49 protein-coding genes, 1 tRNA gene and 7 pseudogenes (2 of these 57 running past the window's edge) are annotated in these 56995 nt (G+C 58.9%); 32 read left to right on the top strand and 25 right to left on the bottom strand.

Going from position 1 to position 56995, the window contains the following annotated elements; genetic code table 11:
- From LJU29_RS12120 to LJU29_RS29595, 4 genes and pseudogenes are all read left to right on the top strand, one after another.
- Positions 1–530, top strand: the final stretch of a protein-coding gene (locus LJU29_RS12120) for a 2Fe-2S iron-sulfur cluster-binding protein (RefSeq protein ID WP_257112448.1). Its footprint begins 2377 nt before the window's first position; 530 of the gene's 2907 nt are visible here — the last part of the coding sequence; its start codon lies off the left edge, out of view; the stop codon is at positions 528–530.
- 3 nt (positions 531–533) lie between these two features.
- Positions 534–1106 carry a sarcosine oxidase subunit gamma gene (locus LJU29_RS12115; protein ID WP_054995193.1) on the top strand — a complete coding sequence of 191 codons (573 nt, stop codon included), beginning with the start codon at positions 534–536 and terminating at the stop codon, positions 1104–1106.
- Positions 1107–1320: 214 nt separating this feature from the next.
- Positions 1321–2403 (top strand): annotated as a pseudogene (locus LJU29_RS29600) (cache domain-containing protein); the annotation flags it as partial.
- Positions 2404–2493: 90 nt separating this feature from the next.
- Complete coding sequence (locus LJU29_RS29595) at positions 2494–3261, top strand: methyl-accepting chemotaxis protein (protein ID WP_371321912.1); 768 nt, start codon at positions 2494–2496, stop codon at positions 3259–3261.
- 119 nt (positions 3262–3380) lie between these two features.
- On the opposite strand, the pseudogene LJU29_RS12105 reads toward LJU29_RS29595, so the two are convergent.
- A pseudogene (locus LJU29_RS12105) lies at positions 3381–4277 on the bottom strand (LysR family transcriptional regulator).
- Positions 4278–4386: 109 nt separating this feature from the next.
- Between LJU29_RS12105 and LJU29_RS12100 the strand changes: the two are divergent.
- Together LJU29_RS12100 and LJU29_RS12095 are read left to right on the top strand one after the other, a co-directional pair.
- Positions 4387–5262 carry an MBL fold metallo-hydrolase gene (locus tag LJU29_RS12100; RefSeq protein WP_005753706.1) on the top strand — a complete coding sequence of 292 codons (876 nt, stop codon included), beginning with the start codon at positions 4387–4389 and terminating at the stop codon, positions 5260–5262.
- 94 nt (positions 5263–5356) lie between these two features.
- Positions 5357–5755: a hypothetical protein gene (locus LJU29_RS12095; RefSeq protein ID WP_005746847.1), complete on the top strand. Its 399-nt coding sequence runs from the start codon at positions 5357–5359 to the stop codon at positions 5753–5755.
- An 87-nt stretch (positions 5756–5842) separates the two neighbouring features.
- Here LJU29_RS12095 and LJU29_RS12090 read toward each other — a convergent pair whose 3' ends face one another.
- The 4 genes and pseudogenes from LJU29_RS12090 to LJU29_RS29585 all read right to left on the bottom strand — a co-directional run.
- A complete protein-coding gene (locus LJU29_RS12090) occupies positions 5843–5968 on the bottom strand; it encodes a hypothetical protein (protein WP_080164905.1) in 126 nt (41 codons plus the stop codon).
- Positions 5969–6033: 65 nt separating this feature from the next.
- Positions 6034–7515 (bottom strand): chemotaxis protein CheW, encoded by a 1482-nt coding sequence (locus LJU29_RS12085; RefSeq protein WP_257112447.1) that lies wholly within the window; start codon positions 7513–7515, stop codon positions 6034–6036.
- Positions 7512–7979: pseudogene (locus LJU29_RS29590) on the bottom strand (methyl-accepting chemotaxis protein); the annotation flags it as partial. The gene LJU29_RS12085 and the pseudogene LJU29_RS29590, both read right to left, overlap by 4 nt.
- 207 nt (positions 7980–8186) lie before the next feature.
- Positions 8187–9551, bottom strand: a pseudogene (locus tag LJU29_RS29585) (PAS domain-containing protein); the annotation flags it as partial.
- 738 nt (positions 9552–10289) lie between these two features.
- On the opposite strand from LJU29_RS29585, the gene LJU29_RS12075 reads away from it, so the two are divergent.
- From LJU29_RS12075 to LJU29_RS12055, 5 genes and pseudogenes are all read left to right on the top strand, one after another.
- On the top strand, positions 10290–11219 hold the full coding sequence (locus LJU29_RS12075; RefSeq protein ID WP_057423652.1) for an AraC-like ligand-binding domain-containing protein: 930 nt from the start codon (positions 10290–10292) through the stop codon (positions 11217–11219).
- Between the two features lie 109 nt (positions 11220–11328).
- Positions 11329–12231 (top strand): arginase family protein, encoded by a 903-nt coding sequence (locus LJU29_RS12070; protein ID WP_054996383.1) that lies wholly within the window; start codon positions 11329–11331, stop codon positions 12229–12231.
- A gap of 179 nt (positions 12232–12410) precedes the next feature.
- Positions 12411–13757 (top strand): annotated as a pseudogene (locus tag LJU29_RS12065) (LLM class flavin-dependent oxidoreductase).
- Positions 13754–14713, top strand: a complete 960-nt coding sequence (locus LJU29_RS12060) for a D-isomer specific 2-hydroxyacid dehydrogenase family protein (protein WP_057452704.1) — start codon at positions 13754–13756, stop codon at positions 14711–14713. Before LJU29_RS12065 ends, LJU29_RS12060 begins: the two are co-directional and overlap by 4 nt.
- A 76-nt stretch (positions 14714–14789) precedes the next feature.
- Positions 14790–15764: an aliphatic sulfonate ABC transporter substrate-binding protein gene (locus tag LJU29_RS12055; protein WP_257112444.1), complete on the top strand. Its 975-nt coding sequence runs from the start codon at positions 14790–14792 to the stop codon at positions 15762–15764.
- 60 nt (positions 15765–15824) lie between these two features.
- Here the strand turns inward: LJU29_RS12055 and LJU29_RS12050 are convergent, their stop codons facing one another.
- The 3 genes from LJU29_RS12050 to LJU29_RS12040 all read right to left on the bottom strand — a co-directional run bounded on the left by LJU29_RS12050 (position 15825) and on the right by LJU29_RS12040 (position 19361).
- A complete protein-coding gene (locus tag LJU29_RS12050; protein ID WP_005753688.1) occupies positions 15825–17495 on the bottom strand; it encodes an amidase in 1671 nt (556 codons plus the stop codon).
- An 88-nt stretch (positions 17496–17583) separates the two neighbouring features.
- Positions 17584–18216, bottom strand: coding sequence for an ANTAR domain-containing response regulator (locus LJU29_RS12045; RefSeq protein WP_005746856.1), 633 nt, complete (start codon positions 18214–18216; stop codon positions 17584–17586).
- A complete protein-coding gene (locus tag LJU29_RS12040; RefSeq protein WP_257112443.1) occupies positions 18213–19361 on the bottom strand; it encodes a transporter substrate-binding domain-containing protein in 1149 nt (382 codons plus the stop codon). The genes LJU29_RS12045 and LJU29_RS12040 overlap by 4 nt, the downstream gene beginning before the upstream one ends.
- A gap of 1039 nt (positions 19362–20400) precedes the next feature.
- Between LJU29_RS12040 and urtA the strand changes: the two genes are divergently transcribed.
- The 11 genes from urtA to LJU29_RS11985 all read left to right on the top strand — a co-directional run bounded on the left by urtA (position 20401) and on the right by LJU29_RS11985 (position 30294).
- Entirely contained in the window at positions 20401–21582 is a 1182-nt protein-coding gene (gene urtA / locus LJU29_RS12035) for an urea ABC transporter substrate-binding protein (protein WP_257112441.1), read from the top strand.
- A 66-nt stretch (positions 21583–21648) separates the two neighbouring features.
- Positions 21649–22551 (top strand): urea ABC transporter permease subunit UrtB, encoded by a 903-nt coding sequence (gene urtB / locus LJU29_RS12030; protein ID WP_005746860.1) that lies wholly within the window; start codon positions 21649–21651, stop codon positions 22549–22551.
- 1 nt (position 22552) lies between these two features.
- Positions 22553–23695 (top strand): urea ABC transporter permease subunit UrtC, encoded by a 1143-nt coding sequence (gene urtC, locus LJU29_RS12025; protein ID WP_257112439.1) that lies wholly within the window; start codon positions 22553–22555, stop codon positions 23693–23695.
- Entirely contained in the window at positions 23692–24429 is a 738-nt protein-coding gene (urtD, locus tag LJU29_RS12020; RefSeq protein WP_005753678.1) for an urea ABC transporter ATP-binding protein UrtD, read from the top strand. Before urtC ends, urtD begins: the two co-directional genes overlap by 4 nt.
- 2 nt (positions 24430–24431) lie before the next feature.
- Complete coding sequence (gene urtE, locus LJU29_RS12015; protein WP_005746864.1) at positions 24432–25121, top strand: urea ABC transporter ATP-binding subunit UrtE; 690 nt, start codon at positions 24432–24434, stop codon at positions 25119–25121.
- 22 nt (positions 25122–25143) lie between these two features.
- Complete coding sequence (gene ureE / locus LJU29_RS12010) at positions 25144–25584, top strand: urease accessory protein UreE (RefSeq protein WP_005753676.1); 441 nt, start codon at positions 25144–25146, stop codon at positions 25582–25584.
- On the top strand, positions 25581–26312 hold the full coding sequence (locus LJU29_RS12005) for an urease accessory protein UreF (protein ID WP_005746867.1): 732 nt from the start codon (positions 25581–25583) through the stop codon (positions 26310–26312). The genes ureE and LJU29_RS12005 overlap by 4 nt, the downstream gene beginning before the upstream one ends.
- A 27-nt stretch (positions 26313–26339) precedes the next feature.
- Complete coding sequence (locus LJU29_RS12000; RefSeq protein ID WP_257112438.1) at positions 26340–27035, top strand: urease subunit beta; 696 nt, start codon at positions 26340–26342, stop codon at positions 27033–27035.
- A gap of 3 nt (positions 27036–27038) precedes the next feature.
- Entirely contained in the window at positions 27039–28751 is a 1713-nt protein-coding gene (gene ureC, locus LJU29_RS11995; RefSeq protein ID WP_122322618.1) for an urease subunit alpha, read from the top strand.
- Positions 28752–28777: 26 nt separating this feature from the next.
- The gene (ureG, locus tag LJU29_RS11990) at positions 28778–29440 is read left to right on the top strand and encodes an urease accessory protein UreG (RefSeq protein WP_257112434.1); all 663 of its coding nucleotides are present in this window, start codon (positions 28778–28780) and stop codon (positions 29438–29440) included.
- Positions 29437–30294, top strand: coding sequence for an urease accessory protein UreD (locus tag LJU29_RS11985; RefSeq protein ID WP_122322619.1), 858 nt, complete (start codon positions 29437–29439; stop codon positions 30292–30294). The genes ureG and LJU29_RS11985 overlap by 4 nt, the downstream gene beginning before the upstream one ends.
- Before the next feature lie 68 nt (positions 30295–30362).
- On the opposite strand, the pseudogene LJU29_RS11980 reads toward LJU29_RS11985, so the two are convergent.
- Positions 30363–31120, bottom strand: a pseudogene (locus LJU29_RS11980) (oxidoreductase).
- Positions 31121–31179: 59 nt separating this feature from the next.
- On the opposite strand from LJU29_RS11980, the gene LJU29_RS11975 reads away from it, so the two are divergent.
- Entirely contained in the window at positions 31180–31515 is a 336-nt protein-coding gene (locus tag LJU29_RS11975; protein ID WP_005753663.1) for an ArsR/SmtB family transcription factor, read from the top strand.
- Positions 31516–31656: 141 nt separating this feature from the next.
- On the opposite strand, the gene LJU29_RS11970 is transcribed toward LJU29_RS11975, so the two are convergent.
- Positions 31657–33279, bottom strand: coding sequence for a methyl-accepting chemotaxis protein (locus LJU29_RS11970; protein WP_122322620.1), 1623 nt, complete (start codon positions 33277–33279; stop codon positions 31657–31659).
- Positions 33280–33479: 200 nt separating this feature from the next.
- On the opposite strand from LJU29_RS11970, the gene LJU29_RS11965 reads away from it, so the two are divergent.
- The gene (locus LJU29_RS11965; protein ID WP_054078085.1) at positions 33480–34460 is read left to right on the top strand and encodes an IS5-like element ISPsy2 family transposase; all 981 of its coding nucleotides are present in this window, start codon (positions 33480–33482) and stop codon (positions 34458–34460) included.
- A gap of 410 nt (positions 34461–34870) precedes the next feature.
- Here LJU29_RS11965 and LJU29_RS11960 read toward each other — a convergent pair whose 3' ends face one another.
- From LJU29_RS11960 to LJU29_RS11950, 3 genes are read right to left on the bottom strand one after another with little or no spacing between them, the layout of a single operon-like run.
- Positions 34871–36346, bottom strand: a complete 1476-nt coding sequence (locus LJU29_RS11960; RefSeq protein WP_122322627.1) for an FGGY family carbohydrate kinase — start codon at positions 36344–36346, stop codon at positions 34871–34873.
- Between the two features lie 30 nt (positions 36347–36376).
- A complete protein-coding gene (locus tag LJU29_RS11955) occupies positions 36377–37309 on the bottom strand; it encodes a transketolase family protein (protein ID WP_122281687.1) in 933 nt (310 codons plus the stop codon).
- Positions 37299–38135: a transketolase gene (locus tag LJU29_RS11950; protein WP_005753658.1), complete on the bottom strand. Its 837-nt coding sequence runs from the start codon at positions 38133–38135 to the stop codon at positions 37299–37301. The genes LJU29_RS11955 and LJU29_RS11950 overlap by 11 nt, the downstream gene beginning before the upstream one ends.
- A 360-nt stretch (positions 38136–38495) precedes the next feature.
- Between LJU29_RS11950 and LJU29_RS11945 the strand changes: the two genes are divergently transcribed.
- The 6 genes from LJU29_RS11945 (at position 38496) to LJU29_RS11920 (ending at position 44703) form a co-directional block, all read left to right on the top strand.
- Positions 38496–39500: an ABC transporter permease gene (locus LJU29_RS11945; protein ID WP_016981998.1), complete on the top strand. Its 1005-nt coding sequence runs from the start codon at positions 38496–38498 to the stop codon at positions 39498–39500.
- A gap of 63 nt (positions 39501–39563) precedes the next feature.
- The gene (locus LJU29_RS11940) at positions 39564–40496 is read left to right on the top strand and encodes a sugar ABC transporter substrate-binding protein (RefSeq protein ID WP_122322621.1); all 933 of its coding nucleotides are present in this window, start codon (positions 39564–39566) and stop codon (positions 40494–40496) included.
- 15 nt (positions 40497–40511) lie between these two features.
- Positions 40512–42041: a sugar ABC transporter ATP-binding protein gene (locus LJU29_RS11935; RefSeq protein WP_122322622.1), complete on the top strand. Its 1530-nt coding sequence runs from the start codon at positions 40512–40514 to the stop codon at positions 42039–42041.
- A 31-nt stretch (positions 42042–42072) separates the two neighbouring features.
- Complete coding sequence (locus LJU29_RS11930) at positions 42073–42837, top strand: SDR family oxidoreductase (protein WP_057422475.1); 765 nt, start codon at positions 42073–42075, stop codon at positions 42835–42837.
- A gap of 30 nt (positions 42838–42867) precedes the next feature.
- Positions 42868–43668 (top strand): SDR family oxidoreductase, encoded by an 801-nt coding sequence (locus LJU29_RS11925; protein WP_054995225.1) that lies wholly within the window; start codon positions 42868–42870, stop codon positions 43666–43668.
- 81 nt (positions 43669–43749) lie between these two features.
- Positions 43750–44703 (top strand): sugar-binding transcriptional regulator, encoded by a 954-nt coding sequence (locus tag LJU29_RS11920; RefSeq protein WP_257112430.1) that lies wholly within the window; start codon positions 43750–43752, stop codon positions 44701–44703.
- 147 nt (positions 44704–44850) lie between these two features.
- Here the strand turns inward: LJU29_RS11920 and LJU29_RS11915 are convergent, their stop codons facing one another.
- The 5 genes from LJU29_RS11915 to LJU29_RS11895 form a co-directional block, all read right to left on the bottom strand.
- Positions 44851–46173, bottom strand: coding sequence for an MFS transporter (locus LJU29_RS11915; protein ID WP_257112429.1), 1323 nt, complete (start codon positions 46171–46173; stop codon positions 44851–44853).
- An 82-nt stretch (positions 46174–46255) separates the two neighbouring features.
- Positions 46256–47134, bottom strand: coding sequence for an SMP-30/gluconolactonase/LRE family protein (locus LJU29_RS11910; RefSeq protein WP_122322626.1), 879 nt, complete (start codon positions 47132–47134; stop codon positions 46256–46258).
- 46 nt (positions 47135–47180) lie between these two features.
- Positions 47181–48113, bottom strand: a complete 933-nt coding sequence (kce, locus tag LJU29_RS11905; protein WP_122322628.1) for a 3,5-dioxohexanoate:acetyl-CoA acetone transferase — start codon at positions 48111–48113, stop codon at positions 47181–47183.
- Between the two features lie 60 nt (positions 48114–48173).
- Complete coding sequence (locus tag LJU29_RS11900; RefSeq protein ID WP_005753637.1) at positions 48174–48962, bottom strand: SDR family oxidoreductase; 789 nt, start codon at positions 48960–48962, stop codon at positions 48174–48176.
- Complete coding sequence (locus tag LJU29_RS11895; protein ID WP_005753635.1) at positions 48959–49681, bottom strand: GntR family transcriptional regulator; 723 nt, start codon at positions 49679–49681, stop codon at positions 48959–48961. The genes LJU29_RS11900 and LJU29_RS11895 overlap by 4 nt, the downstream gene beginning before the upstream one ends.
- A 325-nt stretch (positions 49682–50006) precedes the next feature.
- On the opposite strand from LJU29_RS11895, the gene LJU29_RS11890 reads away from it, so the two are divergent.
- Positions 50007–51157 (top strand): IS3-like element ISPsy29 family transposase gene (locus LJU29_RS11890; protein ID WP_086004489.1). Its coding sequence is split into 2 segments (ribosomal slippage): positions 50007–50241 and positions 50241–51157, totalling 1152 coding nucleotides; the frame shifts between segments, so codons are not numbered across the junction.
- 15 nt (positions 51158–51172) lie between these two features.
- Here the strand turns inward: LJU29_RS11890 and LJU29_RS11885 are convergent.
- The 4 genes from LJU29_RS11885 to LJU29_RS11870 form a co-directional block, all read right to left on the bottom strand.
- Entirely contained in the window at positions 51173–51652 is a 480-nt protein-coding gene (locus tag LJU29_RS11885) for a lytic polysaccharide monooxygenase (RefSeq protein WP_503366845.1), read from the bottom strand.
- A gap of 174 nt (positions 51653–51826) precedes the next feature.
- Positions 51827–52213 carry a VOC family protein gene (locus tag LJU29_RS11880; RefSeq protein ID WP_002553400.1) on the bottom strand — a complete coding sequence of 129 codons (387 nt, stop codon included), beginning with the start codon at positions 52211–52213 and terminating at the stop codon, positions 51827–51829.
- A 1-nt stretch (position 52214) separates the two neighbouring features.
- On the bottom strand, positions 52215–53228 hold the full coding sequence (locus LJU29_RS11875) for an isopenicillin N synthase family dioxygenase (RefSeq protein WP_257112426.1): 1014 nt from the start codon (positions 53226–53228) through the stop codon (positions 52215–52217).
- Positions 53229–53440: 212 nt separating this feature from the next.
- Positions 53441–54094: a cysteine hydrolase family protein gene (locus tag LJU29_RS11870; protein WP_257112425.1), complete on the bottom strand. Its 654-nt coding sequence runs from the start codon at positions 54092–54094 to the stop codon at positions 53441–53443.
- 193 nt (positions 54095–54287) lie between these two features.
- On the opposite strand from LJU29_RS11870, the gene LJU29_RS11865 reads away from it, so the two are divergent.
- The gene (locus tag LJU29_RS11865) at positions 54288–54665 is read left to right on the top strand and encodes a YceK/YidQ family lipoprotein (protein ID WP_004665266.1); all 378 of its coding nucleotides are present in this window, start codon (positions 54288–54290) and stop codon (positions 54663–54665) included.
- A gap of 86 nt (positions 54666–54751) precedes the next feature.
- Here LJU29_RS11865 and LJU29_RS11860 read toward each other — a convergent pair.
- The 3 genes and pseudogenes from LJU29_RS11860 to LJU29_RS11850 all read right to left on the bottom strand — a co-directional run.
- Positions 54752–54825: transfer RNA gene (locus LJU29_RS11860), tRNA-Cys, on the bottom strand.
- A 200-nt stretch (positions 54826–55025) separates the two neighbouring features.
- Positions 55026–56766 (bottom strand): annotated as a pseudogene (locus LJU29_RS11855) (tannase/feruloyl esterase family alpha/beta hydrolase).
- A 114-nt stretch (positions 56767–56880) separates the two neighbouring features.
- On the bottom strand, positions 56881–56995 hold the end of the coding sequence (locus LJU29_RS11850; protein WP_057424217.1) for an efflux transporter outer membrane subunit. Its footprint extends 1295 nt past the window's final position; 115 of the gene's 1410 nt are visible here — the last part of the coding sequence; its start codon lies off the right edge, out of view; the stop codon is at positions 56881–56883.

The raw sequence follows: 56995 nt of genomic DNA, 5'->3' as shown, positions 1-56995 counted from the left end.
ACGAAATCCACGTTCCGGCCCGGCATGCCCTGACACTGTGGGACGCGCTGACCGAGGCTGGCAAGGCGTTTGATATGCGTCCGTTCGGCGTCGAAACGCAACGTCTGTTACGTCTGGAAAAAGGCCACGTCATCATCAGCCAGGACACCGATGGCATGACCCATCCAGCCGAAATCGACATGGGCTGGGCGGTCAGCCGGAGCAAGCCGTTCTTCGTCGGCCGCCGCTCAGTGGATATCCTCGAAGCCCAGCCACAGAAACGCAAGCTGGTGGGCTTCACCCTGCCCAAGGCCAGTCCGCTGCCGCTTGAAGGTCATCTGGTGCTCAAAGGTCCGGACATCAGTGGCAACGTGACCTCCTGCGAATACTCGTCAACCCTCGGCATGATTATCGGCATGGCTTATGCCGCGCTCGACCAAAGCACACCCGGCCAGCAGATCCCGATTCGCGTCGAAGACGGTGTGGTGGTTCAGGCGACCGTCGTGAAAATGCCCTTCTTCGATCCTGAAAACCAGCGCCAGGAGCTCTGAACCATGAATAGCCTTATCCCGGACCGTCCGGTCAGAGCTGGCGCGCCCTCACTGTGCACACTGCAAGACCTGACCGATCTGCCGCGCGTGGGGTTTCGCGGTACGCAAAGCGCCGAATACCTGACAGCACATGGTTTCAGTCTGCCCGACACGCCGAACCGCGCGGTTACTCAGGCCGACGGCAGCCATGTTGCACGTCTTTCGCAGACCGAATACCTGCTGCTCGGCAGCCCGCTTGATAAAGGCCAGCGCATAGCCGATGAGGAAGCCCGTTGGGAACTGGACCATAACGCCAACTACCTGCTGCCTCGCGAAGACAGCCATGCGTGGCTGCAACTGAGCGGCCCGTGCATCCCCGAGGTGATGGCTAAATTGTGCGGCGTGGACCTGCGTCCGTCAGCATTCGCAGTCGGCTCGGTGGCGCAGACCTCGGCAGCCCGAATCAATGTGATCGTGATCAATGTTGGCGCGCAGAGCGAACCCTGTTTTCAGATTCTCTTTGATCGGGCTTCACTGGCTTACTTCAAGGAAGCGATGCTGGATGCCATGACCGAGTTTGGAGGGCGCCTCTCATGAACAACGGGTTACTGCTTCAGTGAATAAAGGCCGCTTCGTGCTCATGAACGACAACAAGTGTCTGTTACCGCCAAGCCGCCTAAAGAATGCTGGCATAAAGCCGTTGGACATTTGGTAGACCATAAGAGCGACCCTCGGCTCAACGCCTGGGGTCGCAGACTGCACCCATGCAGCACCCGACACTTGCGGCAGTAACGCGCCCCCCGGAGCTCAAATGAATATCAAACAGAAATTGACGTGGGCGTTCGCAGTCATTGCGTGTTTGCCCATATTAGTCGTCGCCGCCATCGTGATCGTGAATCTGCGTGACAAGGCGACCAGTGATTTCGTGGACAGCAGCGCACGCGAGATTCGCCAGGTCGACAATGCCATGCAACTGTTTTTCGACGGCATTACGCAGAACGTCAATTACATCGCGGCGCACCCGCTGATCGCCGGGGCGAGCGATGATTTCCGCAACTACATGGGCGCAACGCCTCCCCCGCAGTCCGAGAATGACAGGCAGGCGACCGAGCTGTTCGCCAGTATCGCCAAGGCCCATCCGGCCTACTCCTACGTCTCTTACGGGTTGATCAACGGCAGCTACATCATGACGCCGGAAGACCCGAAAATGAGCAACTACGACCCACGTGTTCGCCCGTGGTACAAGACCGCAATGGCCAATGCTGGCAAAACCGTGCGCAGCGACGCCTATTACTGGGCCAACGATGACGCGGTGCTGGTCAGCACCATTCGGGCGATCCCCAATAAACTGGGCAACCCTGGCGGCGTGGTCAACATCGACGTATCACTCAAGCAGCTGACCAACATCGTCAAGCAGATCAAGCTGGGTGACAGCGGCTACCTGATGCTGATGGAAAAGAGCGGCACCGTGCTGGTCGATCCCAAGCAGCCGGAACACAACTTCAAGAAACTGGGTGAACTGGGCGACGGCTTCAGCGATTTGGCGAAAACCGCCAGTGGTCTGGTCGAGGTGACACTCAACGGCGAACGCTACATGGCCAACGTGTACCCGTCCGAGCAACTGGGCTGGAACTTCATCGGTCTGATCAAACAGGACGAAGTGATGGCCTCGGCCACCCGCCTGACCTGGCTGATCGGCGTTATCGCTGCGGTATTGGCGGTGGTCTTTGCGATTGTCGGTGCCAGCTTTGCCAGCGTCATCGTGCGTCCGATCCACAGCGTGTCGAGCGGCCTGGAAGGCATTGCTGGCGGCGAAGGCGACCTGACCCAGAACCTCGCCGTGCGCGGCAAGGATGAAACTGCGCAACTGGCAGGCTGGTTCAACAAGTTCCTTACCGCGATTCGCAACCTGATCCAGCACATCGGCCAGGCTGCCGGGAAGATTCTTGAAGCCTCACACAGCTCCACCCGTGTCTCCAACGACATGGCCGAAGCCGCTGGCCGTCAGCGCGAGGCGGTGGACATGGTCTCCACGGCCTTCCATGAAATGGTCGCCACCTCCAACGAAGTCGCTCGTTCCTGCAGCCAGGCCGCCGATTCGGCCGACAGCGGTCAGCAGCAGGCGCGTGAAGGTCAGCGACAGATCGACGATGCGGTGCGCAGTGTCGACCAGCTCAGCGAGGAACTCACCCGCTCGGCCAAGGATATGACGCAACTGGAAAAGGACAGCGCAGGCATTCAGTCGATCCTCAACACCATCCGTTCGATTGCCGAGCAGACCAACCTGCTGGCCCTCAACGCGGCCATCGAAGCAGCTCGTGCAGGCGAGCAGGGTCGCGGCTTTGCCGTGGTAGCCGACGAAGTCCGCGCGCTGGCCAAACGTACCTCGGACTCGACCGCCGAAATCGACAACCTGCTGGGCAATCTGGCCAAACGTACCGCTTCGGTGGCGCAACAGATGCACGCCAGCCTCGACGTGTCGCAGCAATCGGTGACCAAGATCGGGCAGGCACGCAGCAGCTTCGGGCAGATCCGTGAGTCAGTGGATGTGATTCGCGACATGAACACCCAGATCGCAACCGCTGCCGAGGAGCAGCATCAAGTGGCCGAAGACATCAACCGGCACATCAGCCAGATCCATGGCGACGCCCAGTTGATCGCCGAACTATCGGACTCGGCCCGCGCGGATTCCAGAAGCCTGGAGATCCTGTCAAGCGAGCTGGACGGCCTGGTGCGCAAGTTCAAGACCTGATTCTGCACAGTCGGAGCGTGAGAAACGATAGGTGTCTGTGTGCCCCTATCGTGCCCATGCTCCGCGTGGGCATGCCGTTCTGGACGCTCTGCGTCCTGTGCGCAGCAGGTGATCCAACCTCAGGGCTCAGCGCTGCCCCTCTCAAACCATTCAGCCAGAAAATCCAGCATGGTGCGCAAGGTGGCCGACTGGTGATGCCGCGAGGTGTAGATCGCGTGGATGCCCAGCGCCCTTGGCTGGTGGTCGGGCAGCACCGCGATCAGCTTGCCACTTGCAATCAGCGGCGCTGCCGAATGCACCGGTTGCAAGGTGATCCCCGCGCCAGCCACTGCGGCCTCCAGCAACATCACTGAATCGTTGGCGCTGAGGTTGCCGCCCACCGGAACGCTGAGCGGCAACTGCTGCCGGGTGAACTCCCACAGGCTCTTGCCGAAGTACGAATAGGTCAGGCAGTTGTGTGCAGCCAGTTCTTGCGGACTGGAGGGAGTGCCGTGCATGGCGAGGTAGGCTGGAGAGGCACAGACAACCGAATCGCAATGCCCCAATGGACGGGCAATCACATTGGGGTCCAGCTGATTGGTGATGCGGATTGCCAGATCAATGCGCTCGCTGACGAGGTCCACGGCCTCGTTGCCAATCAGCAGATCCACCGAGGTGCCGGGGTAGCGTTGCAGGTAAGCCGTCACCGCTGGGGCCAGAACCGCCAGTGCCAGTGACTGCGAACAGGCAATACGCAGCATGCCACGCGGCTCATCGACTTGCGTATCGGCTGCCAGCGGCACTGCGTCAGCCAGCTCGACAAGCTGCTGGCAACGCAGCAACGTCACCTGTCCGGGCGCAGTGAGCCCCAGCTTGCGCGTGGTGCGGTGCAGCAAGCGCGCTCCCGCTCAGGTTTCCATCTGCGCCAGATAACGGGTCACCATCGCCCGTGACATGTCCAGCGCCTCAGCGGCAGCAATGAGGCTGCCGCGTTCGTTGATGGCCATGAACACTCGCGCCGCCATGATCCGATCCATGATTCATCCGATATAAGCAATCAATAGTTGCCAATATTGAGGCTTTTGTTTCATTTTAAGCAACATAAGATAACGACCTCAGTCTTGCTCTATAAAAAGGTCGTACCCCATGCTACGCAATTCCCTGCTTGCTCTATCTTTCGCGGTGCTATTCCCGCTTGCAGCCCAGGCCGCTGATCCACTGGCGATCGAGGTCTACAATCCGGCCGAAAAAGCCGTCTTCCCGGTGTCATCCGAACTGATCACCGGCAAGCATGATGCGGTGCTGATCGATGCGCAGTTTCAGCGTAACGATGCTCAGGCGCTGGTAGAGAAGATCAAGGCCAGCGGCAAGAAACTCACTACCGTGTACATCAGCCACAGCGACCCGGATTACTACTTCGGGCTGGACGTCATCAAAGCTGCTTTCCCCGATGCGAAGATCGTTGCCAGCGCTCCTACCGTGAAAGCGATCAAGGCGTCGATGCAGGGCAAGCTTGCCTACTGGAGACCGATTCTCAAGGACAATGCTCCGGCCAGACTGGTCCTGCCAGAGGTGCTCGAGGGTGACCATCTTACCCTTGAGGGTCAGCCATTACAGATCAAAGGCCTGAACGGCCCGGCCCCCGAGCGCAGCTACGTATGGATTCCATCGCTCAAGGCGGTGGTCGGCGGCGTCGTGGTGTCCAGCGGCATTCATGTCTGGATTGCTGATACCCAAAGCCCGAAATCGCGTCAGGACTGGCTCGCGACCCTCAAGGGCATTGAGGCGCTGAAGCCGGTCACGGTTATTCCGGGCCATTATCTGGGCGAGATTCCAGCGGGCACCAAGGCTGTGACGTTCACCGCCGACTACCTGAAGTCCTTTGAACAACAAGCGGCCAAAACCAAGGATTCCAAGGGCCTGATCGATGCCATGCAGAATGCCTGGCCACAACTGGCCGAGCCGAGTTCGCTGGAACTGAGTGCCAAGGTCATCAAGGGCGAGATGAAGTGGCCGAACTGATCTGAAACCAGGGAACTGTTGCCGCATCGCCGCAGTTGCGCGCAGCAGTTCCGGGGGATGGTCAGACGCCCCCGTCAATCGCTATGCTGCACCCATGAACGCTCCTGTCAAAATCCGTAACCCCTGCCCGCCCGGCGCTTGCGACTGCGAGCGCGAACGGCTGGATGCGGAAGACGCCGACCTGCGCATCCTCAAGCTGACCCGTGATGCGGAAAACACGCTGCTTGAGCGCCTGAGCCGTGTCGAAAGCCTGAAGGATCTGGAGCACATGCAGCGCAAGATTTTCGAGCAACTGGGTGTGCGCGTCGAAATCGCACCGGGCTTCAACGAAGTACGCACCATGCGCGGCATCAGCATTGTCGTGCAGAAAAAGACCGGCCTGTGCCGCAAGACGCGCAAGTCGGTTGCAAGCGCAATCCGCAGTGCACTTGAGGCACGCCCGCAGATCGCCTATGAACTACTCAACGCCAACGACCTGCTGCGCGACGCGTGAGTCAATACAGAGCCCGAACAGGCCTTTGAAACCATAACGCCCGATCTAAAACAGACCGGGCGTCATGTGCATTGTCCTGTTGACTGATCAACAGGCCCCCGGTGGAATACCACCCTTGTTGAAGTCCTTCAGGCGTTCCTTTTCTTCTGGCGTCGAGTGCGCAGGCACATCGTTTGCCGGTTCCGGCTTTTTCTCGTCTTTCTGGTCAGTCATGGTCACTCTCTCCGCTCGTGGACACTCAAAATAAGGCCACGCGCGAAGCATTCGGTTCCGATTGATTAGCGCGCTGCCACTCGTTCGGCGACATTGCACTCCAGTTGCCTGGCCAGCCCCTGCAAATCGAGCAGGGTTGCGCGCCAACTGCGTTCCTGACTGCCGACGCTGACCAGCGAGCGCACTCGGTCATTGACCGAGATCCCCTTGCCGGTATTGGCCTGCCAGCCCTGCTCGAGCATGGCCGGGTCGAACTGATTGAACGCGTCGATCGCATCGACCCGGCTCACGGCAAAACCGAAGCACAGGCGCTCGCCACGCACGATCAGGACACGGGACGCTTCACACGGGGTTTGCGCCCCCTCGCCCAGCAGGCTGCTCAGGCAGATCAGCGGCACTTGCTCGCCACGCAGATTGAACTGCCCTAGCAGGTGCGTTGCCGGTTGCGACAAACCGATCAGCTGTTGCGGCACGCTCATGATCTCGACGATCTGACTCAACGGCGCGACGAAGCGGGTCGGTGCGTCAAACAGCAGACAGGCATGGCGCAACATCGCCTTGGTCACATCGTGCGAGGCTTGTGCAGGTTTGACGTCGTGCTGATAAACCTCGGTGTAGCTTTTGACTTCCGGGCGCTGCAACAGCATTGGATGATCCAGCAACAATGCCTGTTGTCCCTCATCCAGGTTCATCACACCTGCCAGCAGTTCAGGATGCGGCAGGCCGTAACCCGGTGCCGCCAGAAGGCTGCCCGGGTCCTGACGCTGGATGGCGACCATGCGGTCGTAACCAAATCCGCATACCCGACCGTCCGGAGCCGTCAATAGCAACAACTGCGGCTTGGAGGTCTGGCGTTTATGGTCCAGACCAAGGACTTCGGACAGATTGAGCGCCGGGACCTTGGTGCCACGCACCGACGTAACGCCAAAGCAGCAGTCACTGGCAAAGTCCGACGCCGAAATTTCAGGATTATCCACCAGTTCGGTCACGACGCTCGCATCGATACAGAAGTTGCGACCGTCACACTCGAACACCAGGTAATGCAGCAAACGATTCTTGGCCGCGAGCGCTTCTTCCTTGAGCACCTGCGCGCTCGGATCAGCAGCAAACAGTACGCCTGGCAAGCTACTCAAAAAACCCAGGTCGAGCTTGTAGATCATCCGCGATTCTTCTGCGCCCAGCAGCAGTGATGGCAGTAACCCGACACTGGTGCCGCCAGGGCCCAAGGGGCTGAATTGAGAGTCGCGGGCCTTGAGAATGTCGCAGACCGCATCAATCGCCAGCCCCAGGTAGCCACCGCCGTACTTGAGAATAGCGACCAGCGGCGTGGGCAACGATGTATCGCCGCCCTCTGCCAACTGGCCCCGCAGGTCCACCAAAGGCACCGGTTTGCCGCGCAAGGTAAACACCCCGCGCAACGCACCGCGAGTCAGCGGATGGGGGTACAGGTCGGCAGGCCAGTGCACGCCCTCCATCAGCGCTTCGGCAACCACCGCCAGATAAACGCCATTGATCTGCACGACGCCATAGGCATTCAGGCTGCTCATGCAGGTTGTCCGATGGATAACTTGTCCAGAGTCTGGGTGTAGCCGGTCAGGTTGGCTTTATGCAGCTCGACGATCAGTGTCTCGACTTCCTGCGCCGACAGACGTTGCTTCTCTGTCGCCGTGTTGATCCCGTCGATTGCCTGAGTGGTCTGCATCACGCCTTCCACGATGTGTTCGAAGGCTTCGCCGGCACTGCGCGAAATCTCGTTGCCCGACTCGATCCGGCTGACTGTTTCGAGGATCAGCTTGTTGATTTCCTTGGTCGCACGCGAGGACTTCTCGGCCAGCTTGCGCACTTCATCGGCCACCACCGAGAAGCCCAGGCCGTGCTCGCCAGCCCTGGCCGCCTCGATAGCGGCGTTGAAGGCCAGCATGTTGGTCTGACTGGCGATCTCGCTGATCACCTGGATGATGTCCTGAATGCCCTCGGCCGACTTGGTGATCATGCCCATCGCATCGGACGCCTTGACCAGAGTCTGCGAACCGGTACTGGCCTGCTCACGCGTCATTCTGGCCAGATCGGTGGCCGTCTGGGTGCTTTGTGCCACGTAGGAAATGGCGTTCATCAATGCTTTAACCGACTCGCCCATGGCGCGGGTCTTGGCTTCTATCGCCTGCTCCATCTCGACCTGACGGGTAATGTCAGTGGCGAATTTCACCACTTTGAACGGCAGCCCGTCATGGTCTAAAATCGGGCTGTACGTCGCCTGAATCCAGATTTTCTGCCCGTACTTGCTGACGCGCATGAAGCGTCCGGAATAGAACTCGCCCTGCCCCAGCCCGTGCCAGAACTCCCGGTATTCAGTGCCACGCACATATTCCTCATCACAGAAAATACGGTGATGCTGGCCCTTGATCTCCTGCAGGCCATAACCCAGCGCTTTGAGGAAGTTGGCGTTGGCCGTAATAATGTTGCCGGCCATGTCAAACTCGATGACGGCCTGGGCGCGGTCGATTGCACTCACCTTGCCGTGGTGCTCGACGCTGGTTTCCTTGGCAACTGTCACGTCGAGCGCGAACTTGACGATCTTGTAGGGTTTGCCCTGCGCGTCGAAGATCGGGTTGTAGGTCGCCTGAATCCAGATTTCCTTGCCATCCTTACGCTTGCGTTTGTACTCATTGGCGTCGTATTCGCCACGCCCCAGTTTTTCCCAGAGCTCGCGATACTCCAGACTGCTGACAAACTCCTCAGAGCAGAACATCCGGTGGTGTTCGCCGACAATTTCCTCAAGGTCGTAGCCGAATACCGAAAGGAAGTTGCGGTTGGCATGCAGCACCTTGCCGGTCAGATCGAATTCGATAACCGCCTGAGAACGCTCGATCGCCGTCACCTTGCCGGCGGACTCGGCCTGACGGACGCGGCTCTCGGTGACGTCGTTGGCGAACTTCACCACTTTGTAAGGACGACCATCAGGGTCAAAAATCGGGTTGTAAGTGGCGCTGATCCATAGCTCTCGACCGTTCTTGCCGATTCGTTTGTACTCGCCGGAGTCATACTCGCCACGCTCGAGCTTGGCCCAGAAAGCACGATAGGCCGGGCTGTTCAGGTAGTCGTCTTCACAGAACATGCGGTGATGCTGGCCCTGTATCTCATCCAGACGATAGCCCAGCACCTTGAGGAAGTTTTCGTTGGCGTTGAGCACGCGGCCGTTCAGGTCGAACTCGATGATGCCCTGCGAACGATCGATCGCTGCGACCTTACCTTCGTACTCGGCGTTGGTCTTGCGTTGCTGCGTGACGTCGGTGGCGAATTTTACGACCTTGAACGGGTTGCCCTGTTCGTCGAAAACCGGGTTGTAGGTTGCCTGCAACCAGATCTCGCGACCGTTCTTGCCCAGGCGCTTGTACTGCCCTTCGTCAAAGGCACCTTTGCCCAGTTTTTCCCAAAACGTCGCATACTCAACGCTGGAAGCGTGTTCCGGGGTGCAGAACATGCGGTGATGCCGACCCTGGACTTCATCCAGGCGATACCCGACGCAATCCAGAAAATTGGTATTGGCCCGCAGTATATTGCCTTCAAGATCAAACTCGATCATCGCCTGCGAACGGTCAATGGCCGCCATCAGCGAGTGCAGGTCCATCTCTAGCTCGGCCCGGTCCCTGGGAGTGTTTTCAATTGTGGTCGACATGTAAAAATACTCTGCGAATCAGCATCTATGGAAGTATTGTTATAAAGCGCCGGTCTGTGCGGGCCCGGTCAAACGCTTCAAACATGAGGCGCGGACTGACTATGGTGCCTGCTGATCAAGCCGATTAATCGTCTTTCTCAATGCCTTCCATAGCGCAAACTTCAAGGCCGTCAGAGCCTGGTGGAACTATCGAAGTCACTCGGCAATGAGCCGTTACATAAACATCGGCTTCAGTCAGATTAGCTTTAGCGCTGTCAGCTAGCTATTATCTAGCCACTATCAAAACACGCACGGTCAGGCCCTCCCGATCACCGGCAAGGACCGCTTCGTACACAACTTCCTTCCCCTGCTGAAAACCGTTGCTTCATCAGGCGTAAAACCAGATGACGAGAATCACGGCCCCCGTCCATCCCAAGGTAAGCAAGAAAGAAAGCCCAGCAAGGCGCGGGTCCATGGAACTCCTGTTCTAGAAGGCTTGGGTAAGCAGAGCGCTGCATACGTAGGGATATAACGGCTGGATCACAGGTCTATAAACTATTTTCACCACCTTGAAACACTGCCGGCACAGGGGTCTTGCTCTGGATCAACGTCTGATAACCTTGCCGCCGATCACTTCGTAAAAAGACGCTCGTCGCAGAGGCAGCCATGGCCATGATTTTCCCAGCCGAACCACTACGGCCCGAGGATCGTTTCGACGCCTGGCAGGAGGTTGTGAGCTCGACGTATGGCCTGGTCACCAGCCAGCCGCTGACCGAAGCGCCGTTTGACGGCAGGCTGAATGTCAGGGATCAGAGTAGCGTTACCTTCACCCGTATCCAGTCTTCCCCCCTCCATTACCGGCGGTTGCAGCAAGACAGGGAGAGCGATCACTTCCTCCTCACGCTCTCTTTGTGTTCCGTCGCTATCGTCGTGCAGAACGACAGAGAGTCCCGGCAAGGCGCTGGCGATATCGTCCTTTACGATAGCGCACAGCCTTACGCATGCAGTTACCCCGAAGGTGACGATCAGATTGTGCTGGCGGTGCCCCGCAAATTGTTGCTGCAACACATGCCCGCTGCCGAACGACTGGTGTGCCGCACGCTCGATGGCCGTTCGACGCTGGGCCGTGTTGCCGCAACCTTGTTGAATGAAGCCTGGAACACAGAAGGCTTATCGGACCCGCTAAGCGAGCGACTCAATGCATCACTGCTGGACGTACTGTCTACAGCCTTCGACTCGGTGTTCGGCGACACCGATATCCGGCAGCAGTCTCGTCAAATGCAACAACTGCAGCGCATCAAGCAGTTCCTGTTGAATAATCTACCCGACACAGGGCTGACGGCCGAAAGCATTGCTTTGGCGACTCATGTTTCGCCACGCACGCTCAATCGCCTGTTCGCACAGGAAGGCACCACGGCCATTCGCTGGCTCTGGCAGCAAAGGCTCTCGGCGTGCCATGACGCATTGCGCAAAGGCCACGTTCGCCGCGTCAGTGACGCTGCGCTGAATTTCGGTTTCAGCAACCTCTCGCATTTCAGTCGAGCCTTCAAAAAGGTTTATGGCATCTCTCCTCAGCAGTTGCTGGGGCCACGATAAGACGATTGGCATCTTCGGCACAGCGATTGACCGTTCAGGCAAAGCACGCCACATCCGGGTCGAGCAGTATCACCGCCATGCCAATGAACGGTGACGAAGGAAAACCTCGATGACTACCCAGCCCGATAAAACCCTGCGCCTGATCTTTCCCCAGTGGCAAGGTGGCAACAACGCGCCTTATCATTTTGGCGCACAGCTGCTGGCGTGGCTGGCACCGGACGCGTCAGGGCCCGTCGAGCACGTGGCCGTAACCGAACCGGATGATCAACCACTTGAACTTGAAAACGGCATCATCGCCCGCCATGCGCTGCTGGCCCAGCTTGGCCTTGCACGGCAACTGATCGACCAGCATCAGCCGGATCGTCTGGTGGTTCTGGGTGGCGACTGCCTGGTCGACCTCGCGCCATTCGCCTACCTGAACGAACGTTATGACGGTGACCTTGCGGTGCTGTGGGTCGACGCTCACCCGGACGTCATGACACCCAGAGACTTCCAGCATGCACACGCGATGGTCATGGGCAATCTGCTGGGCGAAGGTGACAAGGATTTCGTCAATGCCGTGAAACGCCCGATCAAGCCTGCCAATGTGATGTACGCGGGCCTGCAGGAAACCCTTGAGGTCGAAAGCGCATTCATCAAGCGTCTCGGGCTGCGCAGCGCCGATGCACAGGCGCTGGCACACTCCAGCGAGCCGGTGCTGCAGTGGCTTGAGGAAACCGGTGCAAGGCACCTGGCGATCCATCTGGACCTGGACGTGCTGGACCCGGCACTGTTTCGCTCTGTGCTGTTTGCCCAACCCGGTGTCCCTGCCAGTAAATTTGAAGGCGTTGCTCAGGGCAAGATGACTATCGAGCAGGTCGTCCGCTTGCTGACAGACGTTGCCAGCGCCGTGGACGTGGTCGGCCTTGGCATTGCCGAGCACCTGCCGTGGGATGCTCTGGCGCTGCAGAACATGCTGACGAAACTGCCGCTGCTTGGCGACCGGCTGCCAAGCCACGGGACTGACTCCTGAACCAGCGAGTAAAATTCAATTTATGCATATTTAAATACCAGATAATTATTTAATTTAATAATTAACATATAACAAAATAGAATTTCACTCCGGGTTTTATAGGCATATCGTCATCCTATACCGACCCCTTTCTCCAGGCGGAGGTGCATCCACCTTTCTGAACCGTCCGGAGCAAAACCATGAGCAGACAACGACACCTTAAACTTGGCGCAATGGTCCACGGGGTCGGCCATGGCTGGGGCGAATGGCGCCATCCGCACGCATTGGCCAACGCCAGTGTGAATTTCGGCTTTTATCAGCAGCAGACCTAGTTGGCCGAAGCGGCGCGCTTCGATTTTGTGTTCATCGCCGACAGCCTGCACATTCACGAAAAATCCAGTCCGCATTACCTGAATCGTTTCGAACCGTTGACCATTCTCTCCGCACTCGCAGCCACCACCCGGCATATCGGTCTGGTGGCAACGGTGACGGTCAGCTACACCGAACCCTTTCAGGTAGCTCGCCAGTTTGCTTCGCTGGACCACATCAGTGGCGGTCGGGCTGGCTGGAATGTGGTGACTTCCTGGCTCAGTGGCACCGCTGACAACTTCAGCAAGGGCGAACACCCACCGCACGCCGTACGCTACCGTATCGCCAAAGAGCATATCGAGGTGGTCAAAGGTCTGTGGGATTCCTGGGAAGACGACGCCTTCGCCTGCGACAAGCAGAAAGGCGAATTTTTCACGCCTGGCAAACTGCACGCGCTGAACCACAAGGGCGAATTCTTCTCGGTGAAAGGCCCGCTCAACATCGCCCGGTCGAAGCAGGGTCAGCCGGTGATTTTTCAGGCAGGCACCTCCGAGGCTGGGCGTAACTTTGCCGCTCAGAACTCCGATGCGATCTTTGTTCACGCCGAGAGCTTCGATGAAGCGCGCGCCTATTATCAGGACCTGAAACAAAGGGCTGGCGGCTTTGGTCGCGACCCTCACGCACTGGCGATTCTGCCGGGCATTCGCCCGATTGTCGGGCGCGATGAGGCTGAGGTGGAGAGCCGCTATCGCCAGGCCGTGGAGTTGGTGACGATCGAAGACGCCATTGTCGCCCTTGGCCGACCGTTCAATGACCATGACTTCAGCCAGTACCCATTGGACGAACCGTTCCCGGAACTGGGCGATCTGGGCTCCAACAGCCAGAAAGGCGGTTCGGACCGGATCAAGCAACTGGCCAGAGACGAAGGCCTGAGCCTGCGTGAAGTCGCCCTGCGCTTCTCCCTGCCGCGCCGTGATTTTGTCGGCACGCCGCAACAGGTCGCCGACGCGATACAGACATGGTTCGAAGCAGGCGCAGCCGATGGCTTCATCATCAACAGCGTCCTGCCGGATGGTTTGCAGTACTTCACAGAATGGGTGGTGCCGGTGCTGCAACGACGCGGACTGTTTCGCACCGAATACAGCGGCAATACGCTACGTGAAAACCTCGGCCTTGAGGTGCCGGTCAATCGTCATGCGAAGGCTGTCGCCCATCAATCTGACGAGGCGGTGGCATGACTCGACTCGTGATTGCCAGCCAGCTGGATGATGATTTCAATCAGGTGATTCGCGAGCGGCTTGCAGTGACCCACCCTGAAGCCAGGATCATCGGCGTACCGGTCGGGGTGCCGAGCGATTTGCCCGGCGAGGTCAGCATTCTGCTGGCGCGCCCTATCAACGTGCGTGGTTATGAAGCCCCAGCCTCGCCGCCTCCGGGCTGGCCCTATGGCCTGAAATGGATTCAGGTGGTGTCTTCGGGTATCGACTTCTACCCAGGCTGGCTGTTCAACGGGCCGCCGGTGAGCACCTCGCGAGGCAGCGCGGCAGAAAACATCGCCGAGTTCTCGCTGGCCGCCATTTTTGCCGCAGCCAAGCATCTGCCGGATATCTGGGTGCATGACTCGCAATGGAACTTCACCGCCCTGACGCCGCTCAAGGGCACCACGCTCGGGATTCTCGGCTTTGGTGCCATCGGCCGCAGTCTGGCCAGCAAGGCCCAGGCGCTGGGTATCAACGTGATCGCATTGCGGCAAAGTTCGGCTCAGTTCGAGGTTGACGGTGTCGAGGCTGCACGCGACATCCATGACCTGTGCGCGCGCGCAGACCATCTGGTACTGGCCGCGCCGTTGACACCGGCGACGCGGCACATTGTTAACGCCGAGGTGCTGAACAGTGCCAAACCCGGCCTGCACTTGATCAACATCGCCCGTGGCGGCCTGCTTGACCATGAAGCGCTGCTCAATGCGCTGGATAATGGAAACATCGGCCTGGCCTCGCTGGACGTCACCGAACCCGAGCCCCTGCCGGACGGGCATCCACTGTACTCACACCCTCGCGTGCGCCTGTCACCGCACACCTCGGCGATCTCCAGCAACAGCCGTAACGAAATAGCCGACAGCTTTCTGGCCAACCTTGAGCGTTTTCTCAACGGGCAGGCCTTGCAGAATCAGGCTGATCGCCAGCGCGGCTACTGACACAGATCACACCCATTACGCTGCGTGGAAATACAACTCCTGACACTCAGCGTCACCCTCAAATACCGAGCGTGCCATGCCCAAACCGATAAAACACACACAACCTGGCTACCGCCGTCCGCTGCTGGCAGGTCTGCTCGCGGCGTTGGTGTTATGCATCGCCCTCCCCGTCGAAGCACAGCAAACGTTGCGGATCGGTTACCAGAAGTCCTCCACGCTGATCACCCTGCTGAAAACACGCGGCACGCTGGAAAAAGCCCTTGCGCCACAGGACGTCACCGTCACCTGGCATGAGTTTCCGAGTGGTCTGCCGCTGCTGGAGGCGCTGAACGTCGGCAACGTCGATATCAGCGCGGATGTGGCGGACACCGTACCAATCTTTGCCCAGGCAGCACAGGCCAGGCTGACCTACTTTGCCCAGGAAGCGGCCTCGCCTTCCGCGCAGGCAATCATCGTGCATAAAGACTCGCCCGTGCAGCAGTTATCGGATCTGAAAGGCAAAAAAGTCGCTGTCACCAAGGCAGCGGGCTCTCACTACCTGCTGATTGCTGCGTTGAAAAAGGCCGGTCTGGCATTTTCGGATATTCAGCCCGCCTACCTGTCGCCCGCCGACGGCCGCGCGGCCTTCGAAAACAACAAGGTGGACGCCTGGGTCACCTGGGAACCCTTCCTGACCAGTGCACAACGGCAACTGCCAACGCGCACCCTGGCTGACGGCAAGGGGCTGTCCAGCTACAAACGCTATTACCTGACCGGCACCGGCTACGCCAAGGCCCATCCGCAAGTGCTCAGCGTGGTTTACGAGCAGTTGCACAGCGCTGGCATCTGGCTCAAAGCCAACCCGCGCGAAGCCGCCCAGGTGCTGAGCCCTTTATGGGGCAATCTGGATATCGAAACGGTCGAAATCGCCAACAGCCATCGGACTTATCAGATCCAGCCAGTCACGCACGATCAACTGGACGAACAACAGCATATCGCCGATGCCTTCTTGGCAGCGGGACTGCTGCCCAAGGCGGTGGATGCGCAGGATGTGGAGGTATGGAAGCCTTGAGGAATGAAGGGGCACACCCGCTCGCATGGAGCGAGTATGCCACTCGATCAGTCTCTGAACTCAAACACCCGGCGGCGTGGGAAACGCTCCGCGGGCGGTTTCATAAGCCTGCGCGACACGCAACGCCAAAGCATCCTTGAAGCGCGGCGCGACAATCATCATGGCGACCGGCAGGCCCTCGGCCAGGCCTGCCGGGATTGACGTGGCCGGGTGGCCGGTCAGGTCGAACGGCGCGGTATTGGCGAGCATGTTCAGGGCGCTGTGCACGTACTCTTCAATCGGCGCATCGGCGGCGGTCAGCGTGGTGGCTACAAACGGCATGGTCGGCAACACCAGCACATCAAAATTCTTGAATGCTTCGTCGTATTGACGGGTGAGTTCCGGCACCAGCATCCGCGCCTTGGCGTAGTAGGCACCGTGCAGGTTTTTCAGGCTGTAATGCCCGGTAAGTGCCACGGCACGCACGCTGCTGGACAATGCGTTGGCATGCTCACGACGCCTGGCACCGAAGTAGCTCATGATCTCGGGGTCGTAATAGCCGTCGACATTCATGCCATAGCCGTTGCCTTGCAGCATCTGGTACGCCGCACCATCGGTGGCGATGACATTCCACATGTCCAGCGCCACACCGCGGTGCCACGGAGCGCTTGCCTCTCCGACCGTCGCACCAAGGCTTTCCAGCTGTGCCACTGCGGCGCGAACCAGGGCGTCTACTTGCGGTTCGGACATGCCGGGAATCGCAAAACCTTCGCGCAGCAGGCCGATTTTCAAGCCGGCAACGCCCTGATCGAGGGTCGCGACACAACTGACCGCCGGCGGGTTTTTCTGCCTTGAATCAAGCCCGTCAGCCCCGGCGATTACGTCGAGCATCACCGCGCAGTCGCGCACGTTATTGGCCATCGGACCGACATGGTCGATGGTCCGCTCGATCGGAAAAGCCCCGGTATAAGGCACAAGGCTATAGGTCGGCTTGTGCCCGACGATGCCGCTCCAGGCCGACGGCATGCGGATCGACCCGCCCTGGTCGCCGCCGATGGCCATGTCCACTTCCTGCAAGGCGACCAGCACGGCGCTGCCGCTGGAGGAGCCGCCTGCGTTGCGAGTCAGGTCCCACGGGTTTTTTACCGCACCGGTAGCCGAGGTAAAACTGGCTCCGGAGAAACACAAGTCTTCACAGACTGATTTGCCGACCACCGTCGCGCCTGCGGCCAACAAGCGTTTGACCACCGTGGCATCTTCGGACGGCACGTAACCATCAAGGCTCAGCGAGCCGTTGGCCATCGGTACGCCGGCCACTGATACGTTGTCCTTGATGACCACCGTTCTACCCGCCAACGGGCCGCTCGCCGCACCGGCTATGTGCGTCTTCACGTACCAGGCGCCATGCAGGTTTTCGGCCTCTGTCGGTTTGCTGTGCTCGCGCAGCGGCGTGGGCTGCGCAACGTGAGCGGCGTACAGCTCATCAATGGCTTCGTAGGAGCCCAGGGTTTCGTCAGCAAGACTCAGGAACGATGCCATCTGGCTGTCTGACAGGTCGTACCCGTGATCCTGGGCGGCAATCAGAAAGTCGGCTTTGTCGGGGCGTTTTACGGACATGGTGTTCTCCAGATAACGGTAAGGGCCGCCCGGGATCGGGCAGGCACTGACTGGAGCCGCCTGCGCAGGATGCGCAGGCATGGGCTCGATCCGGAGGACGCCGTTGTCCATGCCGGTCGCCACGCGGTGTTCCATACCTGCCGGTTCAGGGCGTATGGCAAGCGTCCGCGCAGAAGAGGATCAGACCGATGAGGCCCGACACTCGAAGCGAGTCTGCAGCCTGTCAGGAACAGGCTTGTTGAAACAGTTCGTGGGCCTTGACCAGCGCCTCGGCGATTTTCTCCACGGGCTCACGCTTGGCCATCGCCTGATCCCGCAGCGCGTTGTAAGCATCTATTTCAGACATACCCTTGGTCTCCATGAGGATGATTTTTGCCTGCTGCACGGTACGCATCACCGCCATGCGCCCTTCCAGGCGCTTGACGTGTTTTTCCCGTTCCCGTGTTTTGCGTGCCTGGCTAAGAGTGATGGCCAGCGCCGTCAACAGGCCGAAAGACCTGACCGGCGAGGGAATCACCGAACAGGCATTGAGCTGCACCAGCGCCTCGACAATGATCGGGTTTTCATAGGCGATCACCGGAATGATCGGCGGCGTCGAGCTGTGCAGCAGCCAGGGCGTGTTGGTCGACAGGCTTTCCGGCGACACCGCCAGCACGATCACGTCAGCCTCACTCTGCAACCGTTCGGGGATCGGCCACTGCACGCGTACCTGGCAACCAATACGCTGCAACTGGGCGATCAGGTTGCGACCGTCTTCATCATCGGGGTGCATCACCAGCACGCTGATGTCGCGCAGGTCCTTGATGCCGCCTGCGCTGTCGTTACGCAAACGTTTCTTGGCGGCACGCAGGGTCATGGACGCCTCCCGGTCAGGCTGGACCAGCCGTTGAAGTCAGGCGCAACGGCATAAGGATCAGGCTTCAGCGCTTTCTGACTTTGGTAAAGGATGTCGAACTGCCCGTCGCCATTGGCCCGGCCGATCCGCGAGTACAGGTAGGTATGGTGATTGTGCTCATCGATGCGGACCCGTCCCTGAGGAGCGTCGTATTCCAGACCGCGCATGGTCTGCAAGACATCCTCCACCTCCGTGCTGCCCGCCCGGGCTATCGCCTTGGCCAGCAGATGGACCTGAAAATAAGCGGCTTCCCAGCAGCGGTCGGTCACTTGATGCTGGCCAAACATCTCCCGGTATTGCGCGATGCACTGGCGATTGAGCGGCGTATCGATCGACTGGAAGTAAGTGGCTGCAGAAATGTGCCCTGTGCCCAGATGAACGCCCATCTGCTGAATATCGGTTTCACTGGTGGTCACACTGGCAATCGGCATGACCGCAGGGTCGAAATCGGCATCGGCGTACGCTTGGTACAGGTGCGCCATGGTGTCACCGACCACGGTGGAAAAGATGAACGACGGTTTCAGCTCCCGGGCCTTGACCATGAGCCTGGCGAAGTCCTCTGGCCTGGCGTTTTTCAATGGCAAGTAGTACTCGCCCAGCTTGCTGCCACCGCGCTCGTAGAGCAGGTCGCTCATCAGCCGATTGGTTTCGTACGGGTAGACGTACTCGGAGCCGATCATCAGCACGCGACTGCCAAAGTGGTCGAACATGTAACTGCCCAATGGCACGGCGTTATGGTTCGGCGTGGCACCGGTGTAAATGATGTTGCGCGAATACTCGAAGCCCTCGTAGTAAACCGGATAGAGCAGCAACGCGTTGTACCGTTCGACGACGGGCAAGACTGCCTTGCGCGCCGCCGAGGTGTAGCAACCGAAGAAAAACCGCAGGTTCTCTTCACGAATCAGCGATTCAACGTGCATGGCAAACAACGCAGGCGTTGAATCCGGGTTACGGGTAATCAGTTCCAGAGGACGGCCATTCACGCCTCCTGCCGCGTTGATCTGATGGATTGCAAACTGTGCGCCGCGCATTGTTGAACACTCACCGGCAGCAGTAACGCCGGTATTGGAAAACAGACCTCCTATGCGGATCGACGGGTCAACCATGTCTATGAACCTTGTTCAACGTGAGGTGAGACGCCCGAACCTGGCCGGGAGCCTGAAAAAAGACTGAGCGAATAACCGTGGATTCAACGGTGGCTCTCAGGCGGTTGTGCCTGGGGCTGGCGTGACGGCAGTGTCAGGACCAGTCGTGCGAGGGACCTTCCACACCTGCCGAGAGTGGGCGTGTGGCAAGGGACCCTGCGAGGGTATCTGCTGGCAGTCATGCAGATAGCGGGCCATGCGTCGTGTATGGGTGTTGATGATTCGTGTGTCTGCTGGCTGGGGCGTTCCCTTGGTAGCAGGCATTTGTTTGCAAGGGTGGTCGTACATTCGCTGGGGTTGTGTCGCATGACACATCGTCTTCGCGAACAAGTTCGCTCCCACAGTTACTCATTTCAATCGATCAGTTAGCGATCATTCCTTTTCACCACCACTGCGCATCCGTACTTGGGGCGTACTCCTTGTGGGAGCGAACTTGTTCGCTCCCACAGTTACTCATTTCAATCGATCAGTTAGCGATCATTCCCTTCCACCACTACTGCGCATCCGTACTTGGGGCGTACTCCTTGTGGGAGCGAACTTGTTCGCGAAGGGGCCGGTACATCCACTGAGGATGGATCGTCAGGAATAAAGCCTTCGCGAACAAGTTCGCGCCTGAAAAAGCATCGTATTTCAGCCATTGAAGACGTGCGCATCCAAGGAAGCAACGTGCGCAGTCTCACGTTTTTGGTGCGCAAGAGGCCCGTTCGCGCCAAAGCGGCGCATGCCGGTTTGTTCGTGCAATTAATGCAGGGATGCTCTGCCACACGGTTTCAAAACCCGTGCAAACAGCCGTTTCGGCACTTGGCATTGCCCTTGCTATATTCCCCCTGAGACATCGCGCCAGCTGTCTGCCCTACGCCCCCTTGGCAAGTAGGGAGACACCTCGCGTACGACTGGATCGGACACAGTTTGTCCCGCCAGATTCGGCACAGAAGCCTGACATCCCGCCCATTGATTTGGCCGGGATGTCGGGCTTTTTTTATTCCTGGGAGAAAAGTGAATGCACAACGACAAACGCCGTTTGATCAAGCATGCTCTGTTGCTGGGTGCGATCAGCCTGCTGCCGTTTTCCCTGATCGGTGAGGCTCAGGCGGCCGAGACTGTGAAAGTCGGCATCATCCACTCGCTGACCGGCACCATGGCCATCAGTGAGGCGTCGGTGGTAGACGCCGAAAAGCTCGCCATCGAAGAGATCAACGCCAGTGGCGGGGTGATGGGCAAAACCATCGAGCCGATCGTTGAAGATGGTGCCAGCGACTGGCCAACCTTTGCCGAGAAAGCCCGCAAGCTGCTGGAAAACGACCACGTTGCGGTCACCTTTGGCGCGTTCACCTCGGCGTCGCGCAAAGCGGTGCTGCCGGTCTTCGAGCGCAACAAGGGCCTGCTCTATTACCCGACCTTCTATGAAGGGCTGGAAAAATCCCCGGCCATTATCTACACCGGTGCCGAGGCCTCGCAGCAGACCCTGGCAGCCGTCACCTGGCTGATGGCCAACAAGGGCAAAAGCGTCTATCTGGTCGGCTCCGACTACATCTGGCCACGCACTACCAACAAGCTGGCGCGGGCATCGGTCACCAAACAGGGCGGCTCCATCGTCGGCGAAGATTACCTTCCGCTGGGCGCTATCGAATTTTCCTCGGTGATCAACAAGATCAAGGTGGCCAAGCCGGACATCGTGCTGTCGACCATCGTCGGCGGCTCGAACGTGGCGTTTTACAAACAGCTCAAGGCTGCCGGTATCGACAGCACCAACCAGACGCTGATGGGCCTTGCGATCACTGAAGAGGAAGTCACCGGCATCGGCGCGGAAAACCTCGTCGGTTTCCTGACCTGCATGAGCTACTTCCAGAGCCTGAAAAACCCGGTCAACGAGAAGTTCGTCCAGGCGTTCAAAACACGCTATGGGCAGCAGCGCGTCGTCGGTGACCCGATGGCTGCGGCGTATACCGCGGTGTACCTGTGGAAAAAGGCCGTCGAGAAAGCCGGTAGCTTCGACGTGCCGAAAGTAATCGCCGCCTCCTCGGAACTGACCCTCGATGCGCCCGAAGGCGAGATCAAGGTGCACAAGGACAACCACCACCTGTGGAAACGTGCACGCATCGGCACGCTCAACGCGCAGGGCCAGGTGGACTTGATCTATGAGTCCGCACCGATCGAGCCCAACCCGTTTCCGAAACTCTGATACCGGGCCGGGCGCGATCCGCTTCGCGCCCGCTTTCGTCAATGTGCAGCAACAGGTAGCGACGGCATGACTCTCGATACGCTGGTAATGCAAGTCTTCAGCGGGTTCTCGCTGTTTTCCGTGCTGGTGCTTATGGCACTCGGGCTGACCATCGTGTTCGGCCTGATGGGCGTGATCAACATGGCCCACGGTGAACTGATGGCGATGGGCTCATACATGACCTACGTCACCTCCGTGGTGTTTCAGCGCTACTTTCCGGAGCTCATGGGCTGGTATTTCATCATCGGCATCGGGATGGCCTTTGTGGTGACCTTCGCCTTCGGTCTACTGCTGGAACGCTGCTTTATCCGCTTCATGTACAACCGGCCACTGGACACATTGCTGGCAACCTGGGGGCTGTCGCTGGTACTGCAGCAACTGTTTCGCCAGGTCTTCGGCCCCAAGGAAGTCAGCGTGCCCACCGTGCAGTGGTTGCAGGGCGCATGGAAAATCAGCGACGGGCTGGAGCTGCCCCTCAACCGGATTTTCATCATTGGTCTGACCTTCGTGATTGCCGCTGCGGTGTTCCTGTTTCTCTACCGCAGTCGCTGGGGCCTGCGCATTCGCGCCGTGACCCAGAACCGCGCCATGGCCGGTGCAGCCGGGATCAACACCGCGCGGGTCGACTCGGTGACCTTCGCGCTGGGCTGCGGACTGGCAGGCATTGCCGGCAGTTCATTCACCATGCTCGCCTCCACCGGCCCGGTGAGTGGCCAGCAGTATCTGGTGGATACCTTCATCGTGGTGGTGTTCGGCGGCGTCGAAAGCCTGCTCGGCACCTTTCTCTCGGCATTCGCCATCGGCCAGACGCAGATCTCGCTGGAATACCTCACCACCGGCTCAATGGCCAAGGCGATCACCCTGCTGGTGGTCATCGTGCTGCTGTTTTTCCGCCCCAATGGCCTGTTCGCCACGAAAGTGAGACGTTGAGATGAACAACATGACTGAAAAGCCACTGGCCGGGACGCCGGTCAAAGCAGCCCGACCGGACTGGCTGAGTGGTGGCTGGTTGTCGCTGATCGAGCGCTACAGCCTGATCTGGCTATCGCTGCTGTTGTTGGTGGTATTGCCGCTACTGCTGGGCGATTTCCGTCTGGGGCTGGCGGGCAAATACCTGAGCCTGGCGTTCTGCGCCGTGGGCATGGTGATGATCTGGGGCTACGGCGGCATTCTCAGCCTCGGCCAGGGGATCTTCTTCGGCCTGGGCAGTTACATGATGGCGATGTACCTGAAACTGGAAGCCACTGCCACGGACGAAGCCGCCAGCGCCCTCGCCGCTTTCTACGGCTCGGCGCTGCCGGACTTCATGATCTGGAACAGCGTCGAGGCCCTGCCCTGGTGGTGGAAACCGTTCGAATCGGCCACCTTCACCCTCGCAGCGATCCTGATCCTGCCTGCGCTGCTGGCGTTTCTGTTCAGCTATGCCTACTTCAAGAAGCGCGTCGGTGGCGTGTACTTCTCGATCATTACCCTGTCACTGGCCTCGATCATGTCGATCATGATCATCGGCCAGCAGGGCTACACCGGCGGCGTCAACGGCCTGACCGATTTCAAGACTGCCTTCGGCCTGAGCCTGCAGACGCCCCAGACGCCCTGGATTCTCTACCTGATCACCACACTGTTGCTGCTGGCCAGCGTCGCGATGTGCGGGTTCATTCTGCGCAGCCGCCTGGGCAAGGTGATCGTGGCAATCCGTGATCGCGAAGACCGGGTGCGTTTCTCCGGTTACAACACTGCGCTGTTCAAGGCCTTCATTTTTGCCGTGGCCGCACTGATTTCCGCGCTGGGCGGGGTGATGTTCACCTTGCAGGTCGGCCTGGCGTCGCCCTCGCTGGTGGGCATCATTCCGTCCACGGAAATAGTGATCTATGCCGCGCTGGGCGGTCGCCTTTCACTGGTCGGCGCGGTATACGGCACGCTGCTGATCGGGGCAGCCAAGACTTACCTGTCGGAGAACTTCGTCAGCTTCTGGCAATACTTCATCGGCTTTCTGTTCATGGCGGTGGTGCTGTTCCTGCCGACCGGCCTGGCCGGGCTGTTGCAACGCCTGAGCAACAAGGAGGCGCAGTCATGAGCGCAATGTTACTGAGTGTCGAAGACCTGACCGTGTCGTTCGATGGCTTCAAGGCGGTCGATAACCTCAACTTCTATGTCGAGGAAAATCAGGTGCATGTGGTGATCGGCCCCAACGGCGCGGGCAAGACTACCCTGCTCGACATGATCTGCGGCAAGACCCGCCCGAGCGCAGGCAGCATCCGCTTCAAGGACCTGCAACTGGCGAACATGATCGAATACCAGATCACCCGCGCAGGCGTGGGTCGCAAGTTTCAGAACCCGTCGGTGTACGAAGACCTCACCGTGCGCGAAAACCTCGACATTTCCTCGCCGGACAAGCGCGGCATCTTCAACTGCCTGTTCGCTGGAAGAAATGCAGCGCTGAGCGCCGAAATCGAACAGACCGCCGAAATGATCTTTCTCAAGGACCAACTGGGGCGCAAGGCCGGGCTGTTGTCTCACGGCCAGAAGCAGTGGCTGGAGATCGGCATGTTGTTGATGCAGCGTCCGGAACTGCTCCTGCTCGATGAGCCCGTGGCCGGCATGAGCGCTGGCGAGCGGGAGAAAACCGCCGGCCTGCTCAAGCTCATCGCCAAGGGCCGGGCAATGGTCATCATCGAGCACGACATGGAGTTCGTGAAATCGGTGGCCGACAAGGTCACCGTCCTGCATCAGGGCAAGACCCTGGCCTACGGCTCGATGGATCAGGTACAGAACGATCCTCGCGTCATCGACGTCTACCTGGGGCACTGAACATGCTGAATGTCTCTCACCTCAATGTGTATTACGGCGACAGCCATGTGCTGCGTGACCTTAGCCTGGAGCTTGCACCGAGCGAGTCGCTGGCGATCATGGGCCGTAACGGCATGGGCAAGACCACGCTGCTGAGAAGCCTGGTGGGCATGCTGCCGACCCGCAGCGGCAGCATCACCCTGGCCGGGCAGGAACTGACTGGCAGCAAGAGCTATGAGCGGGTCGCAGCCGGGGTCGGTTTCGTACCGCAGGGGCGGATGATCTTCCCCTACCTGAGCGTCGAGGAAAATATCCTCACCGGTATGCAGGGCGCACCCGCTGCGCCGATTCCCGACTACGTCTACGAATACTTTCCGGTGCTGTTCGAGATGCGTCGGCGCAAGGGCGGCAACCTCTCTGGCGGCCAGCAGCAACAGCTGGCCATCGCGCGGGCATTGGTCTCCAATCCCAAGGTGTTGATCCTCGATGAACCCACCGAAGGCATCCAGCCGTCGATCATCAAGGACATCGCCAAGGCCCTCAATCTGCTGAAAAAGGAGCGCGGGTTTTCGCTGATTGTTTCCGAGCAGGTGCTGTCGTTCGCCATGGCCGTGGCTGACCGCTATCTGATCATCGAGAAAGGCGAATTCGTTCATAGCGAAGTCCGCGAAACCGTCGACCGCGAGCGCATCCTGCGCTACCTGACCATCTGAACAGAGCACAGGAGCCATCGCCATGCTGATACTCGACCGCATTCTGGGCCAGGCCAGCGACCCTGCCCTCGCCGACCGCCTGCATGACCTGAGCCACGCCGGACAGGTCGAAACCCTGAGCCTGTCCGGCAGTGACATTCAGCGCCATCGCCTGCGCCTGGCCAGTGATCAGGGCACCGACTGCGCCATTCGCCTTGAGCGTCACCAGCAGCTGCGCAACGGCTCGGTACTGATGCTCGACAGTCAACGCGCCATCGTCGTGCAGATGCAGGATCAGGAATACCTCGACCTGTTGCCAAGGGACGCAGCAGCGGCGCTGGAGCTGGGTTATTTCGCCGGCAATATGCATTGGGCAGTGCGCTTTGCCGGTGACATCCTGCAAATACCGCTCAATGGCCCGCAAGCCGATTACCTTGAACGTCTGGCCCCCATGCTTGCGGACGGCCGGGTACGATGCGCATGAACGCCATGAGCAGTCTGCTGCTGGCCCTGCAACAGGCCGACAGCTTCTTTCCCGGTGGCGCGGTGGCATGGTCGTGGGGCCTGGAAACCCTGCTGGCTGACGGGTATCTCGGCAATGGCGAAGTCGTCGCGCCACGCCGCCGACAGCGAACCGTTCGCCTCAACCGCAGTGCCGAGGTGCACGGTTTTGTCGAAGGCCAGTTGCGCCACCGCTGGAACAGTTTTGACCGGGTATTTCTACTTGCTGCATGGCGCACGGCCGATGACCAGCCTGCGTTGATGGCCATGGACGCGCAGATCGAAGCCTTGACCCTCGCCGAGGAACTGCGTCAGGGCTCACGGCGTGTAGGCCAGGCATTGCTGGCCGTGCACGTCGCGTTGGGCATGCAGGATGCGGCGGCTTATCAACAGCAGGTTCTGGCGGGTAACGCGCCGGGGCATTTGCCAGTTGTGCAGGGCTTGCTCTGGAACCGTCTGGGCATGCAGCGCGATCACTGCCAGCTGGCGGCGGCGCACGGTTTGTGTACCGGGCTGGTCAGCGCCGCCGTGCGCCTGGGGGTCATTGGCCATATCGATGGGCAACGGGTCCTGACCAATATCCAGCCGCTGATCACCGAACTTCTCGCAATGGAGCCACCCACCCCGGACGACGCCTGTGGTTTCACGCCCATGGCCGAAATCGCCGTGATGCGCCACGAAACCCAGGACCTGCGCCTGTTTGCCAATTGAGCCAGCCACCCTACCGGGAGCCCTGTCATGCTGCTGACCCCCACCGAGCTTGAACGACTGACGCTATATACCGCCGCCGAACTGTCACGCAAACGCCGCAGCAAGGGCCTGCGCCTGAATTTCCCGGAAGCCTCGGCCCTGATTGCCGACGAGATTCTTGAAGGCGCACGCGAAGGCCGAAGTGTTGCCGAGCTGATCGGGTTCGGCTCGACCATTCTCAATACCGATGATGTGATGCCAGGCATCGCCGACCTGCTGCCCGTGCTGCAAGTGGAAGGCACCTTCCCGGACGGCACCAAACTGGTCACCGTGCACCAGCCCATCAGGCCGGGCAAACTGCCGCTTACCGTCATGCCGACACCTGGCGAGATACTCTCGCCGGACAGCGATATCCAGCTCAATAGCGGCCGACCGACCGCGACCCTGCGTGCGATCAATACGGGTGACAGGCCGGTACAGATCGGCAGCCACTACCATTTTTTCGAAGTCAACAAGGCGCTGGATTTTCCGCGCGAAACGGCCTTCGGCATGCACCTGGACATTCCCGCAGGCACGGCGGTGCGTTTCGAACCGGGCGAGCTGCGCGAAGTGCAACTGGTGCAGTTCGGCGGCACTGGTGACATTCACGGTTTCAGCGGCCTGACCAATGGCAACCTGCACGACCCGGCCTGCAAACAGACAGCGCTGGAGCGTGCCCGCGCCCAACATTTCAAAGGAGCCTGAAGCATGGCGACGATGACCCGCAAGGAATACGCTGCCATGTACGGCCCCACCAAGGGCGATGCAGTGCGCCTGGGCGACACCTCGTTGCTGGCCGAAGTCGAATTCGACTACTCGGTGCCCGGCGACGAGTGCCTGCACGGCGGCGGCAAGACCCTGCGCGACGGCATGGGCCTGATGCCCGGTCATGACAGCGCCGACGGTGCCCTGGACATGCTGATCTGCAACGCGCTGATCATCGACCCGGTGATCGGTATCGTCAAAGGCGACATCGGCATCAAGGATGGCAAGATCGTCGCGATTGGCAAGGCAGGCAATCCGCAGATCATGGACGGCGTACACCCACAACTGATCTGCGGCGTCGCCACCACGGTGCGCGATGCCGAGGGACTGATCGTCACCCCCGGTGGCATCGACGTGCATGTGCATTTCGACTCCGCGCAACTGTGCGAGCACGCGCTGGCGGCGGGCCTGACAACCCTGATCGGCGGTTCACTGGGACCGATCACGGTCGGCATCGACTGTGGCGGGGAATGGAATGTCGGCAAGATGTTACAGGCCGCCGAAGCATGGCCGATCAACTTCGGCTTTCTGGGGCGCGGTAATTCAAGCAAGCCCGAATCGCTGCTCGGGCAACTGCGCGGTGGCTGTCTGGGGTTGAAGATCCATGAAGACTGGGGTGCCATGCCTGCGGTGATCGACACCTGCCTGAAGGTGGCCGACGAATACGACTTTCAGGTCCAGTTGCACACTGACACGCTGAATGAATCCGGGTTTCTTGAAGACACACTGGCGGCCATCGGCGACCGCACCATCCACATGTACCACACAGAAGGCGCAGGCGGCGGACACGCCCCGGACATCATCAGTGTGGCGGGTAAAAGCAACTGCATCCCCTCCTCCACCAACCCGACCAACCCTTACACGGTGAACACGTTCGACGAGCACCTGGACATGATCATGGTCTGCCACCACCTCAATCCAGACGTACCGGAAGACGTGGCGTTCGCCGAATCGCGGGTACGGCCACAAACCATCGCCGCTGAAGACATTCTTCACGACACTGGCGCCATTTCGATTCTCGGCTCTGACAGCCAGGGCATGGGGCGCATCAACGAGGTGATCTGCCGCACCTGGCAACTGGCGTCGAAAATGAAAGACCAACGCGGCCGCCTGCCGGAAGAAACCACGGCACTGGGCGACAACGAGCGGATCAAGCGCTACATCGCCAAATACACCATCAACGCTGCGCGGGTGTTCGGCATCGATAGCTACATCGGCTCGCTGGAGCCCGGCAAACTGGCCGATCTGGTGCTGTGGCGACCGGCGTTCTTTGGCATCAAGCCGGAACTGGTGGTCAAGGGCGGTTTTATTGTGCATGGCGTGATGGGCGATTCCGCCGCCTCGCTGTACACCTGCGAGCCATTGGTGATGCGCCCGCAATGGGGGGCGTTTGGCGAGGCGAAGCAGGCGCTGTCGGTCAATTTCGTCAACCGCCTCGCCGTCGAGGCCGATACCGCTACACGGCTGGGGCTCAAGAAGCAACTGCTGCCCGCGTTCGGCACGCGCACCCTGCGCAAGTCGGACATGTTGCACAACGATGCCTGCCCGGACATCCGCGTCGACCCGCAGACCTTCGACGTGTATGCCGACGGCGAGCGTCTTTACTGCGAACCGGTCAGCGAAGTGCCCCTAGCGCAGCGCTACATGCTGCGCTGAACCTCGACCACACAGGAAACCCGACGATGAGCCTGCCCTTGAATGCACCCGCCACGCACACCGATGTCCAGCCTCACCCCGGCGCTGCCCGAGTCGGAATCGGCGGCCCGGTAGGCTCGGGAAAAACCCGTTTGCTGGAACAACTGATTCCACGTTTTATCGCGCGTGACATCGAGCTTGCGATCATCACCAATGACCTGGCCACTCGCGAGGATGCCGAGCGCGTGCAGCGCAGTGGCCTTATCGACCCGCAACGGGTGCGCGCAGTGGAAACCGGTGCCTGTCCGCACACCGCCATTCGCGAAGACCCAACCCTCAACCTGCAAATGGCTGACGAGCTGGAAGCACGTTTCGGCAATCTCGACCTAGTGCTGATCGAGTCAGGCGGCGACAACCTGGCCTCGACCTTTTCGCTGGATCTGGTGGACTTCTGGATCTTCGTCATCGACGTCGCGGGCGGTGACGACATACCGCGCAAACGTGGCCCCGGCGTATTGAGCTGTGACCTGCTGGTGGTCAACAAATATGACCTGGCGCCTTATGTGGGCGTTGATCTGCCACGCATGCGGCGCGAATCGGCGGACGCGCGAAATGGCCGGCCCGTCCTGTTTACCAACTGCGGCACCGGTGAAGGTGTCGACGCAGTGGTTGACGCGATAAGCCGCGCCGTCTTGTTCGACCGCCCATGAACGCCCATCAAACGTTACTGCCCGTCCAGGCCAAAACCACGGCGCATATTGCCTTCAGCAAAGCGCCTTCGGGAGCCAGTTATGTGTCCCGTCAGGAAGTCGGCTACCCCTTCCACCTGGGGCGCACCCTGACACTGCCGCAAGACCCGCCAGGCATGGCAGCGGTCTACCTGCAATCGTGCTCGGGGGGCCTGTTCGCAGGCGAAGCCCTGCACCTGCATCTGCACGCAGGGCCAGGCACACAGGTGCACGTCAGCACTGGTGCTGCGACGGTTGCCCACAGCATGCTGGAACGGTCCGCGCAGCAGAGCGTCACGCTGGTCGCCAAACCTGGCGCGCTGCTGGAGTACCTGCCGATGGCCACCATTCTGTTTCCGCAGACGCAGCTGCACAGCCTGGTAAATGTCACCTTGCACCCCGATGCGCGGGTCATGTTGTGCGACGCTTTCTGCCTGCACACGCCCCAAGGCAGCGAGGGCTTACCCGGCTTTTACCGCGCTGATCTGCAGATTCACTGCCCGGCCGGAAAACTGCTGGCCGGTGATCGGCTGGCAATGACTGGCGCAGACCTGCAACGTCGTTTGCCGGGCGTCAGCGGTCAATTGCAAGCCTTGGCGACGTTCATGCTGGTGGGTCAGGGTTTGCCTGTGGAGGATTTGAAACGGGCCTTGCGCGATGCATTGTGCATAGTCTCAGAGAGCTATCTGGGCGTCAGCGCGCTGCCGAATGATTGCGGCGTATCTGTGCGCATTATGACCGCCGATGCCGTGGCACTACGCAACGCCCTGCACCTGGCCTGGGCGTGCGCTCGCCAGCAACTGACCGGCATTGCGCCGCGGGCGCGGCGCAAGTGAAACAGCGCGGGTTTGATCGTGGCACCGGGGCTGATGCAGATCGATGCAGCCCCGGTCGTCACACTGGCTCAGCGATAACGTTCAAGCCAGTGAGCGTAAGGCGCAGGCAGGGTCCAGGCCGATTTTTCGACACCCAGCTCTTTCGCTGCGAAGTACGCCCAGTGCGGGTCGGCCAGATGCGCACGGCCTATCGAAACCAGGTCAAGCTGGCCGGATTTAACCGCGTCTTCTGCCAGTTTCGGCTCGCCAAAGCCCCAGGCGCTGGTCACCGGAATATCTGCTTCACGACGCACACGCTCGGCAATTGGCCCCATGAACGCAGGCCCCCATGGAATGTTGGCGTCTGGCGTGCTGAAACCGACGCTGCGATATCTTCCAGGGTCATGGCGCGCGGGACTTTCGGCAGGTTGGCACCGAACGCAATAGCGGAAGGCGCAATAGTGTCCCAACCGCGCGAATCGGAAGCGACAATGTGGTCGTCGCCTTCCCATGGACGATTGGCGCTGGCCTTGCGTCCTGCGTGGGCGATCTGAATGCCCGGCACGCAACCTGCGTCCTTGATGGCTTTGACAATCGGCACGAACGCCTGCGCCTGCTCATCGTTCCAGATACCGGTGCAACCGGGGGTGATGCGCCCTTCCGGTGCAACCGCGGTGGCCTCAACCACCAGCAAACCTGCACCGCCACGCGCCATACTGGCAAGGTGAACGTGGTGCCAGTCATTGACTACCCCGTCGATTGCCGAGTATTGGCACATCGGAGGAATGGCGATTCGGTTACGCAGCGTCACGTCTTTCAGTTTGAAGGGTTCGAACAATGCAGACATTGAAAAGCTCCCGTAGGCCAGATGACTTTTGATTTCAGTTGTTCGATGGTAATCGAACTATGGCAATCAACGGAAGCCTTGATATCATCCGCACCATGCGAACCTTCCAACACCCTGATCCAGAAGACCTCACCCTCGAACGCGTGCTCTACGCCTTGAGCGACCCGGTGCGCATGGAAATTGTGCGCTACCTTGCGGGTGTCGCCGAAGCCACTTGCGGTGAGCTGGACGGTGGCCGGCCGAAATCCAGCATGTCCCACCACTTTCGCGTTTTACGGGATGCAGGGCTCGTGCAGACGCGAAACATCGGCACCACGCACATGAATTCGTTACGCACGCAGGTGCTGGAGAGCCGGTTTCCGGGGTTGTTGGGGAGTGTTCTGGCGCAGCGGTAAAGCAGCAAGGCGTCATTCCTGAGCACCTGTGCTGTCACTTCATTGCATGAATGCGAAAACGCCCGGTATCAGTCAATTGCCTGATACCGGGCGTTTCTTTGCTGCTGCGAATCTATTTACCGACTCGCTTGCCAGGCTGCCTTACAGCTGAAATTTCCCCACTTCCATCTGCAGACTGGTGGCCAGGTTTTTCAGCCCGCCGCTGGTCTTGAGCAGTTCCTGAACCGACATGTTGTTCTGTTCGGCCATTTGCGCAGAACGCTCGACATTACGTGCAACATCCTGGCTGGCTGCGGTTTGCTCACGCAGTGCAAAGGATATCTGGTCGACCACTTGCAGAACCTTGCCCGAACTGTCGCGAATCTCGATGATGGCCTGACCGGCCGTGCCAGCCATCTCCACCCCCTGATTCACTTCCTGAACACCGCTGCGCATGCTCTCGACCGTTTCGCGTACGCCTGCCTGAATTTTCTCGATCATTCCGGCAATTTCCTTGGTGGACTTGCCAGTGTTCTGTGCAAGCAGGCGTACTTCATCGGCAACCACGGCGAAGCCGCGACCCTGCTCACCGGCACGAGCCGCTTCGATAGCCGCGTTGAGCGCCAGCAGGTTGGTCTGGTCGGCGATGCCTTGAATCACGCTGATGATCGATGAAATGTGCTCGGAGTGCTGACCCAGGCCTGCAACCTGTGTTGACGACAGCTGCACGGTCTTGGCAATGCCGTTCATGCTGGACAGCGTATTTTCGATGACCTGCGCACCATCCTTTGACTGCTGACCCGAACGACTGGCGAGTTGATGCGCCTCATCGGCATTTTCGGAAACGTGGTGGATGCTGACGGTCAGTTCTTCAATGGTGGCCGCCATCATCGACGCAGACGTCGACTGTTCCTGAATTGCACCAGAAAGCTGCTCGGAGGCACCGGAGATCTGTTGCACGGCGAGTACCAGCTGATTAGCCGCCTGGCTGATCTGTTGAATCATCTCACGCAGGCGGTTTTGCATACGATCGAACGCTTTCGGCAGTTCGTCGTGGCTGCTGGTGTCGATCACTGTGTCCAGCTTGCCGTTGGCAATTGCCGTTGCAGCATCGATGGCCAGTTGCAGGCGTGCTGTGGTGCTGCGCCCCAATGCGGTAGCCAGAATAGCCGAGAGCAGCGCTGCCGCAAGTCCGCCACACATCAGAATCATGATAGCGAAATGCTTGGCGTCCAGCATACTCTGGGTTCTTTCCACCAGAAGCTTGTTCTCGGTGGCGCTGATTTCAGCCAATAAAGCACGCATGCTGTCCATCTTGGCCTTATCGGCACCGGAGGTAATGCGATTGTCCAGCTCGTCATCGGACATATTGCGAGCGGTCAGGTCGCGGCGCAGGGCGATGATCGGATGGATATCTTCATCGAGCCAGCGCTTCTGAGTTTCACCCAGCGAGGCCAGACGACGCTGTTGTTCCGGGTTATCGGCGGTCAGGCGCTTGAGCGAATCGAGCTCTTCGGTGAAACGCTTTTCACCTGCTAACAGCGGCTCCAGAAAGGCATCTTTCGAGGCGATAACAAAGCCTCGCATACCCGTTTCGATATTGATTAGTTGCTCAAGAGCCAGTTGTGCATCACTGAGTACCTGATAGGTATGGACGTTGCTGTTAGTAGCGTCCTCAACCTGCTCGAAGCCTCTGTAGGCACTGAACACCAGCACGGCGATTAGAACGACTATAGCAACGAAACTGAAGTACAGCTTTTGCGAGATGCTGAGCTTGCTGAACATGATGTTAATCCTTAGCCGTGCCTGTCCGTGGCAGGGTGATGAGCTATCTAGTCGACAGAGGTGGTGGAACTATTCTGCGCGAGTGATGTCGTTTCGACATCTGTATTGTCGCCCGTGCTTTCCTTAACTTTAGGGAAACTCTGAAAAAGACTTCCTAATTTGGCAAAATCTCCGGACACCAGTCGCCGAGCTTTTCGATGATGAAACAGATGACCTTCGCCGACGCCGAGTATGCCGGCAAGCGCAAGCAGACCCGTAAGGAATTGTTCCTGATCGAGATGGATCAGGTGGTGCCCTGGAAAGGTTTGATTGCCCTGATTGAGCCCTATTATCCAAAAGGAGAAGGTGGCCGGCCCGCCTACCCACTGATGGCGATGCTGCGTGTTCATCTGATGCAGAACTGGTTCGGCTACAGCGATCCGGCGATGGAAGAAGCGCTGTATGAGACGACCATCCTGCGTCAGTTTTCAGGCCTGAGCCTGGAGCGAATTCCAGACGAAACCACCATTCTCAACTTCCGTCGTCTGCTGGAAAAGCACGAGTTGGCGACCGGGATTCTCGGCGTAATTAATGGTTATCTGGGCGACCGTGGCTTGTCGTTGCGTCAAGGCACCATCGTCGATGCCACGCTGATTCACGCGCCCAGTTCGACCAAGAACAAGGATGGCAAACGCGATCCTGAGATGCATCAAACCAAGAAAGGTAACCAGTACTATTTCGGCGCCAAGGCTCACATCGGCGCCGACGACGAGTCAGGCCTGGTGCACAGCGTGGTAGTAACAGCGGCCAATGTGGCAGACGTCACGCAGGTTGCCAAACTGCTGCACGGCGAGGAAAACGTAGTCTGCGCCGACGCAGGTTACACCGGGGTCGAGAAGCGCGAAGAACACGCTGGGCGCAAGGTCATTTGGCAGATTGCCGCCCGCCGCAGCACTTACAAAAAGCACGGAAAACGCAGTATTTTGTACAAGGCGATCCGCAAAATCGAGAAGGCCAAGGCCCAGGTTCGCGCCAAGGTCGAGCATCCGTTTCGGGTCATCAAACGCCAGTTTGGCTATGAAAAAGTGCGCTTTCGGGGCTTGGCCAAGAACACCGCGCAGATGGTGACGTTGTTCGCCCTGTCAAACCTGTGGATGGCCCGCCGACATTTGTTGGCGAGCGCAGGAGAGGTGCGCGTGTAATGCAGGAAATGGTTACCGCAAAAGGCTTTGCAGCGGCCGAAAGAGCTAAAAAGCGAAGATAATTGAGCAAATTTCGACATGCATCGTTTTTTGAAAAGTGCTGAGGACTCGGTAGCCGGAAAACATCCGGCTACTTCAGACCTTCCTTAGGGTCCGGCTTTAAACACACTGCATAAATGGCATGCTGTGTTAGTCAAACTAATGATAAGGCTGAAGAAAATAATTTAAATGACGACCAGCCTGTAAATTTTTCGCACATGAATTCGCTAAAATATTGACGTTGGAAAAACGTTATTATCTTCTCTATAAGTTTGGACATGCGCGGTGCAATGGCTCTTTTGCGCCTTGTTGAGCGGAGACTATCGGTGAGGCATGTGCACCGTTAGTTGGGAAAAGTCATACTAATCGCTCTAACATACGACCCGCCGCAGCGCTTCCTTCCATTCCAGATACAAACCCTGCAGATTCCTGCCGGGAACGGGGTCAAAGCGTTCGCGCTGTCTTTCCAGCGCTTGCAGGTCGGCGGCGTTATTCCAGAGGCCGAGGGCTTTGCCCGCCAGGTGCGCGGCACCCAGCGCCGAGACCTCCGGCGACAGGCTGCGGATCACCGGGCGTTGCAACAGATCTGCCAGAAACTGCATGAGCCAGCGATTGCGGGTTGCCCCACCATCCACCCAAAGCTCTTTGAGCGGCGTGCCGATGTCAGCCTGCATCGCATCGAATACATCGCGAATCTGATAACCGATGGACTCCAGCGCAGCGCGCATGATGTGGGCGCCGGAAGCCCCTTCGGTCAAGCCGCAGATCAGCCCGCGGGCGTCAGCCTGCCAGTGTGGCGCGCCCAGTCCGGACAGCGCCGGAACAAAGTAGACACCGCCATTGTCGGCCAATTGCGTGGCCTGTTCGCTCAGGGCATCTATGGATTCTCCGGCCATCAGTCGCGCGGCCCATTGCACCGCTGCGCCGGTGTGTACGATGTTGCCCTCCATTGCATAAGTCGACGCTACGCCATCATGCCAGGCCATTGTCGTCGACAGACCATGGCTGGAGGCGATAGGCCCGACCATTGGCGTCATCAGCGAAGAGCCGGTGCCCAGGGTCGCCTTGACCAGTCCGGGGGCAAAACCGCCCTGCCCGTAGAGTGCAGCATGCGAATCGCCGATCATCGACAGAATCGGAATACCCGCGTCCAGCCCGCCGACCGCCACGGTATGAGCAAACAGGCCAGCACTGGGCTGAATCGTGGCCAGTGCAGCAGCAGGGATTGAGAACAGCTCGAGCAATTGCGGATCCCAGCAGCGAGTATGCAGGTTGAACAGCTGGGTACGTGCCGCGTTGGAGCAATCGGTCGCGAAAGCTTGCCCTGCGCTGAGCTTCCAGAGCAACCAGCTGTCGATGGTCCCCAGGCAGATTTCCCCTGCTGCTGCGCGAGCGTGACCATTGTCCAGGTGATCGAGAATCCAGCGCATTTTGCCAGCGGAAAACATCGGGTCGAGGGCCAGCCCGGTTTTGCTCAGAATCATGGCTTCATGGCCTTGGGCATGCAGCTCGGTGCACAGCGGCAACGAACGACGGCATTGCCAACTGATGCAAGGCGACAAGGGTGCCCCGCTGGCCCGGTCCCACGCCACCACTGACTCGCGCTGGTTGCTGATGGCCAGTGCGCTGATCGGGCGCTGCAGACCAGTCATGCAATCTGCGATGGCCTCAAGCGTGGCTTGCCAGATCAGCAATGGGTCCTGCTCCGAATAACCGGCCTGCGGGTGGCTGATGCTCAAGGGCCGTGAACCACGTGCGACGACTTGCCCCTGTTCGTTGACCAGCACGGCCTTGGCATTGCTGGTGCCTTCATCGATGGCCAGAATCAGCGGAGAGTTTTCATTCATGGTCTGGTTACTCGACATGCAGAAATGCCCCTAACGCAAACGTGCAGCGGCCGCGACAATGCCGTCTGCATCAATGCCATGCAAGGCACGCGTCGGCTCACGGGCACCGGCTGCTGCGTACTCACCGTCACCGATGCCCAGGCGAATCAGGGTGATGCCCAGCGCGTTCTCGGCGAGCAATTCAGCCACCAGGCTGCCGAGCCCGCCATTAATGTTATGTTCTTCGACAGTAATCACCCCGCGACTGCCGCTCAAGGCGTTGAGCAGCGCATCACGTTGCAGTGGACGAATCGAAGAAAGGTTGATGACCTGCGCGTCGAGCCCCTGCTCCGCCAGCCGCGCCGCAGCGTCTACCGCCTCATGCACCACCGAACCCAGTGCGACGATGGTCAGGTCTGAACCACGGCGCAGAATATCGACTTTTCCGGGTACGAAGCGGTAGCTGGGGTCATGCAGTTCACGCAGCGGCTTGCCATCGAGGCGGATGTACACCGGGCCGTGATAACGCAGGGCGTAATAAATGATCTGCCGGCACTCCAGCGGGTCGGACGGCGCGAAAATCTGTACGTTGCCAAAGCCGCGCATGACCGAGATGTCGTCCAGGCAATGGTGGGTACTCGCCAGCGGCCCATAGCTGGTGCCCGCATTGAGCCCGAACATTTTCACATTGGCCTGGTTGTAGCAGACATCAACCTTGACCTGCTCGCAGGCCCTGGAAATCAGGAACGGCGCAGCGTTGCAGGTGGCAGCGATCTTGCCCCCCAGCGCCAGGCCCGCCGCCACACTGACCAGCGACTGCTCAGCGATGCCGACATTGATTACCCGCTCCGGAAAACGCTGCATGAAGGGGGCGATCTTGGCGGTGGACGTCGAGTCGCTGACCACTGGCACCAGGTCCAGACCTTCGTCGACGGCCGCGATAAACGCGTCCACCATCACGCTGGCAAAATGCTCACTCGACATGATTCAACTCCTCCAGTGCTGCGCTGACTTCATCACCTTTCGGCACCCGGTGGTGCCATTCGGATCGCCCTTCGATAAACGACACGCCCTTGCCTTTGATGGTGTGGGCGATCAGCACCTGAGGCGCGCCTTTGCGCAGTTGCATCTGCTCCAGAGCCGTCACCAGTTGCCCGACATCGTTGCCATCGCATTCGCTGACCGTGAAGCCAAACGCCGCCCATTTCTCATCCAGCGGGTCCAGCGGCATGATCTCTGCCGTGAGGCCCGCCAGTTGCAGTTTGTTCTTGTCGACGATCACAAACAGGTTGTCCAGGCCGTACTTGGCGGCTGCCATTGCCGCCTCCCAGTTCGAGCCTTCCGCCAGTTCGCCGTCGCCGGTCAGCACGTAGATTCGTTTGGTGCTCCCGGACATCTTCGCCGCCAGCGCCAGGCCTACCGCAACCGGCAGACCGTGGCCCAACGCACCGGTATTGAGCTCGATGCCCGGCGTTTTCTGCCGCACCGGGTGGCCCGGCAGACGCGAATTGAAATGCTGATACTCGGGCAGCCACGCTTCGGGGATATAACCGGCCTGGGCCAGACAGCAATACAGACCACCGACGCCATGGCCTTTGCTCTGGATGTAGATATCGCGCGCCGGGTCTTCGATGCGCTCGGGGCTGATATCGAGAATACGGAAATACAGGGTTGCAAGAATGTCGGTTTCCGAAAGGTCGGCCCCCGTGTGCCCTCCCGCAGGCGATCCGGCATTGAGGGTGATGACATTACGCCTGATCAGGCGTGCCTGTTCTTTGATCTGCTGGGCATCGTAGCGGAAGGCATTCATGGAGCGGCTCCTGCGGGGCTAGCCACGCGGTGATTCATTATTCTGAAAAGCACTTGAATATTTATTCACAGCTGAAAATATATTTATATTTAGACGTTGATCCCTCAACAGGTCAAGCAGGCGCGCACCTGAAAAATCAAAAAACGTTGATTACATTTTTTGCCGACGACATTTGAATCAGCTGCGCGAGGCTCTGTCTTGAGGCTCACAGGGACGTTTTAGGTGTATTCGCAAGGATTGAAGAAAATTAAACCGCTTGACTTTGCTCAGCCGGAGATGGAATCTGAATTAACAGTCAGGCATGCATATATATTCAGACAGCCAGAACAAACTCCAACAACAATAAATCCGGAGACCCCCATGGACGCCAAAGCCCCTGCTCATCAGGCTGCCGCAAAACCGTCAGGCCGGGCGTGGTTGCTCAAGCTGTTGCCTGACAACATCGGTGGGCCATTGATTGGCCTGGCCCTGCTGCTGGTGGTCTTTTCCTTCAGCTCCGAATTCTTCTTCACCCTGCGCAACGGTCTGAACATCCTTGACCAAGTGACAGTGCTGGGCATTCTCGCCATCGGCATGACGGCGGTGATCGTTATCGGCGGCATCGACCTGTCTGTTGGTTCGGTGCTGGCGTTTTCGATGATGATGCTGGGCTGGCTGTATCAGGACCAGGGCCTGGCGCTGGGCCTGGCGATCCCGATAGCCATAGCGACCGGCATGCTCGCCGGGCTGGTGTCCGGCTTGCTGATTACCTACGCCAGACTGCCCGCCTTTATCGCCACGCTGACGATGATGTCGGTCGCCCGAGGCCTGGCAAATATTCTTACCGAAGGCCGGCAGATCGTCGGTTACCCGGAGTGGTTCACCAGCCTGGCCACCGTGCGCCATTTCGGCTTTCTGTCGGCCACAGTCGGGCTGTTTCTGGTCATGCTGGGCGTGGCCTGGGTATTCCTGCGTTTTCGGGCCGGTGGGCGCAACCTTTACGCCATTGGCGGCAGCCCTGAAGTAGCGAGGCTTTCAGGGATCAAGGTGCGAGCCATCACTTTATGGGTGTACGCCATCAGCGGCGCGCTTGCCGGCATCGCCGCTGTGACGATGGCCGCCCGCCTCGACTCCTCGCAACCCAGCGCCGGGCTGACGCTGGAACTGGACGCCATTGCCGCAGTGGTTATCGGCGGTGCCAGTCTCAGCGGCGGTGTCGGCAGCGTCGGTGGCACGCTGGTCGGTGTATTGATCATCGGCGTGCTGCGCAACGGCCTCAATCTGCTTGGCGTTTCGCCCTTCATTCAACAGGTCGTTATCGGCGTGGTCATTGCCCTCGCTGTGACCATCGATACCTTGCGTCGTCGCTCCAACAGTGCTCATTAAGCGTTGTCGTTTTGTGCTTGACCGATGTTGACATCCCCAACAATAAAATCAGGAGTCACCGCCATGTTCATGACCAAAAAACTGCTCCTCGCCACGGCCCTGGCCGCCGCCACACTCACCACAGCAGGCTCGACCTGGGCCAAAGAGCTGACCATCGGCCTGGCCGTAGCCAATCTGCAGGCTGACTTCTTCAACCAGATCAAACAGTCGGTCGAAGCCGAAGGCAAAGCCCGCGGGGTGAAGATCATTACCGTCGATGCGCAGGGCAACTCATCGACTCAGGTCAGCCAGATCGAGGACCTGATCACCCGCCAGATTGATGCGTTGATCTACATTCCCGCAGGTGCCACTGCCGCGGGCGTGCCAGTCAGGGCCGCCAAGGCTGCCGGGATTCCGGTAATCGCTGTGGACCGCAATGCGCCTGACGCGCCCGGCGACACATTTATTGCCAGCGACAGCGTGGCGGGTGCACGCACGCTTGCCGAATACGTTGGCAAGGTGACTGGCGGCAAAGGCCGCATCGCCATCCTTCAAGGGCAGTTGGGCACAACCCCGGAAAACGACCGGGCGAAAGGTTTCCAGGAAGGTTTGAAAGGCTTTCCCGGCCTCAAGGTCGTTGCCGAGCAGCCTGCCGAATGGGCGCAGGACAAAGGCTTTGCAGTCGCTCAGGACCTGTTGCAGCGTGACCCGAACATCAGCGTCTTTTTCGGTCGCGCTGACGCGATGGCCCTCGGTGCTGCACAGGCGGTAAAAGTCGCCAACCTCGGGCAACCGGTGGTCATAGTCGGTTTTGACGGCGACGTGGCAGGCCTCAAGGCGGTGGCAAGCGGCGTGCTGCAAGCGACCATGACCCAGCAGACGCAAAAGATGGGGCGCATGGCCGTTGCCTCCGCACTTGACCTCAAGGCTGGCAAAGCCGTGCCCAAGGAACAACTGCTGGAAACCGTGCTGACCACCAAAGACAACGTCGCGCCTTTCCTGCAACAGCACCCTTGAGCCACGGAGTCCGCCATGCAAGCTGCTCTGGATAACCCGACGCTCCACAACCCTGAGGTCACACCTGCAGCAGTGCTGTGCCTGCGTAACATTGGCAAGACTTACGGCCCGGTGCAGGTGCTTTCACAGATCAATGTCGACGTGCGGCCAGGTGAAGTGCTCGCCCTGCTCGGTGAAAACGGCGCAGGCAAATCGACCTTGTCGTCGATTATCGCGGGCCTCGTGCAGCCTGAAGCGGGAGGCTCCATGAGCTGGCTCGGCGAGGATTACGCGCCAGCCTCTCCGGGCGCGGCGCTGGGCGCTGGCATCGGCCTGATTCATCAGGAGATTCGCCTGCTGGCGCAGTTGTCGATTGCCGAAAACATCTTTGTCGGGCGGCTGCCCATGCGCCACGGCAAGGTCGACCGGGACTACATGCAAGCGCAGGCACAGAAGCAGTTGGAACGCCTCGGCCTCGACGTGTCAGCTTCGCGCAAGGTCGAGGGTTTAAGCGTCGCTGCACAGCAACTGGTCGAGATCGCCAAAGCCCTGACCCTGAACGCACGCCTGCTGATTCTCGACGAGCCCACCGCCGCTCTTGGCGGTGAAGAAACCGAGCTGCTGTTTCAACAGGTCGAGCGCCTCAAGGCTGAAGGCGTGTCGTTCATCTATATCAGCCATCGTCTGGAAGAAATCGCACGAATCGCCGACCGTATTCTGGTACTGCGCGATGGCCGCCAGATTGCGCTCCACGCCACCGCGCAGGTGTCGGTGCGCGAACTGGTCGAACAAATGGTCGGGCGCAGCCTGGAACGTATCTTCCCCGTCCTGCAAGCGCCGCAGGACAGAGTGATGCTGCAGGTCAAGGACCTCGCCTGCCGCGAGTTCGCCTTGCATGGCATCGACTTCAGCGTACGCGCCGGTGAAGTGTTCGGCATCGCCGGAGTGGTTGGCGCGGGCAGAACCGAACTGATTCGGGTGATTGCGGGCGCAGCCCGGGATATTCAGGGGCACATGCAACTGGATGGCGAAACCGTTCAACTGCACTCACCCTCGCAAGCGATTCAGGCGGGCGTGGTGCTAGTGCCTGAAGACCGCAAGCAACAAGGCGTGGTGGTCGAGCACCGTATCGAAGACAACCTGGTCTACGGCAACACCGATCTGTTGCACAGCGGCAACTGGGTATCGCCAAAAAGCCTGCACGCGTTTGCCCGAAACGCCATTTCGCGCCTCGGCGTAAAAGGCGCGCCCGAGCAGCGAATCGACAGCCTGTCCGGCGGCAATCAGCAGAAAGTCATCATTGCCAAATGGCTGGCCCGCAACCCCAAGGTGTTCATTCTCGACGAGCCGACCCGAGGCATCGACGTTGGTGCGCGGGCGGCGATCTACGAGGTGATCGCCGAGCTGGCGGCAACCGGCATGGCCGTGATCGTGGTCAGTTCCGACCTCGACGAAGTGCTGGGTTTGTCACACCGGGTCATGGTCATGAGCCGTGGCCGGCAGATGGGCATCCTTGAACGTGGCGAAGCGACACCGGTGTCAGTCATGGAAATGGCCACCGCCTGAGAGCAAACAACCTGATTACGTGGAGAACGACATGCAACTTTTTCGTCTGGATGGCCAGGTGGCCTTTGTGACTGGAGCCGGCAGCGGCATTGGCCAGGCCATTGCAGTCGGCCTTGCCGAGGCCGGTGCTGACGTGGCGTGCTTTGACTTGCCAGGCAGCGCGGGCATCGGCGAGACCGTAGAACGCATCAACGCACTGGGCCGACGCGCGCTTGCCCTGCAAGGTACTGTCACCGACCGCGCGACGCTGGATGCAGCCATCGCGCGAACTGAGACTGAACTGGGCGCGCTCAACGTGGCCGTCAACTGTGCCGGGATCGCCAACGCACAGGCCGCCGAAGACCTGGAACTGCAACGCTGGCAAACCATGCTGGACATCAACCTCACCGGCATCTTTCTCAGTTGCCAGGCCCAGGCGGCGGTCATGCTGCCGCGCGGAAAAGGCGCCATCGTCAATATCGCCTCGATGTCCGGCAGTATCGTCAATCGTGGGTTGCTGCAAGCCCACTACAACGCCTCGAAAGCGGGCGTCATTCACCTCAGCAAAAGCCTGGCGATGGAATGGGCGGACAAGGGTTTACGGGTCAACTGCATCAGCCCCGGCTACACCGCCACGCCCATGAATTCACGGCCGGAAGTGGCCGAGCAAGTGAAGATATTCGAACAGACCACGCCTATGGGACGCATGGCCAGCGTGGACGAAATGGTCGGCCCGGCTGTCTTTCTGGTCAGTCAGGCTTCATCGTTCTGTACCGGCGTCGACCTGCTGGTGGACGGCGGCTTTGTCTGCTGGTGAGCCCGCCCTGCCCATCACTGGAGCACACTCATGTATCAACGTTTTAGCGGTAAAACCGTGGTTATCACCGGCGCATGCCGAGGCATCGGCGCAGGCATTGCCGAGCGTTTCGCTCAGGAAGGTGCCAATCTGGTGCTCGCCTCCAACGACCTTGAGCGAGTGACGTTCACCTCTGAACAACTGGCCAGCGAATATTCGGTCAACAGCTTGGCGCTGGGCATCGACGTTACCGATGAGGCCGACATACAGCGCCTCTACCAGACCGCACACGAGCGCTTCGGCAGCATCGATGTGTCGGTGCAAAACGCCGGCATCATCACCATCGACCATTGCGAAAGCATGCCCCGCGCAGACTTCGACAAGGTCCTGCAGGTCAATACAACCGGCGTCTGGCTCGGCTGCCGGGAAGCCGCCCGCTACATGGTCAAACAAGGCAGCGGGCGGTTGATCAACACATCCTCAGGCCAGGGCCGTCAGGGCTTCATCTACACTCCACATTACGCCGCGAGCAAAATGGGCGTGATCGGCATCACCCAAAGCCTGGCGCTGGAACTGGCGCGGCACAACATTACGGTGAACGCCTTCTGCCCAGGCATCATCGAAAGCGAAATGTGGGACTACAACGACCGCGTGTGGGGCGAAATCCTCGGCACCGAAGAAAAGCGCTATGCCAAGGGCGAACTGATGGCCGAGTGGGTCCGCAACATCCCTATGCGTCGCGCCGGCAAACCCTCGGACGTCGCCGGGCTGGTCGCATTCCTGGCCTCGGATGACGCCGCCTACCTGACCGGTCAGGCGATCAATATCGACGGCGGGCTGATTATGTCCTGACCGCTGTGGCAGGCACGACCCGCTGCCAGTTTGGTATCCTCGCCGCCACTTTGGATATCGCTATCATTTTTTGGGGCCTGCATGAGCCAGATCGAAGAACAACGGCTGATGAGCAAGATCGCCAGCCTCTATTATGAAGAAGGACTCAAACAGTCCGAGATTTCCACCCGCCTCGACCTGTCCCAATCCTTCATCAGCCGCGCCCTGCGCCGTGCGTTGCAGGAAGGCGTGGTGAAAATCACCGTCATGCGCCCGCAAGGCCTGCATCTGGAGCTGGAAAGCCGCTTGCAGTCCCTGTACGGCATACGTCAGGTAATCGTCGTCGAAGCCACCGAACCGGACAACGAAGAAAGCATCAAACAAGCCATCGGCTCGGCCGCCGCGCATTACCTGGAAACCAGCCTTAGCACTCAGGACCACATCGGTATCTCCTCCTGGAGCAGCACTATCCGCGCGATGGTCAGCCACATGCACCCCCAACCGGGCAAACAAAGTGCCCAGGAAGTCGTGCAACTGCTCGGTGGCGTCGGCAACAAAGGTGCCTTTGAAGCCACCCTGCTCACCCAGCGCTTGGCCACCCTGCTCAACTGCCCCGCGTTCCTGCTGCCGTCGCAGAGCATCGAGCAATCGGTAGAAAGCAAACAGCGCATCGTCGAAATGGAAGAAGTCAAAGAGGTCCTCCAGCGCTTCGACAGCATCACCCTCGCCATCGTGGGTATTGGCGAACTCGAACCGTCACAACTGCTGCGCAACAGCGGTAACTACTACACCGAAGACATGCTGCGCGTGCTCGCTGAACGGGGTGCGGTGGGTGATATCTGCCTGCGGTATTTTGATGCCCAGGGCAAACCGGTGCTGGAAGAGGATGAAGAGTTTGTGGTGTCGATCGGCTTGCCGAAGCTGCGGTCGATCAATCGCGTGCTGGGGTTGGCTGGGGGGGTGAGGAAGGTGCAGGCGATCAGAGGAGCGTTGTTGGGGGGGTATCTGGATGTGTTGATTACGGATTTGGTGACTGCGCGGGGGCTGGCGGGTTGAGCCAAAATCCCCCCTTCTCCTGCATATTATTGTAGGGCTACACGTGTTAGCCCTACACACATCCTGCGGAGCAGTAATAGGCAGACCTTTAAACATCTTTTTCCCTGGCCTGCGTCTTGGGTTCTGTATGAAAAGTCGGCGCCAGCCTCACACTCCGCGCTGCACCGCCAACACTTCCGGCCGATGAGAAAACAGTTGTAGAAACGCCCCGCCCAGCGCGCAGCCCGCCATCACGAAAAAGCACACGGTATAGCCACTGAGGCTGGTCCAGCCGCCGCCCATGGAAATCAGTGTGCCCATGAGTACCGGTGCAATACCGCCGCCGATGAACATCGCTGTGGTGATGATGCCGTTGGCGGTCGACGTTGCAGAGGGTTGTGCAGAATCGGACGCAACCGCGTAGTAGATGGGCCAGACGGCATTGGCGACCAGGCCGAAAAGCAGTTGCACGGCGATGACGATCAGGATGGTGTTGGCGAAGTAAAAGGCACCAACGCTGACCGCCATCCATAGGCCGCAAATAATCAGGGTTATGCGCCGACCAATGATGTCCGACAACGAAGGCCAGATCAGTTGCCCGAGGATACCCGTCAGCGTGAATACGACGCTCATTCCTGCCGATTCGGCCAACGACAGGTTGAGGATGTTGTACAGATAGGCTGGCAGGACAATATTCACCCCCATGTACACCACCTGCGTGAGCATGGTGTTACCGGCTGTCAGCGCGATGTTTCGGTTACTCAGCGTGGCCTTCACTGACTTCCAGACCTGGCCTTTGACGTTGGTCGACGGCGTGCTGTCCGGCGGGGTCATGCCTTTGGCGGCAATGTCCACATACAGTTTGGTGATGCGCTCGGCCGTCGAGTAGCGCGCCCAGAAGATCATCAGCGGCAGAGCCACCACGAAGGCGAAGAAGAATACATAACGCCAGTTTTCCTCACCGAAGGTGCTGATCACGAAGCTGGCGACAATGCCACTGAGCATCGCGCCGATGGGGTAACCGGTGTGGTGTGCGCCCAGAGCAAAACCGCGGCGCTCCACCGGCCACCATTCAGCCGTATTACTGACCCCGACCGGTTCGCCCCAGCCAGCCCCCAGGTTCACTCCCACGCGCAAGGCGATGAAACTCGCAAGGCTGCCACTCAACGCCTTGAAGCCTGAGAGAAAGGACAATGCGGTGTAGCCCAGTACCAATGGGACCTGAAAGCGTGCCCGCTTCCAGCCACCGCCGTAACGATCACTCCAGATGGAGCCTGGAATATCGAGAACGGCCAAAGCCAGCATGACGACGGTGGCCACCGTACCCCACTGGTCAGCAGACAAGTCAAAATGCTTGGAGATCGTCGGCCCCAGGCGCAATACAATCTCGCGGTCATAGGCATTCAGAATCCAGATCATCCAGCAGACCAACAACGACACCCACGAAAACCGGTGAATCTTGCCCAGCGATGCATTCTTGTTATTTGGCATGGGAACTCTCCAGGCGTGCCAGGCACGCCCAAGCGAGAAAGGGTCAGTCGTCCTTAACGTTCAGGTTGAGTCTGTTGACGGATTAACTGGCAAAGCGCCGTTCAGCGATGCCTTGCACGCCCAGCCCGGTGATCGCAAACAAGGCACCGCGTTGCTGGCCATCTTCCGGAAAGCGTGGCAACGGCGGCCTGGCCATGGAGGTGACATACAGCGTGTCCAGGTTCGGTCCGCCGAAGGTCAGGCTCGTCACTTTCTTCACGGGCATGTCAATGATGCGATCCACCTGCCCGTCCGGGGTGTAGCGCACCAGTTTTCCGGCGTAGACCAGCGCTTGCCACAGGCAACCTTCGGCATCGACGGTGCAGCCATCCGCCGCGCCTCCTGCTGAGGTGTCGACCTTGGCAAAGGTTCGTCTGTTGGCGACCGCGCCGCTGGTGTTGTCGTAGTCATAGGCCCAGATATCCCCGGACCAGGTATCGGCGAAATAAAAGGTTTCACCGCCCGGGCTCCAGCAAGGGCCGTTGGACACGATAATGCCCTCATCCAGCGTGTGCAGGCTCAGGTCCGGGTCGAGGCGATACAGCTTCGCGCTGGCCTGATCCTCCCGAGTGTCCATCGAACCCACGATGAACCGGCCGTGCCGATCCACTTTGCCATCGTTGAGCCGATTGTCGGGCAGCCCCGGTTCGGGGTCGACTATCAGCTCGATATCACCGCTCGGCAGATCAAGGTTGTAAATACCCGTCTGCAACGCAACGAGCGCCGCGTCGCCATTCCTGCGCAGGGCCATGGAACCGATTTTCTGGCCGACATCCCAAGCTCGCAACTCGCGCCCGTCATCCGTACAGCGCAGAACACGACCGTCGAAACTGTCGATCCAGTACAGACGCTGTTGCTCGACATCCCAGACCGGGCCTTCGCCCAGCGTGGTCTTCACGTCGACAACGATTTCGATACGCATTTTTCACCTCTGTCTTGTTGTTATTGAGATGACACGTTTTGCGAGACTAGAAATTAACCTTGTCCTGCCCCTTCAGATCAAGCATTTCACGGGCTTCATCAGGCGTCGCCACCTGCCCGCCCAGCGCTTCGATCACCGTGCGAATACGCTTGACCTGATCGGCATTGGACACCGCCAGCTTGCCCGGTCCGTCCCACAGCGAATCTTCAAGACCGACCCGCACATGACTGCCCATTGACAGGCCCATGGTGCCCAGCGGAATCTGATTGCGACCGGCACCCAGAATCGACCATTGGTAAGCGTCGCCAAACAGACGGTCGGCCGTGCGACGCATGTGCGCCAGGTCTTCGGGATGCCCGCCTATACCTCCGCGCAAACCAAACACCGACTGAATGAAAATCGGCGCCTTGAGCAGCCCGCGCTGCAGAAAATGCGCGGCGGTATACAGATGGCCGATGTCATAGCATTCGATTTCAAAGCGCGTGCGGTTCTCGGCACAGGTATTGAGGATGTGCGCGATGTCGCGGAAGGTGTTACGGAAGATCCGGTCATCACTCTCGGCCAGGTACGGCCGTTCCCAGTCGTGCTTGAATTCGCTGTAGCGATCGAGCATTTCGTACAGCCCGAAGTTCATTGATCCCATGTTCAACGAGGCGAGTTCCGGCTTGAGTTGCGCCACAGGCTGCAAACGCTCTTCCACGCCCATGGTCGGCGCGCCGCCGGTGGTGATATTGATCACCACGTCGCTCCTGGCCTTGATGTGCGGCAGAAATTGCCGAAACAGATCGACATCCTGGCTGGGCCTTCCGTCATGCGGGTCGCGGGCATGCAAGTGGACGATTGAGGCGCCCGCCTCGGCGGCACCCACGGCTGCATCGGCGATTTCCTGCGGTGTGATTGGTAAATGAGGCGACATCGAGGGCGTATGAATGGCCCCCGTGACGGCACAGGTAATAATGATCGGACGTTTCTTGGGCATGAGCATTCTCCGTTCTTGTTCTTAGACTCGGACGCTGTCCGGTCCTGTCGAGCCTTATACTCAGAGGTATTCGACGTTGCCATCCACACTGATGGCCTGACCCGAGACATTGCGTGCGGCGGGCGAGCACAAGAAAAGCGCCATCGCGGCAACGTCCTCGGCGGTGACCATGCGCTTGAGCGAAATCTTTTTCAGGTACTCCTCGCGCATCTCCTCCTCAGGCACATTCATCTGTTGAGCACGGGCACGAATCACACCGTCCATACGCGGGCCTTCGACGATGCCGGGCAGCAAAGCATTGACGCGGATGTCGCTCTCACCCAACTCGGACGCCAGAGATTTCATCAGGCCGACAATCGCCCACTTGGTCGCCGCGTACGGTGTACGCCAGGCGTATCCCAGACGACCGGCGACAGACGCGATATGGATCAGATGAGCGTTGGGCGACGCCTTGAGCAGCGGCACCGCGTGATGAGCAAAACGGTATTGCCCAGTGAGATTGATGTCGATGGTGCGCTGCCACTCCTCTTCGCTAATGACATCAATGCCTGCCGTAGGGCCGGCGATCCCGGCGTTATTGATCAGCACATCAAGACCGCCGAACTGTTCGCGCTGCACCCTGAACACCGCTTCGATCTGCACCGGGTCAGCAACGTCTGCGCGGGTGGCAACGCAGCCTGGATGGCGATCAAGGAATGCCGCAATGGCCGCCTCGCTGACATCACACACATGCACCTTTGCCCCGGCTTCCATATAAGCCGCAGCCAACACCTCACCGATCCCGGCGGCACCACCGGAAATCAGCACGCGCAGCCCTGTGTAGGGAACCAGCCGATTGAGAACACTCATGCTTTTTTCACTCCCGAGACACGCGACCTGGAGCGGTCGCTCTTTGCGATCAGGCGCGTCAGAGAATCAGCCGCCTGCATGATGTCGTCGGTGACCGCTGCGCGAGCGGCCGCCCCATCACGCGCCGCCAGCGCCTCGACGATACGGTTGTGTGCTTCCATCGAACGCTGAAGGTGCGCCCTGTCAGGTGCGACCAGTGCGAAACACGGACCTATGTGCAGCCAGAAATTCTCCACTGCCGCAACGATCAACTCAGCCTTGGCGACCGCATAAATGCGTCGGTGAAAGGCAAAGTTGGTCCACAGGTAAAGGGCCACATTAACGCTGTCTGCAGCCTTCTGCATCTGCTCGCAGAGCTGGCTGATGTCTGCAAGATCGGCGTCATTGATCAGAATGACCGTCTTCTCGGCCAACAGACCTTCCAGCGCAACTCTGGCATCACGAATTTCGCGCAGCCGCTCAGGGGTCATCATGGGCACGCGCAGACGAGCGGTTTCGGTGACTTCGAAGGCGTTCTCTGCACTGAGACGATTCAATGCCTCGCGCACCGGCATCGGGCTGGAGCCCAGCGCCTCGGCAAGACCACGGATGGTCAGCTTCTGACCCGGCTGAAAGCGCCCGCTCATCAGCGCTTCACGGATCTGTCGATAAACCTGGTCCTGGAGGGTATCGCGGGAAACCTGGCGCATGGCGGGCAGGAGGATAGGGCGATCTGTCATGGGGAGTGACTCATATTGGCGTTCTTATGGGGCTAATATGTGATCACAAATGACATATGTCAAATTGTTTTCAGGGGGTACGTCGGGATGAGCCCACGCCTCGGTCTCAGGTGACTCCGGGTTATTTTCACAGGGCCATTGCGCTGCCGTTTAGTCATCGCACGGACATTACCGGAACTTCGTCCCTCAAAATTCCAGTCGTGTCTCTCGGGAAGGACCATGCCCAAAATAAGCGGTATAGCACTTGATGAAATGGCTCGGAGTGAATCGCCCCGGGTTTCGTAGACACCTCCATGCCTTAAACTGAGGCCAATCAGGAGGTGCCATGAGCAACCCACGTTATCCCGAAGAATTCAAAATCCAAGCGGTCAATCAAGTGACCGAAAAGAAGCTGCCTGTCGCTGATGTGGCGGCGCGTCTTGGCGTGTCGACGCATAGCCTCTATGCCTGGATAAAGCGCTACAGCAAACCTCAGGCAGAACGGCAGCAAGACGATGATCAGCACGCTGAACTGCGTCGTCTGCGAGCGGAACTCAAGCGGGTCACTGAAGAGCGAGACATCTTAAAAAAGGCCGCCGCGTACTTTGCCAAGGAGTGCGGCTGAAGTACGCCTTTATCAAGCAGCGCGCGGGCGACTACTCCATTCGACGGCTTTGCCTGACGCTGAAAGTCCATCCCAGTGGTTATTACGCTTGGTTGTCTGAGCCGCAATCTGCACGCGCTAAAGACGACCAGCGATTGCTGGGTTTGATCAAGCACTCGTGGCTGGAGAGCGGCGGAGTTTATGGCTATCGCAAAATCCATGACGACCTGCGCGAGGTCGGTGAAGATTGTGGTCGGCATCGTGTGGCGAGGTTGATGCGTCTTGAAGGTCTGCGCTCTCAGACAGGGTATCGACGTCGCCCTGGAAAGTACGGCGGTAAGCCAGCGGTCGCCTCACCCAATTTACTGAAGCGCGAGTTCGATGTCGTGGAACCCAACAAGGTTTGGGTCACCGACATCACCTACATTCGTACGTATGAAGGCTGGCTGTATTTGGCGGTGGTACTGGATCTGTTTTCTCGTCAGGTCGTTGGCTGGTCAATGAAGTCGCAGATGACCAGTGATTTGGCCATTGATGCGTTATTGATGGCGGTTTGGAGGCGAAAACCGAAACAAGAGGTGATGGTTCACTCCGACCAGGGCAGCCAGTACAGCAGCTCCGATTGGCGCAGTTTTTTGAAGGCAAACAATTTGGTTGCCAGCATGAGCCGCCGAGGCAATTGTCATGACAACGCCGTGGCTGAGAGCTTTTTCCAGCTTCTGAAACGGGAACGAATCAAGCGGAAAATCTACACCTCACGGCAAGATGCTCGTAGTGATGTGTTCGATTACATCGAGATGTTCTACAACCCAAAACGCCGCCATGGTTTCAACAATCAGCTGTCACCGGTAGAGTTTGAAAAACGTTACGCAATGAGCTTGCAAGGTGTCTAGAGAATCCGGGGCGATTCACTCTTGAAAGTGATTGCGCGTCAATCGGGTGCTCTCGTCCCATCCATCTTTGGTAATGAACCAACGATAACCACGCGTCACATGAGTCGCTTCATACCTCCAGGTTACGTCAAACGTACTCCCACTTTTCACGCTCAGGCGAGGCCAGCCTTCAGTGTTAAGGATGCCCTTCTTTTTCAGTGCCTCAGTGAGCTCTGTATCGGTGTAATTCAAACAGTCGCGCTCATCAATCCAGCCTGCACTCATTATCAGTCCATCTACTGGCGGGGCAGCACTATCAACATCGCCATCTGGATACTCGTCTCTGCGAGGAAAATCGTGTGCAGGGCCTTCTAATTTATCAGGGAAGTTTTTGCCGCTTTCTATTCCGTGCAGATGCCACTCCAGTACCATGCCCTGATCCATGGCATACGAGCCCCGCGATGCAGGCTCGATAACCCTGCCGTGTCTGGGTTGCTTACTATCAGATTCACTCATTTCCATATCCCCAATTCTTGAATCAGGCATGCCTTGCCTGTCGCACAATTGAAGACCTGCTTCCATGGGCCGTATAGCTAGCAATACAGCCAGTAGATTTTTCTGTGAAAACCTGAAACGTGAGGGCTGGTGAACTACCCAACCCGCCACCGTTGTTGTACGTGCCCGCAGCACTTAAAGCATGAAGTTAATCCGAAATATATTCCCCTCGGGGTCCAGCAAAACCGCCTGATACCAATGGTAATACGTCAGATACGGCGCCTTGATCAATCGCGCACCCAGCGCCACTGCTTGAGGCACCAACCTGTCCACCTCGGATTGCTCATCGACATCAATGTTGAGGAGAAACCGGCAACCGGTGCTACCAGTAAACTCATCCAGCCCCAACAATTCGTAGGCATCGAGTGCATTGAAACCGATGCAGGATTTGCCTGTATCCAGCCCACGAAAAATAGGCGACCTGATGGCCTCGATTTCACTGAAGCCGAACAGCTTCGAGTAAAAACCGCTTAAACCGATGATGTCCTGCGCGAACACGTTGACGTATGAAAGTGTGCTCATATCAGGCTACCTTGCTGCCGCCGAAGGTCGTCTGTTTGACGAACTTGGCCAGCAAGTGATCGCCCGAAGTCACCGGCGCGTGCCGTGGCGTGGTGCCAGGCGGCAGGCAACCGGGCAGGCACTCGATCAAGGTGTCGTAGTTGGGTTGATGGAAGAACACCAGTGACTGCCGACGGTTGTCCTGCTCACTGCTAATGGGCGGGTTGACCACGCGGTGCAGGGTGGAAATCCACTGGTCGTTGGTCCACTGCATCATCAGGTCGCCGATGTTGACCACAAAACCGTTCTCGACATAGGGCACATCGACCCATTCGCCTTGCTGATTACGTACCTGCAAGCCGCCCAGTGCATTATCAGGGCGTACGATGGTCAGGCTGCCGTAGTCGGTATGCGCACTGGCGCGCAACTGGCCGGCTTCGACTTCGGTCTTGATGTCCGGGTAACTCAGGCTGCGGAACATACTGATATGCCGGTCGATTCTGTCATCAAAAAAGCACTCGTCCAGCTCCAATGCCAGGGCAAACAGGCGCATCAACGATTGCGCCAGTTCACTCATCGCCTCGAAATAAGCTTGATACGCCTCTTTGAACCCAGGCAACAACGCTTCAGCAGGCCAGACATTCGGCGCGAAATGCGAACCTGCTTCGGCGTTGTGGTAATAGTCTTCATTCGGCACGTTGCTTGGCCCGATGGAGAAGGATTCCTTCAGATCTCCCGGCGCACTTTCTTCCAGAGAATATGAAAGGCTCTCCTCGGCTATCGCGCTGTACCCACGCACCATCTCCGGGCTGGGACGATCAACCTTGCGTTTTTCCGCCAGCGGCAAATCAAAGAACTGGCGGGGCAAACCGGAGACCTTATCAATAAGTTCTTTGGGAATCTGGTGCTCGGTGATTACCAGAAAGCCAATGTCCTTACACGCTTGATTGACTGCCTGCGCCACGGCTGCCTTGCCGTCCGGTTCTCCTGAAAAATAAGGGGCCAGGTTGATAATGGGCACATAGTGCAGAGTCATACGGCTGCTTCCTCTCGCTGACACGGTGCGGGAAAGTTTCACCGGCAAGGGTGAAGGTCAGCGAGACGAGAGCAGAAAGCATGCCACTGCAAGAATTCACAATTCATACAAACAGTTAGCCGTATCGACCGTTCAAGCCAGATCAAACGGTCTGAAACGGAACGCATGGTTTGAATGCGCACAGATGAAAAACGGCCCAGAACTGCGCACATTTATCTCCCTTGCGGATACGCACTTTCAATACGCCGGATGACCTCGGCGGTCGTGGTGACCTCTCCGAACTCATAGGCAATAGTTGTCAGCGATATACGCTGAACGTCTGCGGCTGAAACTGCACCAAAACCGACATCCGGGTAGTCCATTGCAGCATTGGCGTCACTCAGGGCGATAACCTTGTATTCCCGGTGCACGCCGTCCCTGATCGTGGTTTCACAACACACGTTGGTGACCGTACCGCAGACAATGATCGTATCGACATCCCGCGCGCGCAGCACCGTGTCCAGATCAGTGTTATGAAAGCCGCTGTAGAACAGCTTGTCGACAATCACATCATCCGACTGGGGCGCGAGCGCTTCGATAACCTCAACGGCCGGATCATGCCGTGCCAGTATCTGGTCCACATTCGGGTACAAATCGCGCATGCGCCCGGTGTCCGAACCATCGCCGCGCACGATATGGCGCAGATAAACCACCGTCATCTGAGCAGCTCGTGCAGCCTGCAGCAGCTTCTGGATCGGCTGGACGATATCCGCCGTACTTTTTACGTACAACGCTCCAGTGGGCTCACAAAAGACTTTTTGCATGTCTACAACAATGACCGCCGTTCTGCGCGGGTTGATCGGCCATCGGACAAGGGGTTTGCTCATCGGGTTTACCTCGGCTATGCCTGACAGGCTGGTTGGGCATGGCAAGCAATAATCGTGCTGCATGTGACAGATCAATTCCCGGCGAAACAACCATCCATTGAACACCCACGGCGATCATGCAACACCGACGGGCATGTGCCTCGCGCGCTAGCTCTGCCGTCCCAATTGCATTGAAAACACAAGGAACGTAGTCATGAAGCCAGGTTTCGTAACGCAAAAAGAGTCGTGTGTGCCTCATCTGAAAATTCAGTGCCTTCTATTGCTCACGCTTGCTTTGACGGGATGCGGAACAATCAACACAACGTTCAGGCCCGATTCCGTCGCAGGTGAAAAGCTCACTGACTGGAAATCAAATTGCTCCTCCATTCCGCGCGTTTACAGCGGAGTTATGCTCGATTTCTGTGAACTGAACGCAGAACCCAAACAGAGTAGCGCTTATCAGAAGACCAATGCTCCCGAGTGGGTTTTACTGGACATGGGCTTATCAGGCATCGTAGATACATTGCTCCTGCCTTACACGATTTATCAGCAAAACCAATACGGCTATATCAACGCAAGCCGCTTTAAATAGCGGCTGAGCTCGGCTTTCGGACCCCATCACTTTCATCGCGCCCAATAAAAAACCCCGCAGACGTTAATCTGCGGGGCTTTGAATAGTGGAGGCCGAGGTCGGAATCGAACCGGCGTAGGCGGATTTGCAATCCGCTGCATAACCATTTTGCTACTCGGCCTCAAACGAAAGATGCTTCACTTAAACATCAAACGTATTTTCATTTCGCGGGAAACCGGTATTTCTTTGGCTTCCAACACATTGAATCTAAAGGGTTTTTTTCAATTCCTCGCTCAGGAATGGACGCAATTCTGTACTGCTTCGCATGTCATGTCAAGAACGAGGAGAAAATAATTCGCTCACTGTGCGCAGGTGTAACAGCTAATCAACCTGACGCTCCAGAGGCGCATACGGTTTGAAGAAGCCTGCCCCCATCCAGTGCGGTGTTTTTTCCGTGGTCAATGGCTGGGCGCGCTGGTAGCTGTTCGCGTTTTTCGAATAGCCCTTGTGGTCGTACTCGGCCATGAACGGGTACGGAAAGACCTTGCGGGTACGTCCGCGATTACCGACGTTTTCATTGACCATCGATGCTGGCAGGGCTTTTGGCAGCGGTCTCTGCCGGTTACCAGCCTTCTCGGGGCCTGCCTGTCGGGCGACAATCGCATCCGGTGCCTGGCTTTTTTCAACCCAGGCCATGATCGGGCGTCAGCAGATCAACCAGGCTTGGCCCTTCCCCGCCGCCGCAGTGATAAACACCGGGCAACATATATAGCCGTGAGAACGCCTCGGTGCGTGTCTTGCCCATCTGTGCTTCGACCGCCTCGTGGTACGCCAGGGTGTTGAGCGGCGAGATGTTCGGGTCGGCCCAGCCGTGCCAGAGAATCAGCTTGCCGCCGCGGCTGGCGAATGGTGACAGGTCCGGGTTGGTGGCATCGTATAGCGCATGCAGCGGGCGTAGTTGATCAAAGGTTTTCTTGTCGAAGTTCAGTGCGTTCAGATCGAAATCCGCGCTCGGGTTCTTTTCGAACACCACATTGCGAATGGCCTCCAGTGCAGACGTTTCGCTGTAGACGGGCTGATCGGCGCTGACCGGTACGAATACGCCCGCCCAGGCCAGTTCCGAGCCAGGCTGCGGCCCGCCCAAGGTCAAATGTTCGCCACTGACAAGGTCTTTCGACCCCTCGTAAAAACGTCTGACAGCAGCCACTTCTTCTGCGCTCAGGCAATTGGCAGTGTCGGCTGCTGTCTTGCATTGCAGTACGGCAGGGTCGAAGTGGCAGATGCGTGGGTCGGATACAAGGCCATCGATTTGCCCGTCCAGCACATCACATTGGGCGAGTACGGCCTTGTGCAGCAGTGGCAGTCTGGACGCGAGCAGAATCGGCTTGCCGTCTGCCCCTCGGTTGGAGCGGGCCATCCAGCCGTGGTACAGCGTTTTCTGTACCTGAAAGTTGAGCGCAGGAGCCCCGGCGATGATGCCGTCGAAATCGTCCGGGTAACGCTGGGCCTCGATCAGGGCCTCGCGGCCGCCGTCCGAGCAGCCACTGAAGTAGGCGTATTCGGCTTTGCGGCCATAAAACGCAGTGATCAGTTTCTTCGACGCCAGCGCGGTGAGGTGCACGCCACGGTGAGCGAAATCGGCGCGTTTCTGCGGGTCGTCGCCAAAATGGTTATCTGCCGCCTGATGCCCCATGTCGGTGGAGGCTACTGCAAATGCACCGGTATCAAGCGGCTTACAGCCATCAGCGGCGCGTACGGTCGAGTTGATGTTGCCACACAGCCCACCGCAGCCGACTTGCAGGTAGCGTTGTGCCCAAGTGCCGGTAGGCAGTTCAAGCCTGAAGTTTATCTGCGGTGCCAATCGGCCTTCCACGGCACACACTGCTACATCGTTGCGCATTGATTCACTGGCCGATAGCACACGACTGCCCTGCCCGCCGATATCGTTGAGGTCCACGCCGGTCAGCGCAGAGCACGCGCTGACCGGCTTGACCACCGCAAGCCGGGCAATGTTGTCGGCAGTTGCAGAGGACGGCGTACGAGCCTGGGCTGGCGTCTGAATGATAAGTGAAGTGACCAGCAGCGACAGAGCGCGGACGTACTTCGGCTGGGAGGGTTTCATGAGAACTCCTGTTCATGAAGGATCAAAACCACAGTGCGAGCACCTAAATGACCGCACTGCAGGTAAGGGTAAAACGTTTAAGCGAGGCAATTATTCAAAGGCTAGTAGAAAAAGTCACCCCGGATTCCATCCGCCGCCCATGACCTTGTAGAGCGTTACCCGGTTGCTCTGCTCGGTAAGGCGAAGGGAAATCAGCTCCTGCTCGGCACTGTACAGCGAGCGCTGGGAC

The sequence above is a fragment of the Pseudomonas ficuserectae genome (assembly GCF_024584585.1).
In the GTDB taxonomy this organism is placed as follows: Bacteria; Pseudomonadota; Gammaproteobacteria; order Pseudomonadales; family Pseudomonadaceae; genus Aquipseudomonas; species Aquipseudomonas amygdali.
The sequence above is the reverse complement of the archived record's forward strand: the minus strand, read 5'-3'. Positions and strand labels throughout refer to the sequence as shown.

What these genes read in the sequence shown, in the direction of transcription:
- urtA (WP_257112441.1), top strand. Translation starts at nt 20,401, where the DNA reads ATGCACAACGACAAACGCCGTTTGATCAAGCATGCTCTGTTGCTGGGT.
- LJU29_RS11900 (WP_005753637.1), bottom strand. Translation starts at nt 48,962, where the DNA reads ATGAGTGTTCTCAATCGGCTGGTTCCCTACACAGGGCTGCGCGTGCTG.
- LJU29_RS11875 (WP_257112426.1), bottom strand. Translation starts at nt 53,228, where the DNA reads ATGACTCTGCACTATGTGCCCATTATCAACCTGGCCCCTTATTTTTCA.
- LJU29_RS11945 (WP_016981998.1), top strand. Translation starts at nt 38,496, where the DNA reads ATGGACGCCAAAGCCCCTGCTCATCAGGCTGCCGCAAAACCGTCAGGC.
- LJU29_RS11910 (WP_122322626.1), bottom strand. Translation starts at nt 47,134, where the DNA reads ATGCGTATCGAAATCGTTGTCGACGTGAAGACCACGCTGGGCGAAGGC.
- LJU29_RS11960 (WP_122322627.1), bottom strand. Translation starts at nt 36,346, where the DNA reads ATGAATGAAAACTCTCCGCTGATTCTGGCCATCGATGAAGGCACCAGC.
- LJU29_RS11965 (WP_054078085.1), top strand. Translation starts at nt 33,480, where the DNA reads ATGAAACAGATGACCTTCGCCGACGCCGAGTATGCCGGCAAGCGCAAG.
- ureG (WP_257112434.1), top strand. Translation starts at nt 28,778, where the DNA reads ATGAGCCTGCCCTTGAATGCACCCGCCACGCACACCGATGTCCAGCCT.
- LJU29_RS11870 (WP_257112425.1), bottom strand. Translation starts at nt 54,094, where the DNA reads ATGAGCAAACCCCTTGTCCGATGGCCGATCAACCCGCGCAGAACGGCG.
- LJU29_RS11940 (WP_122322621.1), top strand. Translation starts at nt 39,564, where the DNA reads ATGTTCATGACCAAAAAACTGCTCCTCGCCACGGCCCTGGCCGCCGCC.
- ureC (WP_122322618.1), top strand. Translation starts at nt 27,039, where the DNA reads ATGGCGACGATGACCCGCAAGGAATACGCTGCCATGTACGGCCCCACC.
- LJU29_RS12115 (WP_054995193.1), top strand. Translation starts at nt 534, where the DNA reads ATGAATAGCCTTATCCCGGACCGTCCGGTCAGAGCTGGCGCGCCCTCA.
- LJU29_RS12055 (WP_257112444.1), top strand. Translation starts at nt 14,790, where the DNA reads ATGCCCAAACCGATAAAACACACACAACCTGGCTACCGCCGTCCGCTG.
- LJU29_RS12005 (WP_005746867.1), top strand. Translation starts at nt 25,581, where the DNA reads ATGAACGCCATGAGCAGTCTGCTGCTGGCCCTGCAACAGGCCGACAGC.
- LJU29_RS12040 (WP_257112443.1), bottom strand. Translation starts at nt 19,361, where the DNA reads ATGGTTGACCCGTCGATCCGCATAGGAGGTCTGTTTTCCAATACCGGC.
- LJU29_RS11925 (WP_054995225.1), top strand. Translation starts at nt 42,868, where the DNA reads ATGTATCAACGTTTTAGCGGTAAAACCGTGGTTATCACCGGCGCATGC.
- LJU29_RS12095 (WP_005746847.1), top strand. Translation starts at nt 5,357, where the DNA reads ATGAACGCTCCTGTCAAAATCCGTAACCCCTGCCCGCCCGGCGCTTGC.
- LJU29_RS11895 (WP_005753635.1), bottom strand. Translation starts at nt 49,681, where the DNA reads ATGACAGATCGCCCTATCCTCCTGCCCGCCATGCGCCAGGTTTCCCGC.
- urtB (WP_005746860.1), top strand. Translation starts at nt 21,649, where the DNA reads ATGACTCTCGATACGCTGGTAATGCAAGTCTTCAGCGGGTTCTCGCTG.
- LJU29_RS11915 (WP_257112429.1), bottom strand. Translation starts at nt 46,173, where the DNA reads ATGCCAAATAACAAGAATGCATCGCTGGGCAAGATTCACCGGTTTTCG.
- kce (WP_122322628.1), bottom strand. Translation starts at nt 48,113, where the DNA reads ATGCCCAAGAAACGTCCGATCATTATTACCTGTGCCGTCACGGGGGCC.
- LJU29_RS12100 (WP_005753706.1), top strand. Translation starts at nt 4,387, where the DNA reads ATGCTACGCAATTCCCTGCTTGCTCTATCTTTCGCGGTGCTATTCCCG.
- LJU29_RS12075 (WP_057423652.1), top strand. Translation starts at nt 10,290, where the DNA reads ATGGCCATGATTTTCCCAGCCGAACCACTACGGCCCGAGGATCGTTTC.
- LJU29_RS11970 (WP_122322620.1), bottom strand. Translation starts at nt 33,279, where the DNA reads ATGTTCAGCAAGCTCAGCATCTCGCAAAAGCTGTACTTCAGTTTCGTT.
- LJU29_RS11975 (WP_005753663.1), top strand. Translation starts at nt 31,180, where the DNA reads ATGGCAATCAACGGAAGCCTTGATATCATCCGCACCATGCGAACCTTC.
- urtE (WP_005746864.1), top strand. Translation starts at nt 24,432, where the DNA reads ATGCTGAATGTCTCTCACCTCAATGTGTATTACGGCGACAGCCATGTG.
- LJU29_RS12050 (WP_005753688.1), bottom strand. Translation starts at nt 17,495, where the DNA reads ATGGAACACCGCGTGGCGACCGGCATGGACAACGGCGTCCTCCGGATC.
- LJU29_RS11935 (WP_122322622.1), top strand. Translation starts at nt 40,512, where the DNA reads ATGCAAGCTGCTCTGGATAACCCGACGCTCCACAACCCTGAGGTCACA.
- urtD (WP_005753678.1), top strand. Translation starts at nt 23,692, where the DNA reads ATGAGCGCAATGTTACTGAGTGTCGAAGACCTGACCGTGTCGTTCGAT.
- LJU29_RS12045 (WP_005746856.1), bottom strand. Translation starts at nt 18,216, where the DNA reads ATGACCCTGCGTGCCGCCAAGAAACGTTTGCGTAACGACAGCGCAGGC.
- LJU29_RS12085 (WP_257112447.1), bottom strand. Translation starts at nt 7,515, where the DNA reads ATGAGCAGCCTGAATGCCTATGGCGTCGTGCAGATCAATGGCGTTTAT.
- urtC (WP_257112439.1), top strand. Translation starts at nt 22,553, where the DNA reads ATGAACAACATGACTGAAAAGCCACTGGCCGGGACGCCGGTCAAAGCA.
- LJU29_RS11985 (WP_122322619.1), top strand. Translation starts at nt 29,437, where the DNA reads ATGAACGCCCATCAAACGTTACTGCCCGTCCAGGCCAAAACCACGGCG.
- LJU29_RS12090 (WP_080164905.1), bottom strand. Translation starts at nt 5,968, where the DNA reads ATGACTGACCAGAAAGACGAGAAAAAGCCGGAACCGGCAAACGATGTG.
- LJU29_RS12060 (WP_057452704.1), top strand. Translation starts at nt 13,754, where the DNA reads ATGACTCGACTCGTGATTGCCAGCCAGCTGGATGATGATTTCAATCAG.
- LJU29_RS11955 (WP_122281687.1), bottom strand. Translation starts at nt 37,309, where the DNA reads ATGTCGAGTGAGCATTTTGCCAGCGTGATGGTGGACGCGTTTATCGCG.
- LJU29_RS12000 (WP_257112438.1), top strand. Translation starts at nt 26,340, where the DNA reads ATGCTGCTGACCCCCACCGAGCTTGAACGACTGACGCTATATACCGCC.
- LJU29_RS11885 (WP_503366845.1), bottom strand. Translation starts at nt 51,652, where the DNA reads ATGAGTGAATCTGATAGTAAGCAACCCAGACACGGCAGGGTTATCGAG.
- LJU29_RS11880 (WP_002553400.1), bottom strand. Translation starts at nt 52,213, where the DNA reads ATGAGCACACTTTCATACGTCAACGTGTTCGCGCAGGACATCATCGGT.
- LJU29_RS12070 (WP_054996383.1), top strand. Translation starts at nt 11,329, where the DNA reads ATGACTACCCAGCCCGATAAAACCCTGCGCCTGATCTTTCCCCAGTGG.
- ureE (WP_005753676.1), top strand. Translation starts at nt 25,144, where the DNA reads ATGCTGATACTCGACCGCATTCTGGGCCAGGCCAGCGACCCTGCCCTC.
- LJU29_RS11930 (WP_057422475.1), top strand. Translation starts at nt 42,073, where the DNA reads ATGCAACTTTTTCGTCTGGATGGCCAGGTGGCCTTTGTGACTGGAGCC.
- LJU29_RS29595 (WP_371321912.1), top strand. Translation starts at nt 2,494, where the DNA reads ATGGCCGAAGCCGCTGGCCGTCAGCGCGAGGCGGTGGACATGGTCTCC.
- LJU29_RS11950 (WP_005753658.1), bottom strand. Translation starts at nt 38,135, where the DNA reads ATGAATGCCTTCCGCTACGATGCCCAGCAGATCAAAGAACAGGCACGC.
- LJU29_RS11920 (WP_257112430.1), top strand. Translation starts at nt 43,750, where the DNA reads ATGAGCCAGATCGAAGAACAACGGCTGATGAGCAAGATCGCCAGCCTC.
- LJU29_RS11865 (WP_004665266.1), top strand. Translation starts at nt 54,288, where the DNA reads ATGAAGCCAGGTTTCGTAACGCAAAAAGAGTCGTGTGTGCCTCATCTG.